Source organism: Providencia sp. 6390 (genome assembly GCF_058148425.1).
The window spans coordinates 57,672-115,342 of the sequence record NZ_JBYVYL010000006.1 but is presented as its reverse complement, the minus strand read 5'-3'; the positions used below and the strand labels follow the sequence as shown (position 1 = coordinate 115,342).

Genomic DNA, 57,671 nt, shown 5'->3' with positions numbered 1-57,671 from the left:
TCATCACTCATGGGGCTAGGGAGTAGTTGCCTAGCTGAACCCCGAATTATTTAGAGTAGATAATTATTTGATAGTCAGAAAGGCTTTATTTATCTAGATATTTTAGCGATGCATAGCTAGTTATTAAAACATAAAAGTTATTCAGTAGGGTAGGCTAATTAGTGTAAATAAAAACGGCAGGGTTAGCCTGCCGTTAGAATTAATTTGGTTAGAAGTTATCTGACCAAAGCTATAACAGTATCGGTTGAAACTGTTGGATCAACTGACATCATTACGCTCAATGAGGTGATCGCAACGATAGAGAAGATAAACAGCTTACGAGCCCAAACACGGTCATCATTTTCGGTTTTAAACCCAGAAATTGCCATGCCAAGCCACCAAAGACTGACCGCAGCACCAACTACGAGGTATTTATAACCTGCGTATCCACTGATAGCTAACATCAGTGTGGCAACCATAAATGCCAATATGTATAAGAAGATGTGTGTCTTAGCGACAGAGATCCCCTTAATGACTGGCAAAACAGGAATGTTTGCTGCTTTATAGTCTTTAAAACGGAAAATCGCGATGGCATACGAATGCGGCATCTGCCACAAACTGAAGATTAACAACAGGATAAGTGCACCTGTATCAAACTCGTTTGTGACCGCGCAGTAACCGATAACCGGTGGCGCTGCGCCTGATAAACTGCCAATTAGCGTGCCATAGACTGACTTACGTTTCATATATAGGCTGTAAATACCTACATAAACGATGAAACCAATTACCGCAAGGAGCATTGCCAGAGCATTGGCTGCTACTAGAAGTAGCAGCATGCCAGTAATACCTAATGCCGCGGCGTAAATCAGGCTAATTTTCGGGTCAATCAGCCCTTTAACTAAAGGGCGATTCTTCGTTCTTTCCATGATACGGTCGATATCACGGTCGATATAGTTGTTAAAAACACAACCAGAAGCCACGACCAGTGATACACCCAGCAAAGTCGCAATAAACAGCGGGTAATCAATTGTGCCTTTTGAGGCCAGTAGAAAACCGCCGATCACAGAAATTAAATTTCCGAAAATAATTCCTGGCTTGGTCACTTGCAGGTATTGCTTAAACATATCGGCAACTCTTTAGTCGAGCATCATATTGATGTTCAGGTTGTACATAATCCACAGAGAGCCAACGACAACGATACCGATGATTAGCAAAGTGAACAGGAATGCTACCAGGTTCCAGCGCTCATCTGATGAAGTATTCATGTGCAGGAAGCATACCAAATGTACGAGGATCTGCACAACAGCCATACCAACAACTGTCCAAAGGATAGCTGCTTGTGAAGCTGTGCCTTCCATCACCATCCAGAAAGGGATCACTGTCAAGATAATCGACAGTATAAAACCAATCATGTATGTTTTTACGCTACCGTGGCTTGCTCCAGTGTGAGCATCTTTTGCATGACTCATTTAAATAGCCCCCAGAAGATAAACAACGGTAAATACACAGATCCAAACAACATCTAAGAAGTGCCAGAACAAGCTTAGGCAGCTTAGACGTGTTTTGTTCACGTCAGTCAGACCACGACGTGTTACTTGGATCATCATGATAACGATCCAAATCAGACCTGCCGTTACGTGCAAACCGTGTGTTGCAACTAAAGCAAAGAAACCAGACAAGAAACCGCTACGATCAGGGCCAAAACCTTCAGCAATCAGCTCGTGGAACTCATAGACTTCCATAGTAACGAAGCCAAGACCACATAAGAAGGTTGCGAACAGCCATAAATTGACGCCAGCAATTTTCCCTTTATACATCGCGATCATTGCGAAGCCATAGGTGATACTACTGACCAATAGCAGGAAGGTTTCACCTAAAACGAACTTCAGACTGAAGATATCTTTACCTTCAGGACCGCCAGCAGTTCCGTCAGCCAATACAACATAGGTTGCAAATAAACAGGCAAACAGGATCAAGTCACTCATAATGTAGAGCCAGAAACCAAATACTTTAGTTCCGCCTGCATCATGGTGCCCATGCTCTGCATGGGCTGAATTTTGATGAGTCATTGTATTAGTTGACATCGTTCACACCTGCCTTACGTAGGTCTTCAAAGTGCTTATTCTCAATTTCCTCGATTTCAGCAACAGGTACGTAGTAATCAACATCTTCGTCGAAGCTTTTTGCAATCCAAGTAACAATCATGCCACCGAAACCAACGATTGCTAGCCACCAGATGTGCCAGATCATCGCGAAACCTAAAATCAAGCTGAATGCCGCGATAATCACGCCTGCGCCTGTATTTTTTGGCATATGAATTTCTTCATATGAAGTCGGTTTCTTATGAGCAGTTCCTTTTTCTTTCATATCCCACCACGCATCGCGAGTTTGAATGTTTGGCTCAATCGCGAAGTTATAGAATGGTGGTGGAGAAGAAGTTGCCCACTCCAGTGTACGTCCACCCCATGGGTCACCGGTTAAATCGCGGTTTTCATGGCGGTCACGGATACTGACAATGATTTGGATAACTTGACATGCAATACCGATAGCGATCAATGCAGCACCACAAGCAGCAGCAACTAACATTGTATGGTATGTAGGGTCAATGTTTTGGCTTAAACGACGAGTCATACCCATGAAGCCAAGAATGTACAACGGCATAAATGCTAAGAAGAAACCGGTGATCCAGAACCAGAAGGCACGAACACCCCATTTCTCATTCAGTGTAAAGCCGTATGCTTTCGGGAACCAGTAAGTCATACCTGCAAAACAACCGAATACAACACCACCAATGATAACGTTATGGAAGTGAGCAATCAGGAATAGACTGTTATGCAGAACGAAGTTTGCGCCTGGAACCGCTAGCAGAACACCTGTCATACCACCCACAGAGAAGGTGATGATGAAGCCGATAGTCCACAGCATTGGTGATTTAAATTCGATACGACCTTGGTACATGGTGAATAGCCAGTTGAAGATCTTAACCCCTGTAGGGATTGCGATGATCATCGTAGCGATACCAAAGAAGGCGTTGACATTCGCCCCTGAACCCATCGTAAAGAAGTGGTGCAACCAAACGATAAAGGACATTACGGTAATAACGATAGTTGCCCACACTAAAGATGTGTAACCAAACAGACGTTTTTTGGAGAAGGTCGCTGCAATTTCTGAGAACACACCGAAGACTGGTAGAACAAGGATATACACCTCTGGATGGCCCCAGGCCCAAATCAGGTTGATGTACATCATCATGTTGCCGCCCATATCGTTAGTGAAGAAATGGGTGCCCAGATAACGGTCAAGAGTCAGAAGGGTGATAGTCACAGTTAAGATAGGGAACGCTGCAACAATCAGTACGTTAGTACACAGTGCTGCCCAGCTGAATACTGGCATTTTCATCATCGACATACCCGGTGCACGCATACGGATAATCGTCGCAATAAAGTTAACACCAGTTAATAGAGTACCAATACCGGATATCTGGAGACTCCATATCCAATAATCCACCCCGACCCCGGGGTTGTACTCCAAGCCAGATAATGGCGGATAAGCTAACCAACCTGTTTGAGCGAATTCACCCACCCCTAAAGAGATGTTGATTAGGACAACACCCACGACAAAGAACCAGAAGCTCAATGAGTTAAGGAATGGGAAAGCAACGTCGCGAGCACCAATTTGCAGAGGAACAACTAAGTTCATCAGACCAACAACGAATGGAGTTGCCATGAAGAAAATCATGATAACGCCGTGCGCGGTAAAGATTTGGTCATAGTGGTGAGGGTTTAAGAACCCTTCTTGGCCAGCTGAAGCAAGTACTTGCTGACCACGCATCATGATGGCATCCGCAAAACCACGGAATAACATGACCATTGCTACGATGATGTACATGACACCAATTTTTTTATGGTCAACAGAGGTTAACCATTCTTTCCACAACCACTTCCATTTACCAAAATACGTAATCGCACCAACCAGCGCTAAACCGCCAAGAACGATAGCAATCAGTGTGATAACGATAATAGGTTCATGGAGCGGAATTGCGTCTAGTGTTAATTTTCCGAACATGCCCTTATTCCTCAACGCCAGTATGAGCAGAATGGCCCATATTCATAGTGTGACCTGTATGTTCATCTTTCGACTCAACAGGAGCGTGACCTTTATGGTGCTCATGGCCAAACTTGAGAACGATGTCGTCATACAGGTTTGGTTTCACGCTAGAGAAGTAGGTAACAGGAACGTTTGTGCTAGGCTTCGCGACTTCGTCGAAAGCTTGCATGGTATCCATTGTTTTAGGTGAAGTTTTCACCTTTTGTACCCACTCATCAAAACCTTGACGATCAGCAGTAGCAATCGCATTAAACTTCATATCAGAGAAGCCGTGACCACTATAGCTTGCAGAGAAGCCTTTATAGGTACCCGGTTCATTAGCGATTAAGTGAAGCTTAGTTTGCATACCTGCCATTGCGTAGATTTGGCCACCTAAAGATGGAATGAAAAACGAGTTCATCACCGAATCAGACGTAATTTTGAAGTTAACTGGAACACCAGTAGGGAATGCGATTTCGTTAACTGTTGCGATACCTTGCTCTGGATAGATGAATATCCATTTCCAGTCAGCTGAAATAACTTCAATGGTGACAGGTTCCTGATCACTGACTAATGGCTTATAAGGATCAAGCTCATGAGTCGTTTTCCAAGTGATAGCACCCAGAATAATGATAATGATGATAGGAACAGTCCAGCAGACTAACTCAATTTTATTCGAGTGAGCCCAGTTAGGACGGTAGGTTGCTGCTTTATTGGATTCACGATATTTTCTAGCAAAGATAATTGCCATGAAAATTACCGGGATCACAACAACGAGCATTAAGCCGATTGCAATAAGAATCAGCTCTTTTTGTTTAACGCCGACGGCGCCTTTAGGATCCATCAGCACCATATCGCAGCCACCTAGTAGTAAGGCAGCAGCAACCAGTGAGATTGCCCCAATGCTTTTTTTGTAGTTCATAAGTCTCATCCACGACCCCAAATGACAAAGATTCTAATTGTCGTTTCATCAGTGGGGGCATTCTACGGTAAGGTTATGTGAGTGTAAACAATTGTAAGGTAAAGAAACCGGATTGTTAGCTCTTTATGTTAATATGATCACATGTGAAGAACTTATGATGAAAAAGTTAAACTCTACTTGGTTTATAGGTGTTTTTTGCTAAAACAGGAAGGATTTTAAAGTATCTTTGTCATTTATCAAGGAAAAATATATACAAAAGTGAGTTAAAAACGAAGAAACTGATATAAATGTTAAATAAAATGGTAGGTAAAAATACGATTTTTTATAACGATAAGGCAGTTTGCACTACCTTATCGGCTGAATAACTAAGAAAAATTGTTATTTCATTGAAAATAAAAGAGTGTTTTTAGATTTTATTACAATAAAACATATCGTCCTAGAACGTATACTTTAATGTATAAATGATTGCATCTTGATAAAAATCATCACCTAATTTATTGTCTGCATAACGATATTGGACACCTGCTGCTAAATTTGGTGTTGCGTTCCACCAAAATGCCAGTGCACCGTTCACGCCATCACGTCCACCGTTCCCGTAACGTTTATGGCGTGCAAATTCCATTTCATGCCAGTTGGTGATCATGAAGTTTTCTTCGAACATTTTGAAGCCGTAACCCGCTACCCAACCTACAACATAACCATTATTACCTGAGTAATAAGTTTGATCGACATAGTGCATCGCGACGAAAGGCTTAAACCACAGATCGCCAAATGAGGTGTTATAGCCTAAACCATATAGAGTGTTGACTTCATGGAAGTTACCGCCGTATTTCGCGCCCGGCATTGACCATGTACCATACACGTGGCCATAGACGTTAAAGCCACTATCACCTAAATAGAATCGTCCCGTTGTTTTGATGGTATAGCGTTGGTTACGACCTGGTTCAGTACGACGTTTATGGAATGGGTTTTCCACATCAAAAAAGCCGTATAGCTCACCCCAATTAAAGTTAGCTCCGCCTTCTAATTCCACATAAGCAAAGTCTTTTTTACGTGTGGTGTTTTCTGATTTAGTTTCGGTGCGGTGAGACCAGTCTAGATAGTTGACATTGATATCCGCGAAACCATTCTGATAGCCTAAAAAGTCGTCGGCATTAGCAGTTCCAGCTAAAGACGCGATTGCCGCGACGCAGAGAAGTTGTTTTTTCATGATATATTATTTTCGTTTGAGTATTAACGATATTTATTGTTGTTCAGCCGAGAGGCTGACTAGCCCTTAACGTGTGAGATATTAGACTTTTCATTTGCAATAAAAAATTATATTTCACGAAATGAGTGATGCTCATCACGTTATGTCGATGGGGATATCAATATTTGCTAGTCAGATCTAATTTAAAGGGTCAATAAAAACCCGAAATGAATTGATTTCATTTCGGGATAATTATATTGGTTAATATTTTATTTCTTAACTATTCTGCGGACTGCAAAGAAATCTAGGCAACCACCAATGATTAAACTGAGGGCACCAATGCATGCACCTGTATTAAAAATCAGATTTTTATATTCAGGTAATGCAAGCCAAAGCGATAATTGATTGGTAAATAAGTAAATTTTAACTGTGGCGAATGAGGTGATTAATAGCGCTAATAGCCAGATTGCTAGTACGCCAACCGCGGTAAGAAGGATATAAACGGCAACTTTATAGGCTTGCGGGTAAAGTTCTCTGCGTTGGAATAATCCTGTGGTTTGTGTATAGGCTAGAGAGGTTTTACAGGCAAGCAACAATAGAATACTTGGTACCGCAACAACAATAGAAATAAGGTAGAAGGTTGGCCAACCGTAAGAAAGAACAACGATACTGGCAACAGGGCCTATATACACTCGAGCGATAGCCGAAAGTGCAGATAGTAAGGCAAACTGTGTTGCTGATAACGACTTATTGCAGAGAGTCATTAATAATGCAACAAACGCCGCAGTTCCCATCCCTGAAAAAATATTTTCGATAACAATGATTGAGCCCATACTAATAATATTGGGTGGTGTCACGGCAAGGAACCAATAACCGATATTTGAGCCTCCTTGCAAAATGCCAAACACGAGTAATGCATTAAATAGACTCATATTCTTCATAAGATAGCCGCCAAACAGTGCACCTATAATGGTGGCAGCCATGCCGACAGTTTTATTGACTGCCGCAACTTCACTCAAGGTAAAACCGAGACCACTCAGTAAGAAGTTAGTACTGAGTGCCATAACAAATGCATCTCCCATCTTATAGAATACTAATAATAAGAGGACTAACCATGCATTATTACGGCTAAAAAATTCAGCAAGAGGTTTATAAATTGCATCTTTTAGCGAAGCTGGAGGTGTACCACTATCTTCTGGTTCTTTAGCAAGCAAGGTTGCGAAAACACCAATGAGCATAAGCCCTGCCATGACCATATAGAGTTGTTGCCATGTCAAAAACTTATCTGCCATCCACAGAGCTAGCCCACCGGAGACCAACATACTGATGCGATAACCCATGACAGAGACTGCTGCACCAAATCCACGCTCTTCTGCACTCAATAAATCTGTTTTGTAGGCATCAAAAACAATGTCTTGTGAGGCAGAACAAAAAGCGACCATCACAGCGAGAGCGGCTAGCCACCATAGATGATCGGTTGGGCTCATGAAACCCATTGCCGCGATACTAATCATCAGTAGGATCTGAGTGGTCAATAGCCATCCTCTACGGCGCCCAAGAAAAGAGGGGGTGTACCTATCCATCATTGGCGACCAAAGGAATTTTAATACATAGGCTTGGCCAACAAGGGAAAAGAAACCAATCGTTTTAATATCAACATTTTCAACAGTTAACCAAGCCTGTAGCGTGCCTGCTGTCAAGGCGAGGGGAAGGCCAGAAACAAAACCTAATAGGATTAAAATGACTGAGTTAGGCAGTTTTGGTAGTAACGAGCGGGACATAATCTTCCTAATATGTATTTGGTAATTAAAATACTCATTGTTTTGTAAACGTAGCGCTTCCGTGTTGCTTTTACTTATACAGAGAGATGATGAGAGCCTATCGACAGTAAGCTCTCATTATAACGTGAAATTAGCGCGCGTTTTGGCGAATAAACTGAGTGAGTTCTTGGTCATTAGCCATATCAGCGATTAAATCAGTTAAGGCTAGGTTAATCGCTTTTTCGATTTTTTCATTACTTGCACCAAGCAATTCTTGGTTGTTGTAATTGCGCGTAAAGGTACGTGACTTGGTTGAGCCATTCGGTGCGGTCGCCGTTACAGTCGCACTTGAATTAACCGTAATATTATGGCGTAGGCTACCCTCAGAGACTTGAGCATTTAATTGGTTCAATTGGACAACTAAGTTCACGTTCGCAGGAGATGACACCATAAAACCACGCGCTGCCATCTGTTTTTCAACCGCTTCTTGCATTAAATAGCGCGGGTCACGAGAAGGTGATAGCACCACTAAGCTGCCATTACGGTTGATTTCTGCCAGTGATTTTGATGCTCGACTATCGACACTACTGACGCTAATCGCGGTTGCATTAAGCGTAGGGTTACGAGCCGGTAAAGTAATTTTAGGCTCAAGCGATAAGGTATTGTTGCTTGTTGCACAACCGGCTAGAAGAAATAGTGCAACAAGAGGAAAACACAGTTTTCTTAACATAATTTTTTCCAGTTCATCTTTCTTAATTGAGTGTGTTCCGCTATGGTGCAGCACTCATCCGTTGAGTTAAGGTATATACTCGTCATATTTCAAATTGCAGCGCTTTTCGTTAAGGTAATAAGTGACTAGGTTACGCTCACCGAGTGACATAGTTTATCTATGCTCCCGCCTATCTTCACTTGTCGCCTACCTGCAACTCGAATTATTTAGAGGATAGGTTGCCATTTGACGCTTCTTTTGAATTGAATAATTAGACAACAATTTCCAAAAAAATTCGTCAAAGCAGGTATTAATAATATCATTGTGAATGATTCTCCACTATCAGCACAAAAAAAGATAATGAAAAACGATAATTTAGGGGCAATTAAGGAGTCATTTTATGGAACAGAACATGCAATCTCATATTCAGCAAAAGTTACAAGCTACTTTTGCTCCTGTTCATCTGGAGGTGATTAACGAAAGCTATCAGCACAACGTTCCAGTAGGCTCAGAAAGTCATTTCAAGGTCGTGTTAGTGAGTGAACTGTTTGAAAATAAACGCATGGTCGGTCGTCATCGTGAAATTTATGCTATTTTAGCGGATGAATTAGCGGGAAGTATTCATGCATTGGCTCTTCATACATATACTCCAGCTGAGTGGGAGGCATTAGCGGATACTGCATTAAATTCTCCTGCTTGCCGTGGCGGCGGTAAAACAAACGGATGATTGACTATTAGGGGTTATTGCTGTCATTGTGATGGGATGATCCATTTCGTTTTATGATGTCGACGTCAATATCGATGGTGGTTTTTTCTTCAATTTGCTTGAAGAATGTTTATTTTAGTCAGAAAAGTCACAAATAAAGAGGAATAATCGCTTCTTTTATCAGCTTTTCTCGACTCAGAGCATCTGCATCGGTATAATGTTGCGTCTAATTTTCAGTAAGGTTTCGGGACGCTTCTGATATCAGGGATGACCGTTGTGAAAACAACGCCCCGGTTCTGGAAGGGAGAAGGTCATTATGATTTAATGGCATAACTCTGGAGTAGACCGATCACTAAGATTTTTTTTGAGGTAAGAAGATGCAAGTTTCTGTTGAAACGACTCAAGGCCTTGGGCGTCGTGTAACAATCACCGTTCCTGCTGCCGATATTGAAAAAGCAGTAAACAGCGAGCTGGTCAGCGTCGCGAAGAAAGTACGTGTTGATGGTTTCCGTAAAGGGAAAGTACCAATGAACATCGTTAAGCAGCGTTACGGCGCGTCTGTTATGCAAGACGTTCTGGGCGATGTGATGCAGCGTAACTTCATTAACGCTATTGTTGAACAAAAAATCAACCCAGCGGGTGCACCAAGCTACAAGCCTGAAATGCTTGAAGATGGTAAAGATTTTGTTTACTCAGTTGAATTCGAAGTTTACCCAGAAATCGCACTGAAAGGTCTGGAAACTATCGAAGTAGAAAAACCAGTTGTTGCTGTTAAAGATGAAGATCTGGAAAACATGCTGGAAACTCTGCGTAAGCAACAAGCTCAGTGGAAAGAAGTTGCTGAAGCTGCAACTGCTGACTCACGTATCACTATCAACTTCACAGGCTCTATCGATGGTGAAGAGTTTGAAGGTGGTAAAGCAGAAGATTTCGCACTGGTTATGGGCGAAGGCCGCATGATCCCTGGCTTTGAAGATGGCATCGTTGGCCACAAAGCAGGCGAAGAGTTTGATATCGAAGTTAACTTCCCAGAAGATTACCACGCTGAGAACCTGAAAGGTAAAGCAGCGAAATTTGCTATCGTTCTGAAGAAAGTTGAACAGCGTGAACTGCCAGAATTCACTGAAGAGTTCATCAAGCGTTTCGGTATTGCTGATGGCACTTTAGAAGGTCTGCGTGCAGAAGTCCGTAAAAATATGGAGCGTGAGCTGAAAAATGCGGTTCGTAACCGTGTTAAAGCACAAGTTCTGGATGGTCTGGTTAACGCAAACGAAATCGACGTTCCAGCGGCTGTGGTTGATGGCGAAATCGACGTTCTGCGTCGTCAAGCGGCTCAACGTTTCGGTGGCAACGAACAACAAGCGATGGAACTGCCTCGTGAATTGTTCGAAGAACAAGCTAAACGTCGTGTTGTTATCGGCCTGCTGTTAGGTGAAGTGATCAGCTCTAACGAACTGAAAGCTGACGAAGATCGCGTTAAAACTCTGATCGAAGAAATGGCATCAGCGTACGAAGATCCAGCAGAAGTTATCGAATACTACAGCAAAAACAATGAGCTGATGAACAGTGTTCGTAACTTAGCGCTCGAAGAACAAGCTGTTGAGAAAGTTTTAGAAGCGGCTAAAGTGACTGAAAAAGAAACTAACTTCACTGAACTGATGAATCAAGTTCAAGCTGGCTAATTTCGTTTTTTAAGTTATGCAAATAATAAACCCGTGGTGCTGTGTTGCATTGCGGGTTTTTTGTCAATTTGACTAAAATAGTCTTGAAAATAATATTTACGCCCTAATTTTATAAAAGGCAGTACAGTATATTTTAGTCATATTGGCTGAATAAGGGCGGGTTAGCGTAAGCAACAAATCCGTGAATCCTTACAGACTTGTGTTAAACTATTTTAAAGTGCGTCTTATTTTCTACGACATAATCACTCTAAAAGAGTGCGCATTTTTTCGAAGGCTTTTTAGACAACTCAAAGTTGTAGAAGTCGTGAGATAATTGTGATTTATGCAAGATAAAGATAATTTTTAAAGACAAACTGTTTGTTTGCTGCCACAAGATAAGCAAACAGTGATTTTAGGCGCAAGCACCAGAAAGTTTTTAACAGGAGATTTCGATGTCACATTTTGGCGGTCAGGAAAACCTAGCATCCCAAATGGCACTTGTGCCAATGGTCATTGAGCAGACCTCTCGGGGTGAACGTTCATACGATATATATTCACGTCTGTTAAAAGAACGTATTATCTTCCTGACAGGTCAGGTGGAAGATCATATGGCGAACCTAATCGTCGCACAGATGCTATTTCTGGAAGCAGAAAACCCAGAAAAAGATATCCAACTTTACATCAACTCCCCTGGCGGTGTGATCACCGCTGGTATGTCAATTTATGACACGATGCAGTTCATTAAACCTGATGTCAGTACGATTTGTATGGGGCAAGCTTGCTCTATGGGGGCTTTTTTGCTGACAGCAGGTACAAAAGGTAAACGTTTCTGTCTACCAAACTCGCGCGTGATGATCCACCAACCTTTAGGGGGTTATCAGGGCCAAGCGACAGACATTGAGATCCACGCTCAGGAAATTCTGAAAGTGAAATCTCGCATGAATGAATTGATGGCATTGCATACTGGCAAATCAATTGAAGAGATTAGCCGTGATACAGAGCGTGATCGTTTCTTATCTGCAAATGAAGCCAAAGAATATGGGTTGGTTGATCAGATTTACACCAGCCGTTAATTAGTTAGGGTATTTCCTTAATATTGAAGAAATTTATTGTCCTGTTTTAGGTTACCACAGAGTGTTTAAACAGGGCGATTTAACGATAAGTGAGGTCAACTGATGACAGAAAAGCGCAAAGAGGGGTCAGGTAAACTGTTGTACTGCTCTTTCTGCGGAAAAAGTCAGCACGAAGTCCGCAAGCTGATTGCAGGTCCGTCAGTCTATATCTGTGATGAATGTGTCGATTTATGCCTCGACATTATTCGTGAAGAGATCAAGGAACTTGCTCCTCATCGTGAACGCAGTGCGCTGCCGACACCGCATGAGATCCGAGAGCACCTTGATGATTATGTCATAGGTCAAGAACAAGCGAAAAAGGTTCTAGCTGTTGCAGTGTATAACCATTACAAACGTCTACGTAATGGCGACACCACCAGTGAAGGTGTAGAACTGGGTAAAAGTAATATTTTGCTGATTGGTCCAACCGGTAGCGGTAAAACTCTGCTTGCTGAAACGCTGGCACGTTATTTGGATGTACCATTCACCATGGCTGATGCTACAACATTGACCGAAGCCGGTTATGTAGGTGAAGATGTTGAAAACATCATCCAAAAATTACTACAAAAATGTGATTACGATGTAGAGAAAGCCCAACGTGGTATTGTTTATATCGATGAAATTGACAAGATCTCTCGTAAATCAGATAACCCATCGATCACCCGTGATGTATCAGGTGAAGGTGTGCAACAAGCGTTGTTAAAACTGATTGAAGGAACCGTTGCGGCAGTTCCACCACAAGGTGGCCGTAAGCATCCACAACAAGAGTTTTTGCAAGTTGATACGTCCAAGATCTTATTTATCTGTGGTGGTGCTTTTGCCGGTCTAGATAAAGTGATTGGTCAGCGTTTAAATACACGTTCAGGTATTGGTTTTGCTGCGGAAGTGAAAGGCGAATCCGAAAAAATTACCGAAGGTGCACTATTAGCGCAGGCCGAGCCAGAAGATTTGATCAAGTTTGGTTTGATCCCTGAGTTTATTGGTCGTTTGCCTGTTGTGGCAACGCTGACAGAACTCAGCGAAGAAGCGTTGATCCAGATCTTACAAGAGCCGAAAAACGCATTAACTAAGCAGTATCAAGCGCTATTTAACCTTGAAGGGACAGAGTTAGAGTTCCGTGAAGAAGCGTTAAAAGCAATTGCTAAAAAAGCAATGGCACGTAAAACGGGAGCTCGTGGTTTACGTTCTATTGTAGAAGCTGCGTTGTTAAATACAATGTATGACCTGCCTTCTATGGAAAATGTAGAAAAAGTGGTGGTTGATGAAAACGTTATTAACGAACAATCTGAACCATTACTGATCTACAGCAAGCCTGATGCTCAAGCCTCTGGTGATAATTAACACCTAAGATTTAGCAGTAACAATTTATGAATGAAATGAGGGGGATCCCTCATTTCATTTTTTATCTTCAACGACCCATTGAATGCTAAAATCTTATCCCCATATAGTTTATATTCTGAGTGTGGTTCCTTTGCTTCTAAAATAAACATTTTTTGAGCAATTGTTGGAAACCCTTAAACTAGCGCAAGCTAAACGAAGAGAGAGCTTTATGAATCCTGAGCGTTCCGAACGCATTGAAATACCAGTATTGCCTCTGCGTGATGTAGTGGTGTACCCACATATGGTGATCCCACTGTTTGTTGGACGTGAAAAATCCATTCACAGTCTGGAAGCAGCGATGGATCATGACAAGCAAGTAATGTTAGTAGCTCAAAAAGAAGCTTCAACCGACGAGCCAGGGGTCAATGACCTATTTTCAGTTGGTACTGTTGCTTCAGTTATCCAAATGCTGAAGCTGCCTGATGGCACAGTCAAAGTCTTGGTTGAAGGTCTAAGAAGAGCACACATTAGTAGCTTGACCGATAATGGCGAATATTTCATCGCACAAGCTGAATACTTGAAATCAGAATCTGAGAAAAGCACCTCAGAAGTTAAAAACTTTTATAATGAAGCCGCTGCACCTGCTGCAGATCTTCTTGATGAAAAAGAACAAGAAGTTCTTTATCGCACGATTGTTGGTCAGTTTGAAAGTTACATTAAACTCAATAAAAAAATTCCACCTGAAGTACTGACATCGTTGCACTCAATTGAACAAGATCAGCTTGATAAGCTTGCTGATACGATTGCCTCTCATATGCCATTGAAGTTGGCTGATAAACAGCGTGTGCTGGAGATGGCAAATGTGGCAGAACGTGTTGAGTTTCTGATGGCAATGATGGAATCAGAAACCGAATTGCTGCAAGTCGAAAAGCGTATCCGCAACCGTGTTAAAAAGCAGATGGAAAAAAGCCAACGCGAATACTATTTGAATGAGCAAATGAAAGCGATTCAAAAAGAGCTTGGCGAAATGGATGATGCTCCTGACGAATATGAAGCGCTAAAACGCAAAATCGAAGAAGCAAAAATGCCAAAAGAGGCACATGAAAAAGCTGAAGCTGAATTGCAGAAGCTGAAAATGATGTCTCCAATGTCCGCTGAAGCCACCGTGGTACGCAGTTATATCGACTGGATGGTTCAGGTGCCATGGCATGCACGCAGTAAAGTGAAAAAAGACCTCGTGAAGGCGCAAGAGGTTCTTGATACTGACCACTATGGCTTAGAGCGTGTAAAAGAGCGTATTTTAGAGTATCTGGCAGTACAGAGCCGTGTTAGTAAGATCAAAGGCCCAATCCTGTGCTTGGTAGGGCCTCCGGGGGTTGGTAAAACGTCACTCGGTCAATCTATTGCTAAGGCTACTGGTCGCCAGTATACCCGTATGGCATTAGGTGGTGTGCGTGATGAAGCGGAAATTCGTGGGCATCGTCGTACCTATATTGGCTCTATGCCGGGCAAACTAATCCAGAAAATGGCAAAAGTAGGGGTGAAAAACCCACTATTCTTGTTGGATGAGATCGACAAAATGTCATCAGATATGCGTGGTGATCCAGCTTCAGCGCTGTTAGAGGTACTGGATCCTGAGCAGAACGTTGCATTCAACGACCATTATTTGGAAGTTGATTACGATCTTTCTGATGTGATGTTTGTTGCAACCTCAAACTCAATGAACATACCGGCTCCGTTACTTGACCGTATGGAAGTGATCCGCCTGTCAGGTTATACGGAAGATGAAAAACTGAATATTGCCAAACAACATTTGTTATCGAAGCAAATTCAGCGCAATGCCTTGAAAAAAGGTGAATTAACCATTGATGACAGTGCGTTAATTAGTATTATCCGTTACTACACCCGTGAAGCTGGTGTTCGTGGTCTTGAGCGTGAAATTTCGAAACTGTGTCGTAAAGCTGTTAAATCTTTATTGATGGATAAAAAGCTTAAACACATCGAAATTAATGCAGATAACCTGAAAGATTTCTTAGGGGTTCGTCGATTCGATTACGGTCATGCAGATACTGAAAACCGTGTAGGTCAAGTAACTGGCTTGGCATGGACAGAGGTAGGTGGCGACCTATTAACTATCGAAACGGCTTGTGTACCGGGTAAAGGGAAGCTGACTTATACGGGTTCTCTTGGTGAAGTGATGCAGGAATCGATTCAAACTGCATTAACGGTAGTACGTGCTCGCGCAGAAAAACTGGGTATTAACAGTGATTTCTATGAAAAACGTGATATCCACGTGCATGTACCTGAAGGTGCAACACCAAAAGATGGCCCAAGTGCCGGTATTGCGATGTCAACAGCGCTGGTTTCTTGTTTAACGGGTAACCCAGTTAAAGCAGACGTAGCAATGACAGGTGAAATTACCTTAAGAGGGTTAGTTTTACCAATTGGTGGTTTGAAAGAAAAATTACTGGCTGCACATCGCGGTGGTATTAAAACAGTGCTAATTCCATTTGAGAACAAGCGTGATTTGGAAGAAATTCCAGAAAATGTGATTGCTGATTTGGAAATTCACCCAGTGAAAACCATTGAAGAAGTCCTCTCTTTGGCATTAGTTAACCCTCCATTTGGTGTGGAAGTCGTAAAAAATAAGTCGAAAAGAGTGAGCTGAATCAAGAAGTTTACATAAAAGTGAGGCTGATGATCTATTTAGGGGTTGTCAGCCTTTTTTTTCGTCGCTAATTTAACGATGATTCTGATAATTATTTGGATGTTATCTGTTCTCTTGCCATTGGCATTAAGGATTGATATAACGGCTGCATCATTAATTAGCTTAATAGCCTAATTAAGATCATAGTCAAAACTAATATGGGGATGATAAGAGTGAATAAGTCTCAACTGATTGATCAAATCGCTTCTGAAGCGAATATTTCTAAAGCTGCTGCTGGCCGTGTTGTTGATGCATTCGTTGCATCTGTAACTGGTTCACTGAGCAAGGGTGATGATGTTGCTTTAGTTGGTTTTGGTACATTCACAGTTCGTGAACGTGCTGCTCGCACAGGACGTAACCCACAAACAGGTAAAGAAATCAAAATCGCTGCGGCGAAAGTACCTGCTTTCCGTCCAGGCAAAGGTTTAAAAGACGCAGTTAATAGTTAATTCAGTTTTATTTTGAGTTTGTTTTATTTTTTCTAAAACTCACACTGACTGAATATTATTAATCAGCTAATATAGAGGGCGCATCATGGAAATGATGCGCTTTTTTTTCAATCTGAGTTAAGATTAGCGTATTATTAGGAAATGAATTCAACCAAGCGGAGTTAAGCCTTTTTATGATGGACAATCTACGCACGAAAGCGAACAGTCCTTTTATCAAAGTGCTACTGGCTATTATTATTCTGTCATTCGTGCTGACAGGGGTTGCCGGTTACATGATTGGCGGTTCAAGCAATGATGCTGCCGAAGTAAATGGACAGTCAATTAGCAGGGAGCAATTACAACAGGCTTTCTCGCAAGAGCGCCAGTCTTTACAAGAGAGTTTGGGAGACAGGTTCTCTGAAATTGCAGGTAATGAAGAAGCCATGAGAGCCTTGCGTGGCCAAGCACTTGCTAACTTAATTAATAGTGAGCTGATTAATCAGTATGCTCAAGAATTAAACCTGTCTGCGAGTGATGCGCAGATAGAGAAAGCGATTTTCGCGATGCCAATTTTCCAAACTAATGGCCAATTTGACAGCGAAAAATATCGCCTGATATTAAAACAATACAATGTCAATGCAGACAACTTTGCAGCGCAAGTGCGTAATGACTTAGTACGTGCACAATTAGCCAAAGCTTTCACTGGTAGTGATTTTGCACTTCCTTCAGAAGTTAAAGCTTATGCAGAGCTATTTTTACAAGAGCGTGAGATCCGTACGGCAACACTATCATTAGCCGATGCTCAAGCGAAACAGTCTGTAACGGCAGATGAAATTAAAGCTTATTATGATGCAAACCATAACAGCTTTATTTCACCTGAAAAAGTGAAAGTCAGCTACGTTGAGATCGACGCAACAACATTGCCAGAACAAACTGTTTCTGATGCTGAGCTGAAAACGTATTATGAGCAAAACCTGAAAAATTATACTCAGGCAGCGCAAAAACATTACAGCATGATCCAAGTGGCTTCTGAAAAAGAAGCGAATGCAATTGCCGATGAGCTAAAAGCAGGTGCGAACTTCGAAACACTTGCGGCTGAAAAATCGACTGATAAGTTCAGCGCCGGTAATAAAGGTGTTATTGGTTGGATGGAAGAAGCTTCTACTCCAGCTGAAATTGCTAATGCGAAACTCACTGAGAAAGGGCAAATTTCAGCGCCAGTTAAAACAGGAGAAAGTTTTGTTATTTTCCGTTTGGATGATATCAAACCTGAAAGTATCAAATCATTTGATTCAGTGAAAGATGCGCTAAAAACAACATTAAGCCAAGAGAAGAATGTTAAGCAGTTCTATGATTTGCAACAAAAAGTCAGTGAGGCTGCAACGAATGACAATGAATCTTTAGCCTCTGTTGAAGAAGTTTCAGGCTTAAAAGTGATGACAACAGACTGGTTTGACAAAAACAATCCACCAGAGACGTTGAAATTCCCTAAAGTGGTCAATGAGATTTTCAGTGAGCGTTTAGTTGATAAAAATGGTTCTACAGGCATCAACTCTGACGTAATTAACGTTGAAGGTGACCGTGCATTTGTGGTTCGTGTTACAGAATATAAGCCAGAGCAAATCGAGTCGTTAGAAACCGTTAAACCTGAAATTGAAGCACTAGTTAAACGCCAAAAAGCGGATGCGATGTTAAAAGTTGAAGGTGATAAATTGCTTGCGGCACTGAAAGAAGGCAAAGGTGAATCTGCATTAAGCTCAGCCAATGTGACGTTTACTGCTCCTGAAACAGTTTCTCGTGTTATGCCTCAAACATCTATCACGAGTGCAGCTATGGCAATGGCAAAACCAGTAGATGGTAAAGCAACCTATGCAACAGCACGTGACGCACAAGATAACTTAGTTGTTATTCAACTTGATAAAGTAACTGCTGGCAAAGCGTCTGATGAAGAGCTTGCTCAGTTGACTAGAGAGTATCAAGGTATGATGGCAGCTTCAGTTAACGAAGCATTGATGATGAACCTGCGTAATAATGCAAAAATTGAAGAGTTGAACGTCGAATAAGTTGGGAAGCTCCTCGCAATTCTATTGCAATTAATCATTTTTTGAAGGCCACCTTTGGGTGGCCTTTCTTATTTCTATTATGACTAAAAAGCTTTTCTGTTATTTTCTTGGCATTGTGTTATCTCACTTTAAACAGGAGAAACTCCATGACATGGATGAAATTCACAAAGCAACTTTTAGGTAGTGTCGTCATTATCTCTTCAATACTGATGTGTCAGCAGCAAGCGATAGCTAAAAAAGTTGAACCTGAAAAGCCATCGTTAACTGTGGCTGGTCAAGCGTCTCAGCAGGCTGCATCCACAACCAGTTCTAGTCGTACTCATCAAGTTAATATCAATCAAGCAAGTGCAGAGGAATTAGCAAAAAACCTTAGTGGGATTGGAATACAAAAAGCAAAGGCGATAGTGGAATATAGGGATAAATATGGGGTGTTTAATTCATTAGAAAACATTTTAGAGGTGAAAGGAATAGGCCCTTCATTCCTAGAAAAAAATAGGAGTAAGCTAACACTTTAATTTACTCAGTACCCATTCATTCTGTATGGGTACTAATTTTAAATTGAAATTATTATCATTGCTGATGATAACGGCGATCGAAATCACATAAACTAAATGATTTCTGCACGCACCCTGATTTTTTGTTATCTTTTTGTAAAAACATGGCAACTGGTCGGAGTAGTTATGGCAACAAAAATAAAAGTGTGTGGTTATCACATCGATGTATTCCAGCATGTTAACAATGCTCGTTACCTTGAATTCTATGAAATGGATCGATGGGCCGGCATGGGTAAGCAAGGTTTTCTTGAGTGGGCAACTCAAAAGCAGTTAGCAATGGTCGTTGTGAACATCAATATAAACTATTTTATAGGAGCAGTGCTCAATGATGAACTGACGGTGCTATCTCGAATTGATAAGATAGGCGCTAAGAGCGCGTTGTGTTATCAGCAAATCATACGTGAAAAAAATGGTAAAAGAGAGCTGGTCTCCGATGCGGTACTGACGTTTGTGATTGTTGATTTAGCTGCTAATAAATCAGTTCCACTTAATGGTGAAGTTCTCGAGATGCTTAATAAGTTATCACTGAGTGATAAACGGGATTTTATAGCTATCTGATCGACATCGGAAAGTGTAAGGCACACTTTCCGTGTACATAAATTCAAAGTTTAAGGGAGGTCGGCTTTGTCTTTTAAGGATGCTAAAACGGTATCTTTATGGCACAAATAATAATTTAAGCCTTTGCTTCTAAGGTGGCAAGCAGCACATTCACCACATCCATCACCTTGTATTCCGTTATAACAAGTTAATGTCTGGGTTCTAATGGTATCTAAGTGGCCATAGTAGTCCGCTAGAGCCCAGGTTTGTGCTTTATCGAGCCACATAAGTGGGGTTTCAAAACGAATATCTTTTGCTAGCCCTAGGCTGACGGCATGGTTAAGGGCTTTGACAAATTCATCTCTGCAATCAGGGTAGCCTGAGAAGTCAGTTTCACATACCCCAGTGATCACGGCTTCAGCTTGCACTTGGTATGCATAAATAGCGGCTAAGGTTAAAAATAGGATATTTCTGCCAGGAACAAAGGTGCTAGGGAGCCCGCTAGCTTCGCTTTCATTATAGTCAGGAACTGGGATGTTATCTCGAGTCAAGCTGCTAACCGCAAGCTCATTGAGTAGAGTGACATCGAGTGTTTTGTGCGCGGTAGCGCCAAGAGCATGGCTGAGTTTTTGTGCAACTTCAATTTCAAAACGGTGGCGTTGCCCATAATCGAAAGTGACGCAATGGACTTCATCATAAGTTGTTAGTGCTTGAATAAGGCACGTTGTCGAATCTTGTCCACCACTGAAGACAACTACCGCACGTTTCATAATACTCTTCCTATTTGATAAAAAATAAATATTTATACTCTAAATAATTCAAGGTGCGGCTAGGTGACAGGTGAGTTAGTCGCTAGGAGCATACAAAAGTATGTGGCTAGTGCGAGTGAGCGTAGCCACTTATAGCATAATGAAAAACGCTATCACTTGAAGTATAACGAGTATAGTTTGTTAGTAGGGCATGTTAGCGGTGCTTGGCTAACATGCACAGGTTTAATTTAATCTTTTAGTGTTAATTGATGAATTATTTATATTGTTACCCATCTATTTAGATAAAATTATTCTATGATATAGCGTAGTTAGTGGCATTTTATAACAAGAAGAGAACGCCCATGTTAGACAAGATAGATAAAAAGTTACTTCGTTTGCTGCAAAATGATAGCAGCCTATCTTTAAACACGCTTGCAGAAGAAGTTAATCTGACTTCGACACCTTGTTGGAAACGATTAAAACGTCTAGAAGATGACGGTTATATTCGTAGCCGAGTGACTTTACTTGATGGTGAGAAGCTAGGTTTAGGATTGACGGTGATCGTGATGATTAAAACCCAACATCATAACAGTGATTGGTATGAGCAATTTGTGTCATTCGTCAGTCAGCTTCCAGAAGTACTGATATTCTATCGAATGGCAGGAGAGTATGATTACCTCATGCAGGTTGAAGTCAAAGATATGAAATCTTACGATCTATTCTACAAAAAGCTGGTTAATGGTGTTCACGGTCTGATTGATGTTACCTCCAGTTTTGCGATGGAAAAAATTAAATATACAACCGTGTTACCCATCCCTGATTAGCGATGTTAACGCTGTTTTACTTCTATCGTCGGTTATTATTAGGGCGGTAGATCACTACATTTTATTCAAGGCTGTGACTAAGTGCGATTATTTTCACAACTACGCTGGTATTTTTTTAGTGAATGGCGACGCTACTGTGGCGCTGTTTGCTTTTTAATTATTATTGCGATTTTACAACTTGTTCCACCTCGCTTAGTTGGGGTGGTGGTAGATGGTATTAGTAATGAAACCATGGCAACAAGCCAATTAGTTTCTTATGTTGTATTGATGCTATTTATTGCTGTTGTTGTCTATGGGCTCCGCTATGTGTGGCGGTTGTGGTTATTTGGTGCTTCTTATAAGTTAGCTGTACAGCTACGGCAAAAATTTTATCGTCAGCTCAGTTTGCAGAATCAATCCTTCTATTTACGTTATCGCACAGGCGATTTAATCGCTCGTACTACTAATGATGTTGATCGTGTTGTATTTGCGGCAGGAGAAGGGGTTCTTACATTTGTTGATTCCCTCGTTATGGGCTGCGCAGTGTTACTGATGATGAGTGTTAATATCAGTTGGCAACTAACGTTATTGGCACTGATCCCGATGCCTATTATGGCTCTCGTGATCAAACGCTATGGCGACCAATTACATCACCGCTTTAAACATGCTCAAGGGGCGTTTTCTTCCTTAAATAACCATGCACAGGAAAGTCTGACAAGCATTAGGATGATCAAAGCATTTGGGCTTGAAGATCACCAGTCGAATCAGTTTGAACAAGTGGCAACAGAAGCAGGGCGCCGCAATATGCATGTGGCTCGAGTTGATGCACGCTTTGACCCAACAATTTTTATCGCTATCGGTATGGCAAATCTTCTGGCAATCGCTGGAGGAAGTTGGATGGTGTTACAAGACTCATTAACTCTTGGTGAATTAACTAGCTTTGTCATGTACTTAGGGCTAATGATTTGGCCGATGTTAGCTCTAGCTTGGATGTTTAATATTGTTGAGCGTGGTAGCGCGGCTTATAGTCGTATTAGAGATTTACTTGATGAACCTTTAGATATTGAAGATGGTCAGCAATCTCTTCAGGCACAGCGAGGCGAGCTAAGCGCAAATATTAAGTTATTTAGCTATCCTGAAACTGAGCGAGTGGCATTACATGATATTCATTTTGATCTGCAACCGGGGCACTTTCTAGGGTTATGTGGCCCAACCGGCTCAGGTAAATCAACACTAATTACCTTACTTCAGCGACAATTTGATGTTACTGAAGGGGAAATTCGTTATCAAGGCTATCCGTTATCAAGTGTTCTCTTAGATGAGTGGCGTAGCCGATTGGCTATTGTTAATCAATCTCCATTTTTATTTTCTGATACTGTTGCAGGTAATATTGCTTTAGGTCATCCACAGGCAACGATTGAACAAATAGAAGAAGCTGCACGAATTGCTTGTGTGCATGATGATATTTTAAGGCTGCCAGAAGGCTATCAAACACAGGTGGGTGAGCGAGGTGTTATGCTGTCTGGAGGGCAAAAGCAGCGTATTTCTATTGCTCGTGCTATCTTACAAAATGCAGAGATTTTAGTTTTAGACGACGCATTATCTGCCGTTGATGGGCAAACCGAATTTACGATTTTACAAAATTTGAGTCGTTGGCGTGAAGGTAGAACATTGATCATCAGTGCGCATCGTTTATCGGCACTTGTAGAAGCGGATAATATTCTCGTTTTGTCTCAAGGGAGCGTTGTCGCAGAAGGTATTCATGCAACGTTATCGGTTCAATCAGGTTGGTATAAAGATATGTATCATTATCAGCAAATTGAAGCGGCTTTGGATGGTGATTTATGAGTCAAAAGAAGCCTCTTTGGCCTGCGTTAAAGCGCTTGCTGAGTTATGGGAAAGTGCATCGTGGAACCATGTCGATTGCGATAGTGATGTTATGGGTCGCAGCGGCGGCGGAAGTGAGTGGGCCTTTACTTATTAGTTATTTTATCGACAGCATGGTTGCTAAAAAGCAAATAATTATGCCATTAGCATTGTACATGGCGATTGGCTTTGTGCTGTTACAGGTTTTAGCGGCGTTACTTCATTATTATCAAACAATACTTTTTAATAAAGCCGCAGTTGGCGTAGTACAAACGTTACGTACTGACGTGATGAACTCTGCATTAAGGCAACCTTTAAGTGCTTTTGATAAACAGCCAGTAGGACAAATTATTTCTCGGGTTACCAATGACACTGAAGTGATTAAAGATTTATTTGTGATGGTCGTCCCAACGGTATTTCGTAGCTTAGCGCTGATCTGTGCCATGTTGGTTGCTATGTTTACCCTTGAGTGGCGAATGGCCTTAGTCGCGATTATGATTTTCCCTGCCGTTTTGGTTGTGATGTTTGCTTATCAACGTTTAAGTACGCCAATTGTGAGGCGAGTGCGTTCTTATCTGGCTGATATTAATAACGGTTTCAATGAAGTGATTAATGGTATGACGGTAATCCAACAATTTCGCCAGCAAGCTAGGTTTGGTGAAAAAATGTTGCAAGCGAGCGAAAATCATTATTATGAACGTATGAAAGCATTGAAGCTCGATGGCTTACTGTTGCGCCCTCTTTTGAGCTTGCTCTCAGCCTCTGTTCTTTGTGGTTTGTTATTTTTGTTTGGTGTTGATGGTGCTACAACGATTGGTGTCGGGGTTTTATATGCCTTTATTAATTACCTTGGGCGTTTAAATGAACCCTTAATTGAGCTCACATCTCAACAGTCTATGCTACAACAAGCTGTAGTATCGGGTGAGCGAGTATTCGAATTAATGGATAGCCCAAAACAAGGTTATGGCCTACACACATTACCGCTAGAAAGCGGCACTATTGATATCCAGCATGTATCATTTGCCTATCGTGAAGACAAAAAGGTGCTAAATGATATTAACCTTCATGTTCCAGAAAATAGCTTTGTTGCACTAGTGGGACACACTGGAAGTGGTAAAAGTACTATTGCTAACTTGATCATGGGTTATTATCCATGGCAGCAGGGTGAAATCTTGCTTGATGGGCGTCCTTTGCATTCGTTATCACACCAAGTTTTACGTAATGGTATCGCTATGGTTCAGCAAGATCCTGTGGTGCTGGCGGCCTCTTTCTTTGATAATGTTGCTTTGGGGCGTGATGTCTCGCAAGAAAAGGTTTGGCAGGTGCTCGAAATGGTGCAACTTGCTGAGCACATACGTTTATTACCAGATGGTTTAGATTCAATGCTTGGTGAGCAAGGTAATACCTTGTCAGTTGGTCAACGGCAGCTACTGGCGATGGCTCGTGTATTAGTTGTCACACCAAAAATCCTTATTCTTGATGAGGCTACAGCTAATATTGACTCAGGCACTGAGCAGTCTATTCAAAAAGCACTACGTATCATTCGTCAAACAACTACACTTGTGGTGATTGCACACCGGTTATCAACGATAGTCGATGCGGATCAGGTGGTTGTGCTCCATCGTGGTGCAATTGTTGAGAAAGGAAATCATACGCAATTACTGCAACAAAAAGGGCGATACTACCAAATGTATCAATTACAGCAAGTTGGTGAATCGTTAACTCAGCATGATGATGTAGAGCCTGAAACGGTATTAATTTAGCTTTTTTGCACATTAATAATGCATTTTGCAAGGCCACTCAATTGAGTGGCCTTTTCTTTTGCTATGACTCTTTGAATTATAAGTGTAATTAATTTTGGCACACTATTTGCTGAAGACTATTTACTCTAAGTATTTTTGTGGTTTGTCATGTTGTTATGACAAATATTTAGTATGGGGTGACAGGGACCTAAATTAATCGGGGGCAAAATGAAATACATCATCGCAATCATTAAACCTTTTAAGCTAGACGAAGTAAGAGAAGCACTTTCAGATATTGGAATTCAAGGCCTAACAATTACTGAGGTTCGTGGGTTTGGACGTCAAAAAGGGCACTCTGAATTATATCGTGGTGCTGAGTATACCGTTGATTTCTTGCCTAAAGTTCGTATGGAAATTGCTGTATCAGATGAATTCGCCGAGCAGGTTATTGAATCAATCGAAAAAGCGGCGAAGACAGGGCAAGTTGGCGATGGAAAAATATTTGTATTTGAACTAGAGCAGGCTATACGGATCCGCACTGGTGAAAAACATGATGAGGCACTTTAGGAGAATGGCGATGAGTAAACTATTTCAATGCTTTTATTGGCTATTAATAGCAAGTTTTCCTACAGGGGCGCTCGCATCTGAAGTGGGTGTAGATAAAGCTGATAATGCTTTTATGATGATTTGCACTGCACTGGTTCTATTTATGATCGTTCCTGGGATTGCATTATTTTATGGCGGGCTATTACGGAGCAAAAACGTTTTGTCGTTGATGGCGCAGACTATGGTGATTTTAGCTTTAGTTTCTGTTATTTGGGTTGTTTATGGTTATAGCCTTTCATTTAGTGAGGGGAATGATTTTTTTGGTGGTTTTAGTCAATTGATGTTGAAGGGAATAAATATTGAAAGTCTCTCAGCGACTATTCCACAATTTGTGCATGTGGCATTCCAAGGGGCATTTGCTTGCTTAACCGTTGCATTGGTTGTGGGAGCTTTAGGTGAAAGGATCAAGTTTTCTGCTGTCTTGATATTTGCCTTGATTTGGACAACTTTTGCTTATTTACCCATGGCACATATGGTTTGGGGAGGCGGTTTATTGGCACAGGATGGTGCTCTGGACTTTGCTGGCGGAACTGTTGTACATATTAACGCAGCAGTGGCTGGGCTTGTTGGTGCTTACTTACTTGGTAAGCGAATTGGTTTCGGGAAAGAAGCAATAAAACCCCATAACTTACCAATGGTCTTTATGGGAACTGCGATTTTATTTATTGGTTGGTTCGGTTTTAACGCAGGTTCAGCAGGAAGTGCAAATTCAATCGCAGCGCTAGCGTTCATTAATACCGTTGTCGCAACATCTGGCGCGATATTGTCATGGGTGCTTGCAGAATGGATTTTTAGGAATAAACCTTCGCTACTCGGCGCTTGTTCAGGTTGCTTAGCTGGACTGGTTGGCGTGACACCTGCTGCAGGAACTGTCGGTGTGGCTGGCGCATTAATGATAGGTCTGATTTCTGGTGTTGCAGGGTTATGGGGCGTGGTTATCTTAAAACGTTGGTTAAAAGTTGATGATGTGTGCGATGTTTTTGGGGTACATGGCGTTTGCGGCATTGTTGGCTGTTTACTGACAGGGGTATTCACTTCCGCAGCATTGGGGGGAATGGGGTATGCAGAAGGAGTCACAATGCTGAAACAAGTTGGTATTCAAGCATTTAGCATTGTGGTTTGTGTGATATGGACAGCTGTGATTGCTTATCTCGCATTCTTGATTGCTGATAAAACAACAGGCTTGCGTGCTGATACGGAGCAAGAAAGAGAAGGGCTTGATATTACTTATCACGGTGAAAGTGCATATAATTAATTATGATGTTAGTTAGTACTAACATTCATGTTATTGCTTCAATAACGTAAAAGTCGCTGATAGCGGTGAATAAAAACGTCAATTAAAATGAAGCAAGGCAGGAAGGGGATATTCCTGCCTTGTCAGAGCCTGTTTATCTTTGAAGGTGAATTTTTATTCGAATTAAAGACATTTTTGGCAAGCCAAGAGACTCTGAAGGTAGCATCAAATGAGTGAAACGTTCTTTAATTGAACCCGTAGGGCAACACTCAAACATCATCTTTAGCTCAAGCCATAAAGAGTTAGCCTATTAAAATGATAGAACAATGAATTAGGCTATTTTTTTAATCTTTTATCGTTGTAAAAATCATCAGCAAAGATAAACAGGCTCTAATATTAACAGACTGCTATCGAGGTTTTCTCTTGCGAATAACACCCTCTTGAACCGCCGTTGCGACCAGCTCTCCTTGCTGATTATAAATTTGTCCTTTAACAAAGCCTCTACCACCTGATGCTGATGGGCTTTCTATCGCATACAGTAACCATTCATCAATTTTGAACGGTCTGTGATACCACATGGAATGGTCGATAGTTGCGACTTGTAAATCCCTTTCCATAAAGCCACGGCCATGTGGCTGTAGTGTGGCGGGGAGGAAATTATAGTCGGATGCATATCCTAATAAATAATGATGAAGCGATGGGATATCAGGCAACTGCCCTTTTGCTTTGAACCAAATATAACGGAATGGCTCTTGGGGAGGTGCATCAAATGGGCTATAAAATTGCACCGGGCGAAATTCAAATGGGTTTGGGCGTAAAGCGTATTTCTTCACAGATTCAGGCAAGTTAGTTGCTAAACGTTGAATTATTTCATCTTGAGATATCAATGTTTCTGGTGATGGCACTTCAGGCATTAAATTTTGATGATCAAAGCCACCTTCCTGCGCTTGGAAAGACGCTGTCATAAAAAATATTGGTTTTCCATGTTGTATTGCACTAATACGACGGGTACTAAAGCTGCCGCCATCTCTAAGTATCTCGACGTCATACACGATAGGATGTTGGCTATCGCCGGGACGTAAAAAATAACTGTGAAATGAATTTATGACACGATCTTCAGGGATAGTTTGCTCTGCGGCATACATTGCTTGACCAACAACTTGTCCACCAAACACTTGGGGAAGACCAAGATCTTCGCTTTGGCCGCGAAAAATTCCTTCTTCGATTTTTTCTAATTCCAATAAGCTAATTAAGTTTTGTAATTCAGGGCTCATAACAACCTTGCCATAGGGTAAAAAATATTAGATAGCTGTATTTTCCCATTAATACACAAAAATAGGTAGATAGTTTTTGAGGGGAACTTTCCTGTGCAGAAAATCAGTGTCAAATTGCTATCGGTGCTTTTTTATGTGGCATAGCACAGAAATTTTTACGGATGCACTTTGTTACATTTGGAAATAATATTTTATTGATGGGCTTTTTTCGTTATAATTGCAGTATCTTCAGTAAAAAATTGCATCTTAAAATAAATAACATAAAAATATTTTGTCAACGTTCTGTTTTTTAGGCATTTATCATGAAATTATACCAAGTCATCATGGGGTTCATCCTTATGACCTTATTAATGGGTTGTGAGGGGAATAATAATAAAACGCAAGAGACCAAATTCGGAACACCTCAAAATACAACAAAAAAGAGTATTGAGTCGAGTGTCATTAATGGACAAGTGGTTATCCAACAACGTGTCATATTGCCTGAAAATGCAGTGGTGACAGTCACTCTTGCTGATACTTCAATTGCAGAGCTACCTGCTCTTATTTTATCGCAGAAATATTATGATACTCACGGAAAGCAATCGCCATTTCCGTTTGAACTAAGTTACCAAAAGGATGAAATTCGTCCTAACGCACATCTGGCAGTAAGAGCGACAGTTTCTGTTGACGGTGATCTTTGGTTTATTTCCAATGTGGAAAGTGTTGTGATTAATAATGGGGTAACTCACGATATCGAATTGCTACTTGTGCCAGTACAGTGAAATTAAAGATTCTATTTTGTGCAATAAAACAGCATTCAGCGGCGTGTTCCTTGCTATTTCAATCTTCATCAAGCATAATGCCACCTGCTTTTTAGGAAGCAATCTATGGGGGCTCTGTTGGTTCTCCCGCAACGCTAACTTGTTAACTTGGTCAGGTCCGGAAGGAAGCAGCCATAGCAGGGGATGTGTGTGCCGGGATGTCGCTGGCAGGGCTCCCACCCAATTTCAGTCTTCTCTCTTATCTATCTGCAATTATTCTCTATTTTAGTTTCATACTATTTCTCATGACTACTTTATTACACGAAAAATGAGTTTTACTCGTTATCAGATTGATAATAGTATTATATATATCCGTTTGGGTACTTTTAAAAGTGACTTCCGCTTACAGTTTAGTTCTAACTCATATTATTTAAAAAATAGAATAGTTGTTATTAATTTTAATATAAACATTTATAAGATTGAACGACCTTTCTTTATAGCATTCTATTTATAGACGTTAACGAATAAGCATTGCGCCCAAGTTTAGGCATCAGTGCTAATGTTATCTTATTACCTATCGATAATATCTGGGTGTGTAAATTACAAGCGGGATGGTTGCATTAGTTTGTAATGCAATAGTAGGAAAGATAAAAAATATATTGAGCCGATAAAATGAACTATCGGCTATAGCCAGTCATTATCTGTGCATATTAATAAGTAGTTACCTAACAAATTTCCAAACCGATGCTGGGATCTTGTCATAAAGCTTATTCATAGTGAGTTCTGCAAGGCGGTGGTCGGCAGCCGAGTAAAATAGTTCTAACTCGTCTTCAGACAGTTCGTATTTATTTTTTTCGATAACGCGTTCAAGCGTGTCGATGGTTGTGCATTTTCTTAAACGCATCAGATAATCAGTTTTGGTCATAATACCCTTTCTTTTATTGATAATTAAAAAGCTTTATAACATGCTATGTTATAGTTTATTTGATGGTAAATGGTATCTTAAGTCTTACTCGTCGGGCACTTTAAATCATCATCAAGTACAGCTACAAGATTTTGATTCATACTCTGCCAATCAATAATTTCACTTAGAGTTATTACAGGGCTACCGAACAAATCGTAAGTTTCATCAAGATACTCTTCAACTAATGATATAACGAGATTCTCTTTAGGATATTTTATCTTATATTGCCATACAAAAGCGGCAATATGTTCAATAAGCTCATTAAGGCTAGCACTTTGTGGTGAGCTTAAATCATTTACCCAATGTGTATTTGTTTTCAGTAAACTAGAAATTGCTTCTCGATTCAGACTGTTACACAAATATTTTAACTCAGATATATCATAATTTTTGGGTGAATATTCATCCATAATCACCTCCGCAGGCGAGACTAACCTTTGCTATGTGTATTTCTATATCAAAATAATCTAGTGCAAGCTAAATAAAACACCTTGAATTAGTAACATAAGCAGTTATTAATCAATATCTTAGACTATATAGATTCTGTGTTGAACAGGTGCAATTTTTAGAATTATCAATAATTATATCAGTAATATTCAAATACGGGCTAGCAGCGCTAACTGTTTTCGCTGTGCTAATAATATAGCACTTTTATTACATAAGTCACCACCTGACCAGCAAATTTTTTCAAAAGTAAGAGGTGATAAAGGACTTATAGTGCTATTTATATCGATTAAACACAATTTTGAGGACGTTTTATATCGAATCAGAGATACTTTGCGTTTTTTTACAAAAAATAACGATGGTTTTAACTTAAAAAACGTGTGTTAAATAATTTGAATGCGTTTTTTAACATAATAGAGGAGGTATTAACGACAATTGAATATGATTTCAATATTGATAAGCATAATTAATTTTTGGTACTCAATATGTAATACCTACCGATTAATCGGTAGGTATACGAGAATGTTATTATAAGTAAAGATTCAATGTCACCCCAGGTTTTAGATCTGCCATTTTGACACCTGAATTCCAACTCATTAAATCATTGAGCTTGATACCATGTCTTTTAGCAATACTATAATAAGAGTCGCCTTTCTTGACTTGGTAAGTTTTAGATTTCCGACTATTAGTTGTTGGCGCTACACCTTTAATTTTTAGCATTTGGCCTGGACGGATATTAGCCGTTTTCATACCATTGAGTTGCTTTATACTTTGGCTAGTCGTATTGAACTTTTTAGCAATACTAGTTACTGATTCACCTTTAGCGACTTTATAATTAAAGTGATTAAGTTGCTGTTGTTGCACCGGTCTTCTTTTTTGATTCTCAGCGACAGCAGTACGAATACGTTCCAAAACCGATTGGTCTGAAAGCGATAACTTAAGTTGTTCTGCCTTAGTGCTTGGCAACATAATATAATGAGGGCCATTTGGTGAAGTGACACCACGTTTATAGCCTGAATTATAGGTTTTGAGTGACTCTTCTGAAACCCCTGTTAATTCAGCAGCCTGCGTTAATGTAATTTGTTGTCCAACATCGACTTGAGTTAATGCTCTATTACGGTTGCTATGAGGTAGTTTAACTTGATACTTTTCTGGAGATCTTAATATTTGGCTTAATGCTAATATTTTAGGAACATATTGTTTGGTTTCTTTTGGTAAAGGTAATGACCAAAAATCAGTAGGTAGCCCCGCAGCCTCATTCTTCTTGATAGCATTTAACACGCAGCCTTCGCCACAATTGTAGGCCGCAAGCGTTAGTTCCCAATCATGACCAAACATAATGTTTAAATTTTCGAGCAAATCAAAAGCAGCCTTAGTTGATGTGACAAGATCACGTCGCTCGTCTACCCATTGATCTTGTTTTAAACCATAAGATCGTGCGGTAATTGGAACAATTTGCCAAAGACCAGCGGCTTGGGCAGGGGAAGTTGCTTTTGGATTGAATGAACTTTCAATGATTGGAATTAAGGCTAATTCCATGGGTAAATTACGATTATCGATCTCATCCACGATCCAATACATATAAGGCTCAGCCCTTAATGTAACATCGTAGAGAAAACTTTGTTTTGTGTAGTAATTATTGGTTTGTTCCCTGATGATAGCATTATCAGGTATATCCATCTTCAGCTCATCACTGATATAACCCCAAAGGTCATTATCTACCTTTGCAATTTGTCTACTTGCTGCCTGATTATGTGGAGCAATGGTTTCTATAGTGTGGTTTGCTGAAGACCTGTTCTGCTTGGTTTTTTGTGGCGAAGCTTGGCATCCGGCCAGCAGAACAATGGCGATAATGGTCGCTATTGTCTTCATTGTGTCATTATTCTTCGTTGTTGTACGTGTAAAAGTCGAACAATAATACTTAGCAGACACAAAGAAGACAATAATTAAACGCTAATAATGATCTTTTAATTGACGTAAAACAGTAAAAATAGCTCTAAGTGGAGGATTAACTTGGTTAATATTCATCTTTTTTTGTAGTTCTACGTTATCGCATTGTAAAAAAACATTTATTTTTCGCTCAGTTTCAAGCGTTGTCGGTACAGTCGCTTGATTTTTGCTTCGTTTGAGGTCAACTTCTTGTTGGTATTTGCTAATTTGTTGGTTATCTGGCCAAATATGATGTGCAAATTTAAGATTAGATTGTGTGTACTCATGAGCACAGCAGATGATTGTATCATCAGGTAGAGCCGCTATTTTTTGAATTGATTGAAACATTTGCTCAGGCGTTCCTTCAAAAATACGACCACAGCCAGCTGAAAATAATGTATCGCCACAAAATAGATAAGGTGGTTGATAGAAGCCAATGTGACCAAGTGTATGCCCCGGTAATCCAATGATATGAAAGCTGAATTCACCAATTTTTATTTGATCTCCGTGGTTAACTAATTCAGTTGCACCTTTGGTTAGGGTTTCTTCAGGTCCAAAAACAGGTAATTGGCTAAAGGACTGGAGAATACCTTTTACACCGCCAGTATGATCATGATGATGATGGGTGAGTAAGATAGCGATTGGCGTGAGCTTATTTTGCGCCAATATTTCGAGGACAGGCTCTGACTCTGCTGGGTCAACAATGATACACTGTTGATGATTATCGGATAGGATCCAGATGTAGTTATCATTTAAAGCAGGAACTCGTATTAACTCCATAATGACCTCTAGGGTTTGATTAAGGGGAATTTGATGAAACCAGCACGTATTGAAAAAAAATTCCAGATGCCAGTGTGTTGGTCTGATATCCCTTTTGGGCAACAGTATCGCCAGGCGCTACAATACCAGCTTCGTCCTTGGTGGCCTAAAATGTTTGGTTTTCATTTGCTTAAATTAGGGCATCTGAGCACCGAGATTGACACTGAAGAATGTATGATAGCTCATCAATTTAGCGCGGGGAATGATGATCCGCGATTTCATGTCTTAGCTGAGCCTTTAGCACTACCCTTTACTGATAAATCTATCGATGCCTGTTTGATCTCACATATGTTGGCATATAGCCATGACCCACACTGGGTACTGCGTGAGGTTGACAGAGTATTGGTTGATGATGGTTGGTTAATTATTTCAGGTTTTAACCCCTTTAGCCTGCTTGGTTTAGGGAAGATGGTACCTTTTCTGCGTAAGCAACAACCTTACTGTAGCCGTTTCTTTCCTACATTAAGGGTCTTTGATTGGCTGAGTGTCCTAAACTACGAAGTGCTTTATCATCGTAACTGCCAAATTTTTCCTTGGCATGGCCCTGAAAATTGGTTAAATAAGCATATTGGTGGGATTGGTGCGTTAAATGTTATCGTTGCAAGAAAACGAGTTTATCCATTAACACCAACCTCACTTAAATTTAAGCAACCAAAAGTTAAGATTGGAACGGCGATTGGAGCCGCAAAGCGGATGTCTAATCGTTCAAAGAATTCATAAGCGCTATTGGTTAATCTTGAGCTGGTTGGTAACCAGTATCTTCTTGGGTTGGTGATTCGGCAGCTTGCCTTGCAAGCTCATCACATTTTTCATTTTCAGGGTGCCCTGCGTGGCCTTTAACCCATCGCCAATCAATGGTATGGCGGGTAATTGCCTCATCAAGGCGTTTCCAAAGATCGACGTTAACCACAGGCGATTTATCCGCTTTACGCCATTGGCGTCGCTTCCAGTTATGGATCCACTGGGTGATCCCTTGGCGAACGTATTGGCTATCCGTAGTTAAAATAATATCGCATGGACGTTTTAGAGATTCGAGCGCAATGATGGCTGCGAGCAACTCCATTCGGTTATTAGTTGTCATAAAAAAACCTTCACTGAGTGTTTTTTCATGCTGTTGGTAACGAAGAAGTGCGCCGTAACCACCTGGGCCAGGGTTGCCCAAACAAGAACCATCAGTGAAAATTTCTACCTGCTTTGTCATTTCTGTTACACTCTAGCTTATTCATTAATCCTTAGTTTGACACAAAAATTCATGATGAGCACGGCGATAACCAGACAAATTGTCCTTGATACTGAAACGACAGGTATGAACAAGCTAGGCGTTCATTACGAAGGCCATTGCATTATTGAAATTGGTGCTGTTGAGGTGATTAATCGTAGATTAACAGGGCGCAATTTCCATGTTTATATTAAACCTGACCGTTTAGTCGATCCTGAAGCCTTTGAAGTTCATGGTATTAGCGATGAATTTTTGCAGGATAAACCTGTATTTGCTGATATTGCTGATGAATTTCTCGAATTTATTCGTGGTGCGGAGCTGATTATTCATAATGCGCCGTTTGATATCGGTTTTATGGATTACGAGTTTCGTAAATTAAACAAAGGAATACCGCCAACAGCTGATTTCTGTCAAATCACAGATAGCTTGGTGATGGCGCGTCAGTTATTTCCTGGAAAACGGAATAATTTGGATGCTTTATGTGACCGTTACTTGATTGATAACACTAAGCGAACTCTTCACGGCGCGTTATTGGATGCTGAGATACTCTCTGATGTCTACCTAGCGATGACGGGTGGACAAACATCGCTTGCCTTCTCAATGGATGCAGATGCTTCTACAGAAAATTACGTAGAAGAAGTGCAACGTATTGAGCGTCCAACGACGGGGCTCAAAGTGCTTTATGCGTCAGATGAAGAGCTTATCGATCATGAAAAAAGGTTAGATATTGTTGATAAAAAAGGTGGAAAGCCTTGTCTTTGGCGGCAAACACCTGATGAAGAAGAGACTATTCATTAATACGGTTGTGTTTTTTGAGACTAAAAACTGTTCAACTGCACGATTTTTCAAGAAAAAGTATTGACTGTCCTTGGAAGTGTTCGTAATATGCTTCCCGTTCCTTAGAGGAACATACGGAGCGGTAGTTCAGTTGGTTAGAATACCTGCCTGTCACGCAGGGGGTCGCGGGTTCGAGTCCCGTCCGTTCCGCCACATTATGACGCCATGCTATTAATTAGCATGGCGTTTTTGTTTTGGGGTTTTATTGGTATACATATCTATTATACTATTTTAGTGCATAAATTTTTGATTAGTCATTTACCATAAAGTCTCTGTCTAGCCTTAATGCTATTGTATTGGCACTCTTAACCTTCCCGGGCTCTTGTAATGAGTCTGTTTTTCTTGATATATAATAGTAAAGTACTGTAATTGTTGCATCGTTGATGCTCTTTTATTTAAGTGGTTTTTTCTGTATGTTATGTATCAAAGATACCATCCAAATATTTTTCAGCTTAGTGCAAATTTATTACGTCAACCTTCTTGTTTATCAAGATCAATAAATCAATGTGACAGAAATGATGAACGATACGCCATCCTTCCAAGATATTATTTATCACCTAATAGGTAGCATTCCTAAAGGTCGTGTAGTCACTTATGGAACACTGGCTAGAATGGCGGGCTATTCCACTTATGTACGCCAAGTTTGCCAAGTGATTAGAACAATCCCAGCTGATAGCTTGTTACCATGCCATCGTATTATTAATGGACAAGGAAAATTGTCTGTTAAGGGTGAGAGCTATACTCGACATAAAAAAGCACTCATTAGTGAAGGCGTTGTTTTTGATTCAAACGATAAAATACAGCTCAAGCAGTATCTGTGGAATGGATTTGATTAATTGGTTCAATAATTACCGTCAATGTCTTATCTTAGACTGAAAAATATCATATACTTTATCTAAATAAGTTTATTATTTATCTAATTGATAAAATTGATTTCTACCAAACCTAGGTATAAGAAGGAGCTTGATTGATTCTAAACCCGAATCTTTGGTTTGGATTTTTTGCACTTCACTGGCTAATAATCATTGTCTTGATTGAAACGTTCTCATCGATGTTAATCTATTGATTTAATACTTCCTGCATATTATTCCTCTTTATGCTTTGTAAGAGCTATTTCTTCTTTTATTGATCAACCTGATCTTCAGTTTTTTATTTGCAAGCTAATTATTGACTATATTATTGAATGTATGATTAATGTTATCAATGTGAGTGCGATGTGTTAAGTATCGTGAATTTAATGTTAAGTGTTGAATAAGGCCTTTAAATTTTAGTTATTATAGACTGATATCTTTATTTATCGCTAAGCTAGCCTGTTTACTAAGTATTAAAAAAGTACTTTCAATTTAAGCATACATATACTAAGGGAATGAGTTTGGTATTTTATGATTAAATAATAAATGTATAATAGGTATTAATACGGATAATCCGATGGTGATACTCTTAATACACTCATCATTAATCAGAGATAATGTAAGAATGTTATGTTGATTGGACGATTAATCCATAGATATAGTGTGCATTTAAAATTTAGGTTAAATACAGCACTGATTTATAGTATTGGTTTTTATTTTGCGAAAATAATAGCGAGTTTTCGTTTTAATTTACCTTGAATACGAAATTAATGTTGATATTAGGACCGTATTTCACCTGTTTTGTATATTGTTTTTTCTGTTGTCAGTTGTTTTTATTGAGTTATCTGTATGAATAATAAGGTTTTATTTTTATTTCTGGTTAACGTAAGAAATATTGAATATATTAATTTATTTATTTGTTTATGAATTAATATGATTTTTAACTAAATCTGGTTATTTTGTCTTTATTTTTTTCTTTATATGAGTGTTTGTGGTTGAAAAAGCTATTTTATATAGATGCTCTTAAATGGAGTTATGTCGTATGTAGCAAGATAGCTAGTTTTAAAGATATTTGATTTACTCGTTATCGGTGTAATCACTTAGCCGAGTTACCACCAAATGGGGAGTTGAAAGTTTGATTTTGTGCCCCTGCTCAAGTAAATTAATATGCATCAGCCGAGTGGAAAAATACAAAAACATTCATACCTACATACCTAAAAGTTACAAAAATATTTTTGGCATAGAGTTTACATTCGAAATTCTGAATGGGATGGCATTCTATTTTTTATTAGTTTTTATTTTATAAATCTCTATTCAATATATTAATGTGACTAAGTAAATACTATTAATTTAATGTATGGAGAAAAATAGTGAGAGTAAATGCAGTGCAGATATCGGAAAACAAATTTAACAATTCAAGGACTGTTTTTACCGAAGCTATCGGAAAGGAAATACATAAACTACGCAAAGAGCGTTCAATGACAGGAAAAGAACTTGCTCATTTAGTGAATGTTTCACAGCAACAAATATCTCGTTATGAATGTGGTGTTTGTAACCTAACTATAGATACTTTAATTATCATTTTAAATGCACTTAATGTTCCATTAACTGAGTTTTTCAATCAAGTATTTATGCGAGTGTTCGAGACTGAGAAAAAAGTTTGCGTACAGTACCATAATGTTTTTTCCTCAATAGATCAGTCAGAGGAGTTGAAAAAACAACTGGAAACATTTGGTCGATATAACAAAAGTAATCTCTGGGGATAATGATTATTTAATAATTATTCGCTAACACAGCTTTTTTTATTAGTAATTAAATTTATATCTAAATTATTTATATCTAAATAATTAGGCATTAGCACGTCTGAATGTTTTTAAACGCATTCTTTTTAACTTTAAACAATATTATTTCTATTGCAGAGGCAAATATGAAAAAGATTATTTTAGCAACCCTGATTTCTGGCGTAATGAGCGCTTCAGCATTCGCTGTTGAGTCTAATCAAGGCCACGGTAAAGTGACGTTCAAAGGTGAAATCATTGATGCACCTTGCTCAATCAGCTCTGATTCGATTGATCAAACTGTTTACTTAGGTCAAATCGCTAACTCCGTATTAGCGGGAGGCGGTGCGTCTTCACCACAACAATTCACTATTGAATTAGAAGACTGCGTATTCCCTGAAAAGGATCCTACCGACAAAGTCACTATCACCTTTAGCGGTGCAAGTGCAGGTTTTAACTCTAAGTTACTGGGTGTAACTGGCCTAAACCCAGATGAAGGTCTGGTCGGTAACGTTGGTATCCAAATTACCGACACTCAAGGTAAAGCAATTGATATGGGTATCTCTACTTCTCAACAACATCAGTTACAAGAAGGTAGTAACACACTGCAATATGCTGCGTATGTCCGTGGTGCCGGTGTGACTGTTGATAAGATCCCACTGGGTAAATTCGAAGGCGTGACTAATTTTACTTTAGCGTACCACTAATGTGGTGGTGAGGGATAGATAGACTATTCCTCACGCTTTTTTCTACCAATAGTCGAGGCGCTCTGTGAAAGGATGGCGAAAACATAATGCATTGCTGTGCGTGGCTTTCGGAATACTGGGTACGAACACATCTGCTTTTTCTGTTCCCTCTCACGGATGGGGAAAGGTCTCGATGTATGGGGAAATTGTTGACACCGCCTGTGCAATCGAAACTGAGTCCCGTGACCAGACGATTGACATGGGTATTATTCCACTGAGTGTGTTGAGGCAATTTGGCAAGGCTCCACCAAAACCGTTCAACATTCAATTAGTGGATTGTCGTTGGGAGCGCTATCCCAGCAAAAAAGGCGAATGGCAAACCTTTGAAGTGACTTTTGATGGCCCTGCGAACGGTGATTTTTTTACGGTAACCGGAGAGGCCAAAGGGGTGCAACTGGCGATGCGTGATGAGCAAGGCACACCTGTAATTGCGGGGAAACCATTACCCAAACGAGACATTGTTCCCGGTGAAATGACTTTGAATTATGAGTTGCAACTGGTGGCAGACAATCAGCGTTTACAGGCTGGTTCTTATCAAACGTTGTTGCATTTCAAAATTGATTATTACTGATTATTTTGCGGTTTGGCGCTTATTTGCCTAGGGATATTTTTTATGTCGCGTACTTATCACCAACCTTGTGCAGTATACCTTGCAGTGATAGCTGCACTTATGCCTTATTCATCATCATTGAAAGCGGCAGACGTAGTGCAATTCAACACTCAACTGTTGGATTTAAGCGACAAAAAAAATATCGATTTAGGTCAGTTTTCACGCGCTGGCTACATTATGCCCGGCAACTACCCGCTGAAAATTCAGCTCAATAAGGAAACATTACCTGAGCAAAGAATTACCTTTTACCCGTCAGTCACCGACGCTAATGAAAGCCAAGCTTGCTTAACCAGCGATATTGTTAGTCAATTGGGATTAAAAGATGAGGTGATCAAAGATCTGACATGGTGGCATGACGGTAGTTGTGTCGACTTGGTTAGTATCCCGGGGGCTGAAACTCGTGGCGACTTGTCTACGTCGACATTGTATATCAGTGTGCCGCAAGCCTATCTTGAATATCGTACTGCCACATGGGATCCCCCATCATTATGGAGCGAAGGACTTTCTGGTGTTTTGTTGGATTATAACATCACGGCGCGTACCAACCGTCCGCATAAAAAAGCCCACAATACTTATAGTTTGAATGGTAATGGGGTTGTTGGCGTAAATTTAGGCGTATGGCGTATACGTGGTGACTGGCAGAGTCGTTTAAACCATGCTACCGGTTCGGGCGACTCACTGAACACGGATTTTCAATGGAGCCGATTCTATGCCTATCGTGCGTTATCGTACCTTCGTGCCAAGTTGACGTTGGGGGAGGATTATCTCAATTCTGACCTGTTTGATAGCTTCCGCTTTACTGGAGCTAGCTTACGATCTGACTTGAATATGCTGCCGCCAAACTTACGTGGCTACGCACCAGAGATTTCAGGTGTCGCGACCACCAACGCCACCGTGATTGTTAGCCAGCAAGGTCGTGTTTTATACCAAACTCAAGTGGCAGCAGGGCCGTTCCGTATTCAAGATTTAAGTGATGCGACTAGCGGAAAATTGGATGTACGCGTGGAAGAACAAGATGGCACAGTGCAAGAGTTCCAAGTGGATACCGCGACCATTCCATATCTGACCCGTCCGGGGGCAGTACGTTACAAATTATCAGTGGGTAAACCGTCTACCATCGATCACCGTAGCAGTGGAGAGTTGTTTGCAACCGGTGAGTTTTCTTGGGGGATCTCCAACGGGTGGTCGTTGTTTGGCGGCAGCCTTAATAGTCAAGACTACAATGCATTTGCGGTCGGGGTCGGACGTGATTTGTTGGCCTTTGGGGCAATTTCATTTGATATCACTCATTCGATTGCACGTTTACCGGGGGAAGAGCGCTTGAATGGTGGCTCTTACCGAATCAACTATTCAAAACGTTTTGATGATTACGATAGCCAAATACAGTTTGCGGGCTATCGTTTCTCGGAGCGTGATTTTATGAGCATGTCAGATTACCTGAGTGCGAGAGAAAGCGGCGAGCGTCGTGGTGGCAGCAAAGAAATGTACACCATTTCGCTGAATAAAAACTTCCGCGACATTGGGTTATCAGCCTATCTGAATTATAGCCACCAAACCTACTGGGATCGTCCGGATAGTGATCGTTATAACTTGATGTTAACCAAAACCATGGACGTTGGCTCTGTGAAAAACGTCAACGTATCGTTGTCTGCGTATCGTAATGTGTATAACGATACTTATGACGATGGAGCCTATTTGTCGTTGTCTGTGCCATGGGGAGATGGGGCAAACATTGGTTACTCAATTGCAGCTAATAACAATGAAACGACTAACCGTGTGACCTATTACGACCGCATTGATAACCAAACATCGTATCAACTCAGTGCTGGGAGTGCGCGCCAAGGTGGTTCGGGTAGCGCCTATATTACTCATCAAGGTAGCAATGCACGTTTAACGGCTAATGCAAGTTATACCCACAACGGTTACACCGCATTTGGTCTAGGGGCGCAAGGGGGCTTTACCTTTACACCTAAAGGGGCTGATATGCATCGTGTCGTGACCATGGGGGGAACGCGTCTGTTGATTGATACCGACGGTATCAGTGATATCCCAGTGAAAGGGCGTGGTGCCGTCGTGAACTCGAATGCTTTTGGTAAAGCCGTGGTGCCTGATGTGGGCAGCTATTCCCGCAATAAAGTCAAGATTGATCTGAATAAATTGCCTGATAACGCTGAAGTCACCGATTCGGTGGTACAAGTAACCTTAACCGAAGGGGCGATTGGTTACCGAAAATTTGAGGTATTGTCAGGGCGCAAAATGATGGTATCGCTGCGTTTAGCCGATGGCTCTTTTCCGCCGTTTGGTGCTCAAATCCGTAATGTCCGCGGACAAGATACCGGTATCGTTAGTGATAATGGTCAAGCGTACATCAGTGGGATCAACCCGAATGAAATCATGACGGTACAGTGGGCAGGAGAGGAGCAGTGTCAGTTACAGTTCCCTGCACAATTCGATGCCCTCAGTGCCAACTTATTACTGCAATGCGAGCCGATAGCTTCGCGCCCGTAATTGATTGACAGAGTAAGAGAACAATTAAGTGAGACAGCAAATGAAAATCAAGAGTTCAAAACGTTTATTGACGGTAGCGGCGTTATTATCAATTTTTTGTGCGAGCCAAGCGTGGTCAGCGGTGGCGCTTGACCGAACTCGCGTGATTTTTAATGGTGAGCAAAAATCAGTTTCACTCACCTTAACGAATAAAAACAAGCAACTACCTTATTTAGCCCAAGGGTGGATTGAAGACGATAAAAATCAAAAAGTGGCGTCTCCATTTGTGGTATTGCCGCCAGTACAGCGCCTAGAGCCGAGTAAAAGCAGCCAAATTCGTATTGAAGCACTCCCTGAGGTTGCACAATTGCCACAAGACAGAGAGAGCTTGTTCTATTTTAACTTGCGTGAAATTCCGCCGAAAAGTGACAAACCGAATGTATTGCAGTTGGCGTTACAAAGCAAAATCAAGTTGTTCTACCGCCCATCAGCTATTGCGCTGAGTGACACGGAAAAAATGAACCAGCCGTGGCAAGAGAAGCTGACGTTGACCAAACAAGGTGACCAATATATTGCCAAAAATCCGACGCCATTTTACGTCACTATTATTGGTGCAGCTGCCTCTACAAGCGCGCCAGCCTCGAAAGAGTTTAATGCAGTGATGGTGGCACCATTTGGGGAGCATGCCTTGGGTATGTCCAGTACACAACTTGGTAATGCGCCGGTGTTGACTTATATCAATGACTACGGCGGGCGTTTGAAACTGCATTTTAAATGCCAGAACAACCAGTGTTCGGTTGTGCCTGAGAAGAAATCATAAGGAGCCGTGTGATGGCGATATCTGCAAACTGTCATCAATATTACCGTCTGGGTTGGGCAAGTAGTTTACTGTGCCTCAGTCTATGGAGTGGCGTGGGTCACGCTGCGGATCGTAATGCGACTCTTTACCGTCCGGATGGTAATTGGAATGTAGAGGGGGCAAGTGGCCAACTGTATGTATTTGGTTCATTAACAGAAAGCCCATGCCGAATCGCCATGGAATCGGTATATCAATCGGTAGATATGGGGAATATTGAAACGGCAGACTTGAAGAAAGTGGGGCAAACAGGGAAACCGGTACCGTTCAATATTGAATTGTTGGATTGCATTGAGACTCCGACGGCACTGCGTGATATCAAAACAGGCAGTGTGGCGTGGAGCAGTGAGCAACCGGGGGTCAAAATGCGCTTTTTAGCACCGTCGGTGCCGTTTTACCCTCAGTTAGCTGAAGTGGAGGGCGCACAAGGGTTCGGTTTGCAACTGAGTGACGAAGCAGGACGAGTGATCTCACTGGGAGAAAGTAGTGTTCCACGTTTGTTATCACCGGGACAAGACAGCTTAAGCTTTTTTATCACACCTGTTAGGGTCGCTAGTGATATGCAAGCAGGGGCTTACCGTGCATTGATTTCTTTTGAGTTATTATACGATTAAGGGATCTCTAAATATGAATGTAAAAATTGGATGCTTATTTTTGCTTTTAAACGTCAGTCATTTACCTTTGGCAACAGCTTATGAAACTGCATTACTTCAGCGGCCAATCAAAGTAAAAGTTGAAGTTTTAGATGAGCCTTGCGATATCGCTCCAGGGGATGAGTTAATTAGCATTGATTATGGCACTATTGTAGATAAGTATTTATATATTAACACCAGAACGATAGGTGAAAAGTTTCAAATTAAACTAATTGATTGTGATATTTCAATTTCAGATCGTGTAGCAATATCTTTTTCGGGCCTAGAAAATAATAAATTACCTGGAATGTTATCCGTTATTCCTAAAAGTGGCCAAGGTGATGTCGGGATAGGTATAGGGTTTGAAACTGAATCCGGCGAGTTTATTCCTCTGAGTGATGAAAAACAGTATAAATTAAATGAAGGTGATAACTCTTTTACTTTTAATACCTTTGTTCAAGCCGAAATAGATAGATTGGTTGCTCGTTCTATTCGATTAGGTGAATTTGAGTCCTCGGCAATATTTCATTTAAATTATGATTAATATGATGGTGATTTATGTTTAAGAGCATATTAGCTATTTTGCTTTTTTTGCTACTAGGGTGTTTCCAACAGACTGCATTGGCTGGGGCTCATGTTGTTCCTATTAAAGTTGTTGATGGAGCAGAGCCAATTGTGACGCAAGAAATCATTAGCTGGACAGAGGATGAATATGCCCTTAATCCATGTTTTGGCGCAGAGTATTGCTGGATAGGGCCTGATGTACAGTATGCAACGCACCCTCCTGGATTATGGGGGTCTTGCTTAGAACATGGTAATTGCGTTCAAATAGAAGATTATGAATATGCTTGGGAAGTTATGGAGGCGTTTGAGCGAGAGCTGGGAGTTCCTTTTCAAGCAGATTTTGGTATTCGTCGGGAAGATGCCACTTGTGTTGGTTTATTCTATGCCCCTGTAGACATGGTGAGTGGTGGTGGTGATCATGGCATTTTATGGCCAAATTCAACATGCGGTAGAATTCCACCCGCAGATCAGTTTTGTGATTTATGGATACCTGATGAAATAGACCATGGAAAGCTAAAAAATAGAGAGCTTGATGGTGATGAAATGGAAACGAGTGGGACATTATCCTGTTTAAAAGAAGGGTCAATGAAGCTATATGTCACATCAAGTGAGGGAATTAGAGATATTGATTTATCGCCTGATGGCTCGCTCTACTCTATTATCTCTTTAGATTCTGGGCAGGGTTATAAGGATGGGTGGAAAGGCGTAAGAATTTCCACATACGGTGATGATATTCCAACTGATTTTGATATTAAATCGACCTTAAAGGCTATTGGCGATATTGCCCCTGGTTTATATGAGGGAACGGCGTTAATAACGGCCGTTTACGACTAAATATTCTCTAAACTCACCTTCCTTTTAATTAAGTTTGCGGCATCTTCTTTATCCTTTAGGGTAGTGACGATGCCAAATACTTACCGTGATCGTATATTTATACTCATCATACTTCAAGTTGCAGCGGTGTTGCCTACGCGACGCTCACCAAGTCTCATAGTTTATCTATGCTCCCCGCCTATCTTCGCTTGTCGCCTACCTACATCTCGAATTATTTAGAGTATAGTCTTTTTATATCATTTTAATGAAACTAATATCATAGATAGCCAGTTGTAATGGCTATATTATTAATACTTTTTTAGCACCAATGGTGCTTTCAGGTATAGCATGATACCTTTCCATTAATACGCTGTTGGCGGTGTTTTCTTTCAAACTCCCCATATAACAATCCAATGAATCGGTAAAAAGATGGAACAGGCAGCCCACCGCAATTGCCTTTAACTTCCATGATGGCAGCAAAAATATCACCACATAGGCAATAGCCGCCCAACCGGTATGTAACGGATGGAAACCAATACCGCAGCGATTGGGATCAAAAATCGGATCTGCCAGTAAATGATCTAAATCGATCACCATGGTTGAGATCATCAACAGTGCTGCTAGTTTCCAATTTTTTCGCCAAAACAGATAGCCAAATAAAATGGGCATGCCAAAATGGAAGCCGTAATGAACGATGTTCCTAAAAATCTCAAACAGCACAATAAAACCTCGAATCGGTGATTATTTAATTTAAAAGTAATGACCAGAGCCTAGTCAACGGCATGATAATGAAACCAATTTAACAACATCGCATTTTTTGTGCCATAAAAGTCCTTGGTTTTGATGATTAGCTAGCAATTTTCATAGAAAAACTTGTCAATAATCACTATTGTTGCCTCTTAATGTATTAGATGTATAAATCACCTTGATCCCTGATGGTAAACTCAGGTTTAATAAGGGCAATGACTTGCGCAAAAAAATTATCTTTAAGTGATATTTTGCGCAATGGAATGGATTCAGCTTTACGGTAGCTTAATTTATTGACAATTCGCGGTTATGAATGTCACGAATAATTGCTGTATGGAGCAAATTGCGTTAGTTTCATAGTTTGCCTATGAAAAATTGCAATAATTCCATATTGCGTTGTGAAAATTGGTTTAAGTACGTTTTTATCCGACCTGGAGTATACTAATGACGACTCGTAAAACCCTTGCTAATGCTATCCGCTTTCTAAGTATGGATGCGGTTCAAAAAGCAAAATCAGGGCACCCTGGCGCGCCTATGGGCATGGCTGATATTGCTGAAGTTCTGTGGCGTGACTATATGAATCATAACCCAGCCGATCCACACTGGGCTAACCGCGACCGCTTCGTGTTATCGAACGGCCATGGCTCAATGCTGATCTATAGCTTGCTGCATCTGACGGGTTATGACTTATCTATCGATGAGTTAAAAAACTTCCGCCAACTTCATTCTAAAACACCGGGCCACCCTGAATATGGTTATACTCCAGGTGTTGAAACCACTACAGGTCCATTAGGGCAAGGTATTGCAAACGCAGTCGGTTTTGCTATCGCAGAGCGCACATTAGCTGCTCAATTTAACCGTCCTGGTCATGACATTGTCGATCACCATACTTATGTGTTTATGGGCGATGGTTGTATGATGGAAGGTATCTCTCACGAAGTCTGTTCATTAGCGGGTACGCTAAAACTTAACAAACTGGTTGCGTTTTATGATGACAACGGTATTTCTATCGATGGTCATGTACAAGGCTGGTTTACAGACGATACCGCAGCACGTTTTGAAGCTTATGGCTGGCATGTTATTCGTGATATCGATGGTCACAACGCAGATCAAATTCATGCAGCAGTGACTGAAGCACACCGTGAAACAGATAAGCCAACCTTGATCATGTGCAAAACCATTATCGGTTTTGGTTCCCCACACAAAGCAGGCACAGAAGCGGTTCACGGTGCACCATTAGGTGATGCAGAAATCGCCGCAACACGTGAAGCGCTGGGCTGGACTTATGCACCATTTGAAATTCCACAAGATATCTACCAAGCGTGGGATGCGCGTAGTGCAGGTAAAGAAAAACAAGCTGCTTGGAACGACAAGTTTGCAGCTTATGCAAAAGCATTCCCTGAATTAGCTGAAGAATTCGCACGCCGTATGGCGGGTGATCTGCCGGCCAACTTTGATGCAGAAGCGAAAAAATTCGTTGAGCATCTGCAAGCAAACCCAGCAAATATCGCTAGCCGTAAAGCATCACAAAATGCATTAGAAGCTTTTGGTAAAGTATTACCTGAGTTCCTTGGTGGTTCTGCTGACTTGGCACCAAGTAACTTGACTATGTGGTCAGGTTCTAAGCCATTGAATGAAGACATAGCGGGTAACTACATTCATTACGGCGTACGTGAATTTGGTATGTCAGCAATCATGAATGGTATTGCTCTGCATGGCGGTTTTATCCCTTACGGTGCAACCTTCCTGATGTTCGTTGAATATGCACGTAATGCGGTGCGTATGGCGGCACTGATGAAAATCCGCAGCATCTTTGTTTATACTCATGACTCTATCGGTCTGGGTGAAGATGGCCCAACTCACCAACCGGTTGAGCAGTTGGCAAGCCTGCGTGTTACACCTAACATGAACACATGGCGCCCTTGTGACCAAGTCGAATCTGCGGTGGCATGGAAATACGCTGTTGAGCGTAAAGATGGCCCGAGTGCACTGATCTTCTCCCGTCAAAATCTGGAGCAGCAACCACGCACAGCTAAACAATTAGCTGAAATCGAAAAGGGTGCTTATATCCTGAAAGATTGTGAAGGCCAACCTGAATTGATCTTTATTGCAACAGGTTCTGAGGTTGAGTTAGCGGTGAAAGCGGCTGATCAGCTGACTGGCGAAGGTCGTAAAATCCGCGTTGTGTCAATGCCTTCAACTGAAGTTTTTGATAAACAAGACGCGGCATATCGTGAAGCAGTTCTACCTTCAAACGTGACTAAACGTGTTGCAATTGAAGCAGGTATTGCCGATTACTGGTTTAAATATACTGGTTTGAATGGTGCAATTATTGGTATGCACTCATTTGGTGAGTCTGCACCAGCTGAAGAGTTGTTCAAAGAGTTTGGCATTACTGCTGAAAATGCAGTTCAAGCGGCTAAGTCTCTGCTTAAATAAGTATGTTAGTGGCTTGATCACAGGCTACTACAATTGCTAAAAATACGCCTCTGTATCAATTTTGGTGCAGGGGCGTTGTTTTTTTGTGCATATGACAGTGTTTTACTATTGCGTTCTCTGAATATATCCCTTAATCTAATTCTTAGTTAGCTGAACCGTTTCAGTTGCTGCGGTTAATCAGTTAAAAAATTTCAAAAATGTAGAGTGAAGCACACTTTTGATGTTTGACCGTTAAAATGAGAAGTAGAGTTTGTATGAGTCAGTTATCCTTATCAGCCGTGTGATTTTGTTGAAATTCAAGGTGTAGGATGCCAATAAAAGTAGCGATTAACGGCTTTGGCCGTATCGGGCGGAGTGTACTTAGGGCTTTATATGAGTCTGGGCGACGTGCAGAAATCGTCGTTGTCGCAATTAATGAGCTAGCAGCCCCTGAAGGGATTGCGCATTTGCTTAAGTATGACTCAAGTCACGGGCGTTTTGCTTGGGATGTCCGTTTGAATGGTTCGCTATTGCAGGTCGGTGATGACAATATTCGTTTGTTTCATCAACCTGACATAAGTGCACTGCCTTGGAAAGAGCTTGGTATTGATGTTGTGTTGGACTGTAGCGGAGCATATGGTTCCCGTGAAGACGGTTTAGCACACCTCGAAGCCGGCGCAAAAAAAGTTCTCTTCTCCCACCCTGGTACTGATGATCTTGATGCAACGGTTGTGTATGGCGTAAATCATGATAGCCTAACAATTGAAGATAAAATTGTTTCAAACGCTTCTTGCACCACAAACTGTATTATTCCAATTATAAAATTGCTGGACGATGCTTTTGGCATTGAGTCAGGTACGGTGACAACTATTCATGCATCCATGAATGATCAACCCGTTATCGATGCTTATCATCATGATTTGAGAAGAACACGAGCGGCGAGTCAATCCATTATCCCTGTTGATACTAAATTAGCAGCAGGTATTACACGGATTTTCCCTCAGTTCAAAGATCACTTTGAGGCGATATCGGTACGCGTACCAACAACCAATGTGACAGCAATTGATTTGAGTGTTACCGTGCACAGTGAAGTCTGTGTTACCAAGGTTAACCAACTACTGCAAAGCGCTGCTCACGGGCAATTTCATGGTATAGTAGACTATACTGAATTACCGTTAGTTTCGATGGATTTCAATCATGACCCACACAGTGCGATTGTTGATGGAACCCAAACGCGTGTTAGCGGTAAGCATTTAATTAAAACCCTCGTTTGGTGTGATAACGAATGGGGCTTCGCTAACCGGATGCTAGATACAACACTGGCGATGGCAGCAACAGGTTTTAACTAATTAACGGTTGTTGAGTTGTAAGGTAAACTTACTTATTCAACTGTTGATGAAAATTTTATAGAGAATCAACAAGAGGATTCACCATGTCTGTAATTAAGATGACCGATTTGGACCTAGCGGGTAAACGCGTTTTCATCCGTTCTGACCTAAACGTTCCTGTAAAAGATGGCAAAGTTACTTCTGACGCACGTATCCGTGCTTCATTACCAACAATTGAAGCTGCTCTCAAGCAAGGTGCTAAAGTCATGGTCACATCTCACCTCGGTCGTCCGACTGAAGGCGAGTACAACGAAGAATTTTCACTGCAACCTGTTGTTGACTATCTGGCAGAAAAAATCGATTACCCAGTGCGTTTAGTTAAAGACTACTTAGGTGGTGTTGAGCTAGCTGAAGGCGAATTAGTTGTTCTGGAAAACGTTCGCTTCAACAAAGGCGAGAAAAAAGACGACGAAACCCTGTCAAAACAATATGCTGCATTGTGTGATGTCTATGTGATGGATGCATTTGGTACCGCTCACCGTGCGCAAGCATCAACTCACGGTGTAGCAAAATTCTCTCCAATTGCTTGTGCTGGCCCGCTATTGAGTGCTGAGCTAGAAGCATTAGGTAAAGCGTTAGGTAACCCTGCTCGTCCAATGGTGGCGATTGTGGGTGGTTCAAAAGTATCAACGAAACTGACCGTTTTAGATTCACTGTCTAAAATCGCTGACCAATTGATCGTAGGCGGTGGTATTGCAAACACCTTTATTGCAGCAGAAGGCAACAATGTTGGTCGTTCTCTGTATGAAGCGGATTTGATCCCAGAAGCGAAAAAACTGTTGGCAAACTGCCATATTCCAGTTCCTACTGATGTGCGTGTTGCGACTGAATTCTCTGAAACGGCTGAAGCAACGCTAAAATCAAGCACAGAAATTAAAGATGACGAGCAAATTCTAGACTTAGGCGATGAGTCTGCTGAGCGTTTGGCTGAGATCTTGAAAAATGCCAAAACCATTCTGTGGAACGGCCCAGTCGGTGTATTCGAATTCCCTAACTTCCGTAAAGGAACTGAGATTGTTGCTCGTGCTATCGCTGATAGCGATGCCTTCTCTATTGCTGGTGGTGGTGACACCCTAGCGGCTATCGACCTATTCGGTATTGCTGATAAAATTTCATACATTTCAACTGGCGGCGGTGCTTTCCTTGAATTTGTTGAAGGTAAGAAGCTCCCTGCAGTTGTGATGCTGGAAGAACGTGCTAAAGCGTAATTAATTTGTCATGAACAACAGGCTGCACAAAGCAGTCTGTTTAACACAGGACCTTTTCAAATGTCTAAAATTTTTGATTTTGTAAAACCGGGTGTTCTCACAGGTGATGATGTACAGAAAGTTTTCGCAGTTGCTAAAGAAAATAACTTTGCATTACCTGCTGTAAACTGTGTCGGTACAGACTCAATTAATGCCGTACTTGAAGCGGCAGCGAAAGTACGTGCTCCAGTGATTGTTCAGTTTTCTAACGGCGGTGCTGCATTTATCGCGGGTAAAGGCTTGAAAGCCGAAGGCCAACAAGCTGCAATCTTAGGTGCAATCTCAGGTGCGTATCATGTGCACCAAATGGCTGAACACTATGGCGTGCCAGTTATTCTGCATACTGACCACTGTGCACGTAAATTACTGCCATGGATTGATGGTCTGTTAGACGCTGGTGAAAAACATTATGCGAAAACCGGTAAACCGCTATTTTCTTCACACATGATTGACCTGTCTGAAGAAACATTAGAAGAAAACATTGAAATCTGTGCAAAATACTTAGCTCGCATGGCGAAAATCGACATGACGCTGGAAATCGAGCTGGGTTGTACAGGTGGTGAAGAAGATGGTGTTGATAACACTGGTATGGACAGCTCTGAGCTGTACACTCAACCAGAAGACGTTGCATACGCTTATGAGAAACTGAGCGCTGTTAGCCCACGTTTCACTATCGCAGCTTCTTTTGGTAACGTTCACGGTGTTTATAAGCCAGGTAACGTACAATTAACACCAAAAATTCTACGTAATTCACAGGACTATGTTTCTGAGAAATTCAACCTGCCACACAATAGCTTGGACTTCGTATTCCACGGCGGTTCAGGTTCAAGTGCTGCTGAAATCAAAGAAGCGGTTAGCTACGGTGTTATCAAAATGAACATCGATACCGATACTCAGTGGGCAACTTGGGAAGGTATCCTGAATTACTACAAAAAGAACGAAGGCTATCTGCAAGGTCAGTTGGGTAACCCAGAAGGTGCGGACAAACCTAACAAAAAATACTATGACCCACGCGTATGGCTGCGTAAAGCACAAGACTCAATGGTTGTTCGTTTAGAGCAAGCGTTCAAAGAACTGAACTGTGTTGACGTCCTGTAATTGTGCTTATACTCTAAATAATTCGAGGTGCAGTTAGGCGACAAGTGAATGAGTCGCTAGGAGCCTACATAAGTAGGTGACTAGCGCGAGTGAGCGTAGTCAACAACACTGCAACTTGAAGTATGACGAGTATAGGCTTGTAAACCAAGCCTATCGCTAAATCAATCCCCCAGTAGGGTTACCTTGCTGGGGGATTTTTGTATCTTTGCTCACTGAACTAACATTAATGTCAGTTCATAATAAAAGGTTGTACTTGGTGAACATAATGGTTCTATTTTGTTTTACTTATGTGCGATCACACCAGATCGGCAAAACTCTAAGAATTCTTGATGTAGTATATTTTCAAGAAACTCTGAATTATTTCTATTTGAATAATGATGCAGTTTTTTTCTAGTTTGATTAACTGATCAAATAGCGATTGCATATTATTTCCTCATCTCAAAGTTGTTCAAATTGCTGTGCTAGGCGTTCTGCTAGCGTTAAAACTATTTCTGAATTGTCATGGACATGCATGGCAATCTCCATTTCTTCGGCATCGGGGAAGCCTTCTTGTGCAGTCAGTATCCGATGCTGTGGTAGTTTTGCTCGCAGTGGTAATAAGCTGATACCTAGTCCATCGGTTATGGCACTTTGAATGCCAACAAGGCTTGAGCAGGTATAGGTAATGTGCCAAGGGCGCTGTTCAATATCTAGCAAGCGGAACATATCGTTACGATACAAACCATTTTCAGGAAAAACAATTAAGGGCAAAGAGCTGGTATTGAGATGAGGGTTATTGGCGCTCGTTAGCCAACACAATGGTTCAGGCCAGCAATAATGGCTATTAAATTCACCTTTGCGCTGCTTAACGATGATCAAATCAAGTTCGCTATTTTGATAACGTTGATGTAATTGGCGGCTTAACCCGCTGGTCACTTCTAAACGAATATTAGAGTGCTCGTGCATAAAAGCAGCCAGTGTCGGAGTAACTTGTCCCGAAGCAAAATCTTCAGGAAAACCAAGGCGCAGAGTTTGGATCACGGCATTACCAGTGGCTTTCATGAAAAACATATCATTGAGCGCGATGATTTTTTTCGCATAACTGAGTAATATTTCGCCTGTTTCTGTCAGGGTTAATAGCCGATGTCCGCGAATAAATAAAGGCTGACCAACTAGCGCTTCAAGACGCTGGATTTGCTGGCTTAAAGTAGACTGAGTTGAATTCAGGTGTTGAGAGGCAATGGTGAAATTCCCCGTTTCTGCAACAGTAATAAAAGTTTTGAGTAAAACAAAATTCAATAAAGTATTCATTTTATAAATACCAGTCATTTAAATATTTAATTTTTAAATATCATATATTTTCAGTAAATTAAACAGTTTACTGAGGAGGCAGCGATGAAAATACAGTTATTCGTTACCAATTGGCGAGTGTACCTACTAAGTGTAATAGGGATTTTTCTGCTACTTATGACTAAATCATTTGCACAATCAAACTCATCATTAGTTGCATTAGCCGAGCAAGGCAATCTTCAGGCGGTAATCCAACAGGTAAAGCAGGGGGCCGATCTTGAACAACGTGACCTGCGCTTACGTACACCGCTGATGGCCGCAACTCATGAAAATCAAATCGAGGTAGCTCGCTTTTTGATTGAGCAAGGAGCAAATGTTAATGCACGTGATGCGATACAAGATACTCCCTATTTATATGCAGGCGCACGTGGATTGCAAGAAATCCTTGAAATGACTTTAACGCATGGGGCGGACTTGAAAAGTACTAATCGTTATGGTGGAACTGCGCTGATCCCCGCTTCTGAACGTGGACATGTAAAAACAGTACAAACTCTGATTGATGCAGGCGTCGATATCAATCATGTTAATCGCTTAGGTTGGACTGCGTTAATTGAGGCTATCATACTCGGTGACGGTAGTGAGCAATATGCCACGATTGTAACGCAGCTAGTTAAAGGCGGAGCTGATGTTAATTTAGCAGATGCGGCTGGAAAATCGCCTCTGACGTTGGCTAAACAGAAAGGATATCGCAATCTGATTGAAATCCTAGAAAGTTCAGGAGCGAAGTAATGTTAAATAAACAATTTTTGCAGCAAGCTATTTCGTTGGCTAAAGAAAATGTTAAAGCAGGTGGTCGCCCGTTTGGTGCGGTTATTGTATGCGATGGTAAAGTAGTCGCAACAGGGGTAAACCAAATGCTTGAGCTGAGTGATCCAACTGCACATGCAGAGCTTATGGCGTTACGTCAAGCTGGGGAAGCGTTAGGAAGGATCAGGTTAGAAGACTGTGTGGTATATGCTAGCGGGCAGCCATGTCCAATGTGTTTAGCCGCGATGCGCATGACAGGTATTTCACGTATTTTTTATGCCTATTCAAATCAAGATGCAGAGCCTTTTGGTTTGTCGACGGAAGCTATCGCAGCTTCGTTAAGAATCGAACCACATCAACAAGTTGGGTTATCGTTCACTCAATTAAAACCTGAAAATGAGACTCAGCCACTATTGTATTCTTTTTGGCGGGAACAACAGCACTGATGGGAGAACGTAAAACAGCATCCTTTGGCTTAGTATTGACGATCATATTAGTGGGGATCAATTTACGGCCTTTTATGACAGGGCCGGGTCCCCTGATCGCAGGGATCATCCAAACCACAGGTATGAATTACCAAGAAATATCACTGTTAACATTATTACCAATGTTGCTAATGGGGGCTGGTGCTTTAATTGTACCTGCATTAAATCAGCGTTTAGGGGAGCGGGTTGGGATCAGTAGTGCTGTATTGCTGCTATTAATCGGCTCTCTATCTCGCTTATTTGTCTCTGATAGTGGGCAATTATTAGCAACAGCATTTATGTGTGGAGTCGGTGCTGCTTATATTCAAGCTGTCTTCCCAGGGCTAATAAAATTACATTTTCCTCATAAAATGGCAGTGATGACGGGTCTATACTCTTCCATGCTCATGGCTGGTGGAGCAATCGGGGCACAATTGACACCGTTAATTGCAGGTTCATCAGGCCATTGGCAAGCGGCATTAGCATGGATGGCATTACCTGCTTTATTTGCACTCATTGCCGTTATCGCGAATATTCGGGCATCTAGCTTACCAAATTTAGTTGGAAATAGTTCAGTTTGGACATTTCTCACTAAACCAAGAGCGTGGTTGCTAATGATTGGCTTTGGTTTTGTTAATGCAGGATATGGTACTGTGGTGACTTGGCTGGCACCATTTTTTATTGAACAAGGTATGAGTAGTGCATTAAGTGGTTCATTAGTGGCTTTATTGAGTGTGTTTCAGGCGCTATCGGCACTCTTGATCCCTGTTCTCGCTTTCCACAATATCGACCGACGCTTTTGGCTTGTCGTCACCTTGTGTAGCCAAATGGTGGGTTTTGCTGGGTTAGTAATTTTTCCTCAATCATTACCTTATTTATGGGTATGTTTAATTGGAGCTGGACTAGGTGGTTGTTTTGCATTAAGTATCATTACTGCTTTAGATCATCTTCCACATCCCGTGAGTGCAGGTGCATTAACGTCATTGATGCAGGCTGGTGGGTTTATCATTGCTGCTTTTGGCCCCCTGTTTGCGGCATGGCTACATGGGATCAGCCAAAGTTTTACTTGGGTATGGGGAGCGCATGTTTTAATGGTATTGATGACATTACTCCTATTTTTACGTTTAAATCCAAAGCATTACTCAAGGTTATTTAATTTGAAATAGCCTAGTATCGCGCAAATACTTCCTACCCATTTAGGGTAGGAAGTATTGTGTTAAAATCGATAGGTGAAATCAACCGTGACTGTTCTGCCTGGGGCTGGCATCAAGCTCAATGCCATCGGGTCGACATAGTATTCATTAGTTAAATTGGTTACCGTTAAATTGATATCTGTATTTGGATTGAATTGATAGTTCGCATAGGCATCATAAGTGACTGTCGAAAGATAAATAAGCTGGGTTCCTGTCATACCAACGGTATTCCACGATTTATTTAACTTATGTGTTGGGCCACTGTTATAGATCCGACGAACTCCAATATCTAAGTTACGATCTTCTAATAATCTAACACCTAGTGTTGTGTTAATAGAGTACTTAGGTGGGTTAGTCAGGTTGACTAAAGATGTACCAAAACCACCATTAACACAGTTTGGTGTATTTGGATCACCATAGGCGTAATTACGGATGCGGCTCGCTGTTTTAGAGTCACAAGTGGTAGCTTCAAGGTAGTAGTTACCTGATACGTCTGCATAAAATCGACCTTGATCGTAAGCAAGGCTATATTCGATCCCCGAAGTTTTGTACAGATCAACGTTTTCAATTATCCATGATGAATTATTAGGGTGGTAGCCGCGAGTGATCATGTTGTGCAGATCGCTTTTAAACCATGCAACCTTTGCCGACATTTTGTCATCGTCCATTAACAGTGATTTTTGTACGGTTGATGCACCGATCTCTAATACCTTATTTTTCTCGGGTTTTAAATCCGCCGCAGGGACGGAAGTCCAGTTACCAAGTGTTGATTCGAAAATGCTTGGGTTTTTAACTGCTTCACTGTATTTGACATAGATTTGGCTGGTATCATCCAAATGGAAGGCGATACCTACTTGTGGACTAAAATCACGGCCATGACGCTCAATAGGTTTTGAATAGGCATACTCGGTAGTGACTTCTTTTTTTAAAATCGCCTGATCATCAGGGCGAGGGTCACGTTCAAAACCATTAAAATCGTATTTTTCACCAAGCGTGGTATTAGCGTACGGGGTATTTTTTAATGAATCTAAGGTGTAATTACCTTGTTCATCAGGCCACCATTCCATATACCAACTTTCTGGCCATTTTTTGAAGAATTCGCCATCTTTTTTTAAGCGAGCAAAGGTGTATTCTTGAGTCCGTGATTTTGCTGCATAAGCGGTGCTGTTCTTGTCTCGAACATTATATTCAGTATAACGGCCCCCCACTTGCAGAGTTAGCCAATTAACAGGTTTATATTCAAGTGAACTTGAAAGGCTATACTCTTTTCTAACACCACTACGTAAAAAGCGGTTCTTTTGGAGGTTTTCTTTTAATACAGGGGAATTAGGTCCTGTATCTTCATATTGGAAAGCACCGCCAATGGTTAGGTTAAATTCTCCGAAGCGGTTTTCGAAACTAGAACGGTTAGTTAAATTGACGCCATAACGATCTGCCTTAATATCAGATAGTAACCCTTGTTTGTACTGTTCATTTTGCGGATCGGGTAATTGTTCTGTACCAAGATCAAAGACAGGCACATTACCAATATTGGCGTTATACATGCGGCTTACTGAACGGGTATACCATAATTCAGAAGTGAGATTGAGCCAGTCATTGTCTGGGTTAAAATTATGTTTGGCAGATAAAGAATCAATAGTAATTTTACTTGGGATAAATTGGGTCGATTCACCTTTACTGTTTGGTCCTGAAATCATCGATGGCATGATCTCGCCCCAGCTCGCATCATAACGGCGGTAGATCAACTCAAGTTTTTGTTCGTCTGTTAAATCGGCAGCGCCTTTTAATAACCAAGATTCACTACGGCTATGGGTATCGAGAACTTCTTTACCTGCTGGATAGGCTTCGATAACCGCAGCGGTCGTCATACCAGTACCACCCGTTGTAGAGTAGTGTGCATTTTCATAGCGGTTAGCACCATTCTTACCCGCAAAATAGTTTCCTTGATTACGGTAAGCATAGGCCACAAGCAGTTGATAACGATCTTTATCAGTGGCGATAGCAATACTACCAAATCGGCTATTCATATTGGGCCATGAATTAGCATCGTCGCGATCTTTGGTCTTAGTGTAAAACCCTGAACGCTCTGAAATGGTATTGTTTGACATTCCTCCTCGCAAACGTACGCCAAAAGTCTCGCCTTTTGGGATCACATCCGCTGGCTGTAATGTGGTCACACGTACAGCGCCACCAATGGCGCCTGCAGCGTCGGTTTCTAGACTAGGGCCTTTATCAATAGTCACTTGACTAATTAAATCAGGATCAAGGTAGCTACGTTGTTGCACCCCTGCGTAACCACGATAGACATCAATAGATTGTTGTGTTCCATCAACAATAACAGGAACGCGACTTTGTCCTTGCAAACCTCTGATATTGACATCTAATGCACCACCATTACGGATATCACCAATATGTACGCCACTGATACCACGTAAAAAGTCAGCAGCTGAATTTCCACGATATCTTTCAACCGTTTTACTATCAATATTGACGGATGAGCCGAGCTGCAAGTAAGGGTACTCTGCGTCGAGTTCTTTTTGCGATTTAGCGGATATTTTGAGCGGTGATAATGCTACGCTATTGTCAGATGGAGGTTGAGTGGCGCTGTGTGCCGTGATGAATCCGCTTGCCATAAACGGGCTAACACCAATAAAAAGTTTAAGAAGCTGAGAGATAGGCTTCATTGAATTATTTTGCATGATAATTATTATTTGAAATTAACTGGTAATGAGATTGTAAATAATAAT

The 57,671-nt window shown here is 41.1% G+C and carries 51 protein-coding genes, 1 tRNA gene and 1 other RNA gene; 35 read left to right on the top strand and 18 right to left on the bottom strand.

Annotation, left to right across the window (positions count from 1 at the left end; translation table 11 throughout):
* Positions 1–215 precede the first annotated feature (215 nt).
* The 8 genes from cyoE to AC3Z9T_RS13910 all read right to left on the bottom strand — a co-directional run bounded on the left by cyoE (position 216) and on the right by AC3Z9T_RS13910 (position 8,666).
* On the bottom strand, positions 216–1,103 hold the full coding sequence (gene cyoE, locus AC3Z9T_RS13945; protein WP_490126717.1) for a heme o synthase: 888 nt from the start codon (positions 1,101–1,103) through the stop codon (positions 216–218).
* A 12-nt stretch (positions 1,104–1,115) separates the two neighbouring features.
* The gene (locus AC3Z9T_RS13940; RefSeq protein WP_490126716.1) at positions 1,116–1,448 is read right to left on the bottom strand and encodes a cytochrome o ubiquinol oxidase subunit IV; all 333 of its coding nucleotides are present in this window, start codon (positions 1,446–1,448) and stop codon (positions 1,116–1,118) included.
* Positions 1,449–2,063: a cytochrome o ubiquinol oxidase subunit III gene (locus tag AC3Z9T_RS13935; protein ID WP_490126715.1), complete on the bottom strand. Its 615-nt coding sequence runs from the start codon at positions 2,061–2,063 to the stop codon at positions 1,449–1,451.
* Complete coding sequence (gene cyoB, locus AC3Z9T_RS13930) at positions 2,053–4,044, bottom strand: cytochrome o ubiquinol oxidase subunit I (RefSeq protein WP_490126714.1); 1,992 nt, start codon at positions 4,042–4,044, stop codon at positions 2,053–2,055. Before cyoB ends, AC3Z9T_RS13935 begins: the two co-directional genes overlap by 11 nt.
* A gap of 4 nt (positions 4,045–4,048) precedes the next feature.
* Complete coding sequence (cyoA, locus tag AC3Z9T_RS13925) at positions 4,049–4,996, bottom strand: cytochrome o ubiquinol oxidase subunit II (protein WP_490126713.1); 948 nt, start codon at positions 4,994–4,996, stop codon at positions 4,049–4,051.
* Between the two features lie 427 nt (positions 4,997–5,423).
* Positions 5,424–6,197 carry a nucleoside-specific channel-forming Tsx family protein gene (locus AC3Z9T_RS13920; protein WP_490126712.1) on the bottom strand — a complete coding sequence of 258 codons (774 nt, stop codon included), beginning with the start codon at positions 6,195–6,197 and terminating at the stop codon, positions 5,424–5,426.
* Positions 6,198–6,445: 248 nt separating this feature from the next.
* Positions 6,446–7,957 (bottom strand): AmpG family muropeptide MFS transporter, encoded by a 1,512-nt coding sequence (locus AC3Z9T_RS13915; RefSeq protein WP_490126711.1) that lies wholly within the window; start codon positions 7,955–7,957, stop codon positions 6,446–6,448.
* Between the two features lie 130 nt (positions 7,958–8,087).
* A complete protein-coding gene (locus AC3Z9T_RS13910; protein ID WP_490126710.1) occupies positions 8,088–8,666 on the bottom strand; it encodes a YajG family lipoprotein in 579 nt (192 codons plus the stop codon).
* A 379-nt stretch (positions 8,667–9,045) separates the two neighbouring features.
* Between AC3Z9T_RS13910 and bolA the strand changes: the two genes are divergently transcribed.
* From bolA to AC3Z9T_RS13865, 9 genes are all read left to right on the top strand, one after another.
* Positions 9,046–9,372: a transcriptional regulator BolA gene (gene bolA, locus AC3Z9T_RS13905; protein WP_490126709.1), complete on the top strand. Its 327-nt coding sequence runs from the start codon at positions 9,046–9,048 to the stop codon at positions 9,370–9,372.
* 356 nt (positions 9,373–9,728) lie between these two features.
* A complete protein-coding gene (gene tig, locus AC3Z9T_RS13900; RefSeq protein ID WP_490126708.1) occupies positions 9,729–11,033 on the top strand; it encodes a trigger factor in 1,305 nt (434 codons plus the stop codon).
* Between the two features lie 431 nt (positions 11,034–11,464).
* On the top strand, positions 11,465–12,085 hold the full coding sequence (gene clpP, locus AC3Z9T_RS13895) for an ATP-dependent Clp endopeptidase proteolytic subunit ClpP (protein ID WP_490126707.1): 621 nt from the start codon (positions 11,465–11,467) through the stop codon (positions 12,083–12,085).
* A gap of 102 nt (positions 12,086–12,187) precedes the next feature.
* Positions 12,188–13,465 carry an ATP-dependent protease ATP-binding subunit ClpX gene (gene clpX / locus AC3Z9T_RS13890; RefSeq protein WP_490126706.1) on the top strand — a complete coding sequence of 426 codons (1,278 nt, stop codon included), beginning with the start codon at positions 12,188–12,190 and terminating at the stop codon, positions 13,463–13,465.
* Between the two features lie 208 nt (positions 13,466–13,673).
* The gene (lon, locus tag AC3Z9T_RS13885) at positions 13,674–16,112 is read left to right on the top strand and encodes an endopeptidase La (RefSeq protein WP_490126705.1); all 2,439 of its coding nucleotides are present in this window, start codon (positions 13,674–13,676) and stop codon (positions 16,110–16,112) included.
* A 212-nt stretch (positions 16,113–16,324) separates the two neighbouring features.
* Complete coding sequence (gene hupB / locus AC3Z9T_RS13880) at positions 16,325–16,600, top strand: nucleoid-associated protein HU-beta (RefSeq protein ID WP_490126704.1); 276 nt, start codon at positions 16,325–16,327, stop codon at positions 16,598–16,600.
* Positions 16,601–16,773: 173 nt separating this feature from the next.
* Positions 16,774–18,642 carry a peptidylprolyl isomerase gene (gene ppiD, locus AC3Z9T_RS13875; RefSeq protein ID WP_490126703.1) on the top strand — a complete coding sequence of 623 codons (1,869 nt, stop codon included), beginning with the start codon at positions 16,774–16,776 and terminating at the stop codon, positions 18,640–18,642.
* Between the two features lie 146 nt (positions 18,643–18,788).
* A complete protein-coding gene (locus AC3Z9T_RS13870) occupies positions 18,789–19,157 on the top strand; it encodes a ComEA family DNA-binding protein (RefSeq protein ID WP_490126702.1) in 369 nt (122 codons plus the stop codon).
* A 165-nt stretch (positions 19,158–19,322) separates the two neighbouring features.
* Positions 19,323–19,754, top strand: coding sequence for an acyl-CoA thioesterase (locus AC3Z9T_RS13865; RefSeq protein WP_490126701.1), 432 nt, complete (start codon positions 19,323–19,325; stop codon positions 19,752–19,754).
* Positions 19,755–19,804: 50 nt separating this feature from the next.
* Here AC3Z9T_RS13865 and queC read toward each other — a convergent pair whose 3' ends face one another.
* Positions 19,805–20,503, bottom strand: a complete 699-nt coding sequence (queC, locus tag AC3Z9T_RS13860) for a 7-cyano-7-deazaguanine synthase QueC (RefSeq protein ID WP_490126700.1) — start codon at positions 20,501–20,503, stop codon at positions 19,805–19,807.
* 341 nt (positions 20,504–20,844) lie between these two features.
* On the opposite strand from queC, the gene AC3Z9T_RS13855 reads away from it, so the two are divergent.
* From AC3Z9T_RS13855 to amtB, 5 genes are all read left to right on the top strand, one after another.
* Positions 20,845–21,306, top strand: a complete 462-nt coding sequence (locus AC3Z9T_RS13855; protein WP_490126699.1) for an Lrp/AsnC family transcriptional regulator — start codon at positions 20,845–20,847, stop codon at positions 21,304–21,306.
* 81 nt (positions 21,307–21,387) lie between these two features.
* Positions 21,388–23,133, top strand: a complete 1,746-nt coding sequence (locus tag AC3Z9T_RS13850) for a SmdA family multidrug ABC transporter permease/ATP-binding protein (protein WP_490126698.1) — start codon at positions 21,388–21,390, stop codon at positions 23,131–23,133.
* Positions 23,130–24,914 (top strand): SmdB family multidrug efflux ABC transporter permease/ATP-binding protein, encoded by a 1,785-nt coding sequence (locus tag AC3Z9T_RS13845; RefSeq protein ID WP_490126697.1) that lies wholly within the window; start codon positions 23,130–23,132, stop codon positions 24,912–24,914. The genes AC3Z9T_RS13850 and AC3Z9T_RS13845 overlap by 4 nt, the downstream gene beginning before the upstream one ends.
* A 207-nt stretch (positions 24,915–25,121) precedes the next feature.
* The gene (locus tag AC3Z9T_RS13840; protein ID WP_490126696.1) at positions 25,122–25,460 is read left to right on the top strand and encodes a P-II family nitrogen regulator; all 339 of its coding nucleotides are present in this window, start codon (positions 25,122–25,124) and stop codon (positions 25,458–25,460) included.
* Between the two features lie 10 nt (positions 25,461–25,470).
* Positions 25,471–26,754, top strand: a complete 1,284-nt coding sequence (gene amtB / locus AC3Z9T_RS13835) for an ammonium transporter AmtB (RefSeq protein ID WP_490126695.1) — start codon at positions 25,471–25,473, stop codon at positions 26,752–26,754.
* Positions 26,755–27,140: 386 nt separating this feature from the next.
* Here amtB and tesB read toward each other — a convergent pair whose 3' ends face one another.
* The gene (gene tesB, locus AC3Z9T_RS13830) at positions 27,141–28,007 is read right to left on the bottom strand and encodes an acyl-CoA thioesterase II (RefSeq protein WP_490126694.1); all 867 of its coding nucleotides are present in this window, start codon (positions 28,005–28,007) and stop codon (positions 27,141–27,143) included.
* Between the two features lie 302 nt (positions 28,008–28,309).
* Here tesB and AC3Z9T_RS13825 point away from each other — a divergent pair, with 302 nt between their 5' ends.
* A complete protein-coding gene (locus tag AC3Z9T_RS13825; protein WP_490126693.1) occupies positions 28,310–28,768 on the top strand; it encodes a YbaY family lipoprotein in 459 nt (152 codons plus the stop codon).
* A 115-nt stretch (positions 28,769–28,883) separates the two neighbouring features.
* Positions 28,884–28,980: signal recognition particle sRNA small type (gene ffs / locus AC3Z9T_RS13820), an RNA gene on the top strand.
* A gap of 488 nt (positions 28,981–29,468) precedes the next feature.
* Here ffs and hha read toward each other — a convergent pair.
* The 4 genes from hha to gloB all read right to left on the bottom strand — a co-directional run bounded on the left by hha (position 29,469) and on the right by gloB (position 32,861).
* The gene (gene hha, locus AC3Z9T_RS13815) at positions 29,469–29,672 is read right to left on the bottom strand and encodes a hemolysin expression-modulating protein Hha (RefSeq protein ID WP_004927064.1); all 204 of its coding nucleotides are present in this window, start codon (positions 29,670–29,672) and stop codon (positions 29,469–29,471) included.
* A 77-nt stretch (positions 29,673–29,749) separates the two neighbouring features.
* Positions 29,750–30,118: an Hha toxicity modulator TomB gene (tomB, locus tag AC3Z9T_RS13810; RefSeq protein ID WP_490126692.1), complete on the bottom strand. Its 369-nt coding sequence runs from the start codon at positions 30,116–30,118 to the stop codon at positions 29,750–29,752.
* 562 nt (positions 30,119–30,680) lie between these two features.
* Complete coding sequence (gene mltD, locus AC3Z9T_RS13805) at positions 30,681–32,024, bottom strand: murein transglycosylase D (protein ID WP_490126691.1); 1,344 nt, start codon at positions 32,022–32,024, stop codon at positions 30,681–30,683.
* 81 nt (positions 32,025–32,105) lie between these two features.
* Positions 32,106–32,861 carry a hydroxyacylglutathione hydrolase gene (gene gloB, locus AC3Z9T_RS13800; protein WP_490126690.1) on the bottom strand — a complete coding sequence of 252 codons (756 nt, stop codon included), beginning with the start codon at positions 32,859–32,861 and terminating at the stop codon, positions 32,106–32,108.
* A 33-nt stretch (positions 32,862–32,894) separates the two neighbouring features.
* Here gloB and AC3Z9T_RS13795 point away from each other — a divergent pair, with 33 nt between their 5' ends.
* Entirely contained in the window at positions 32,895–33,620 is a 726-nt protein-coding gene (locus AC3Z9T_RS13795; RefSeq protein WP_490126689.1) for a class I SAM-dependent methyltransferase, read from the top strand.
* A gap of 10 nt (positions 33,621–33,630) precedes the next feature.
* Here the strand turns inward: AC3Z9T_RS13795 and rnhA are convergent, their stop codons facing one another.
* Positions 33,631–34,101 carry a ribonuclease HI gene (rnhA, locus tag AC3Z9T_RS13790; RefSeq protein ID WP_490126688.1) on the bottom strand — a complete coding sequence of 157 codons (471 nt, stop codon included), beginning with the start codon at positions 34,099–34,101 and terminating at the stop codon, positions 33,631–33,633.
* 54 nt (positions 34,102–34,155) lie between these two features.
* Between rnhA and dnaQ the strand changes: the two genes are divergently transcribed.
* The 11 genes from dnaQ (at position 34,156) to AC3Z9T_RS13735 (ending at position 44,314) form a co-directional block, all read left to right on the top strand.
* Complete coding sequence (gene dnaQ, locus AC3Z9T_RS13785; RefSeq protein ID WP_490126848.1) at positions 34,156–34,917, top strand: DNA polymerase III subunit epsilon; 762 nt, start codon at positions 34,156–34,158, stop codon at positions 34,915–34,917.
* Between the two features lie 115 nt (positions 34,918–35,032).
* Positions 35,033–35,109: transfer RNA gene (locus AC3Z9T_RS13780), tRNA-Asp, on the top strand.
* 362 nt (positions 35,110–35,471) lie between these two features.
* Positions 35,472–35,792, top strand: coding sequence for an MGMT family protein (locus AC3Z9T_RS13775; protein ID WP_490126687.1), 321 nt, complete (start codon positions 35,472–35,474; stop codon positions 35,790–35,792).
* Between the two features lie 1,385 nt (positions 35,793–37,177).
* Entirely contained in the window at positions 37,178–37,573 is a 396-nt protein-coding gene (locus AC3Z9T_RS13770; RefSeq protein WP_490126686.1) for a helix-turn-helix domain-containing protein, read from the top strand.
* Positions 37,574–37,734: 161 nt separating this feature from the next.
* Positions 37,735–38,292, top strand: coding sequence for a fimbrial protein (locus tag AC3Z9T_RS13765; protein WP_490126685.1), 558 nt, complete (start codon positions 37,735–37,737; stop codon positions 38,290–38,292).
* A gap of 64 nt (positions 38,293–38,356) precedes the next feature.
* Entirely contained in the window at positions 38,357–38,902 is a 546-nt protein-coding gene (locus tag AC3Z9T_RS13760; protein WP_490126684.1) for a fimbrial protein, read from the top strand.
* Positions 38,903–38,944: 42 nt separating this feature from the next.
* Positions 38,945–41,449, top strand: coding sequence for an outer membrane usher protein (locus tag AC3Z9T_RS13755; protein WP_490126683.1), 2,505 nt, complete (start codon positions 38,945–38,947; stop codon positions 41,447–41,449).
* Between the two features lie 40 nt (positions 41,450–41,489).
* On the top strand, positions 41,490–42,248 hold the full coding sequence (locus AC3Z9T_RS13750; protein ID WP_490126682.1) for a fimbria/pilus periplasmic chaperone: 759 nt from the start codon (positions 41,490–41,492) through the stop codon (positions 42,246–42,248).
* 11 nt (positions 42,249–42,259) lie between these two features.
* A complete protein-coding gene (locus AC3Z9T_RS13745; RefSeq protein WP_490126681.1) occupies positions 42,260–42,898 on the top strand; it encodes a fimbrial protein in 639 nt (212 codons plus the stop codon).
* Positions 42,899–42,911: 13 nt separating this feature from the next.
* The gene (locus tag AC3Z9T_RS13740) at positions 42,912–43,460 is read left to right on the top strand and encodes a fimbrial protein (RefSeq protein WP_490126680.1); all 549 of its coding nucleotides are present in this window, start codon (positions 42,912–42,914) and stop codon (positions 43,458–43,460) included.
* 14 nt (positions 43,461–43,474) lie between these two features.
* Positions 43,475–44,314 carry an MrpH family fimbial adhesin gene (locus AC3Z9T_RS13735; RefSeq protein WP_490126679.1) on the top strand — a complete coding sequence of 280 codons (840 nt, stop codon included), beginning with the start codon at positions 43,475–43,477 and terminating at the stop codon, positions 44,312–44,314.
* 279 nt (positions 44,315–44,593) lie between these two features.
* On the opposite strand, the gene AC3Z9T_RS13730 is transcribed toward AC3Z9T_RS13735, so the two are convergent.
* Positions 44,594–45,013: a DUF6122 family protein gene (locus AC3Z9T_RS13730; protein WP_490126678.1), complete on the bottom strand. Its 420-nt coding sequence runs from the start codon at positions 45,011–45,013 to the stop codon at positions 44,594–44,596.
* A 471-nt stretch (positions 45,014–45,484) separates the two neighbouring features.
* Here AC3Z9T_RS13730 and tkt point away from each other — a divergent pair, with 471 nt between their 5' ends.
* The 4 genes from tkt to fbaA all read left to right on the top strand — a co-directional run bounded on the left by tkt (position 45,485) and on the right by fbaA (position 51,191).
* Positions 45,485–47,479, top strand: coding sequence for a transketolase (tkt, locus tag AC3Z9T_RS13725; protein WP_490126677.1), 1,995 nt, complete (start codon positions 45,485–45,487; stop codon positions 47,477–47,479).
* 308 nt (positions 47,480–47,787) lie between these two features.
* Positions 47,788–48,807 carry an erythrose-4-phosphate dehydrogenase gene (gene epd, locus AC3Z9T_RS13720; RefSeq protein WP_490126676.1) on the top strand — a complete coding sequence of 340 codons (1,020 nt, stop codon included), beginning with the start codon at positions 47,788–47,790 and terminating at the stop codon, positions 48,805–48,807.
* 83 nt (positions 48,808–48,890) lie between these two features.
* Positions 48,891–50,054 (top strand): phosphoglycerate kinase, encoded by a 1,164-nt coding sequence (gene pgk / locus AC3Z9T_RS13715; protein WP_490126675.1) that lies wholly within the window; start codon positions 48,891–48,893, stop codon positions 50,052–50,054.
* Positions 50,055–50,114: 60 nt separating this feature from the next.
* Complete coding sequence (gene fbaA / locus AC3Z9T_RS13710) at positions 50,115–51,191, top strand: class II fructose-bisphosphate aldolase (protein WP_490126674.1); 1,077 nt, start codon at positions 50,115–50,117, stop codon at positions 51,189–51,191.
* Positions 51,192–51,629: 438 nt separating this feature from the next.
* Here the strand turns inward: fbaA and AC3Z9T_RS13705 are convergent, their stop codons facing one another.
* Positions 51,630–52,481 (bottom strand): LysR family transcriptional regulator, encoded by an 852-nt coding sequence (locus AC3Z9T_RS13705; protein WP_490126673.1) that lies wholly within the window; start codon positions 52,479–52,481, stop codon positions 51,630–51,632.
* Positions 52,482–52,565: 84 nt separating this feature from the next.
* On the opposite strand from AC3Z9T_RS13705, the gene AC3Z9T_RS13700 reads away from it, so the two are divergent.
* From AC3Z9T_RS13700 to AC3Z9T_RS13690, 3 genes are read left to right on the top strand one after another with little or no spacing between them, the layout of a single operon-like run.
* Positions 52,566–53,249 (top strand): ankyrin repeat domain-containing protein, encoded by a 684-nt coding sequence (locus AC3Z9T_RS13700; protein WP_490126672.1) that lies wholly within the window; start codon positions 52,566–52,568, stop codon positions 53,247–53,249.
* The gene (locus AC3Z9T_RS13695; RefSeq protein WP_490126671.1) at positions 53,249–53,713 is read left to right on the top strand and encodes a nucleoside deaminase; all 465 of its coding nucleotides are present in this window, start codon (positions 53,249–53,251) and stop codon (positions 53,711–53,713) included. Before AC3Z9T_RS13700 ends, AC3Z9T_RS13695 begins: the two co-directional genes overlap by 1 nt.
* Positions 53,713–54,897, top strand: a complete 1,185-nt coding sequence (locus AC3Z9T_RS13690) for a cyanate transporter (protein ID WP_490126670.1) — start codon at positions 53,713–53,715, stop codon at positions 54,895–54,897. The genes AC3Z9T_RS13695 and AC3Z9T_RS13690 overlap by 1 nt, the downstream gene beginning before the upstream one ends.
* Positions 54,898–54,947: 50 nt before the next feature.
* Here the strand turns inward: AC3Z9T_RS13690 and AC3Z9T_RS13685 are convergent, their stop codons facing one another.
* A complete protein-coding gene (locus AC3Z9T_RS13685; RefSeq protein WP_490126669.1) occupies positions 54,948–57,557 on the bottom strand; it encodes a TonB-dependent receptor domain-containing protein in 2,610 nt (869 codons plus the stop codon).
* Positions 57,558–57,671: the final 114 nt, after the last annotated feature.

Bases quoted from the DNA above. Each gene is read 5' to 3' on its own strand.
- cyoE (WP_490126717.1), bottom strand. From the start codon at position 1,103: ATGTTTAAGCAATACCTGCAAGTGACCAAGCCAGGAATTATTTTCGGA.
- AC3Z9T_RS13940 (WP_490126716.1), bottom strand. From the start codon at position 1,448: ATGAGTCATGCAAAAGATGCTCACACTGGAGCAAGCCACGGTAGCGTA.
- AC3Z9T_RS13935 (WP_490126715.1), bottom strand. From the start codon at position 2,063: ATGTCAACTAATACAATGACTCATCAAAATTCAGCCCATGCAGAGCAT.
- cyoB (WP_490126714.1), bottom strand. From the start codon at position 4,044: ATGTTCGGAAAATTAACACTAGACGCAATTCCGCTCCATGAACCTATT.
- cyoA (WP_490126713.1), bottom strand. From the start codon at position 4,996: ATGAGACTTATGAACTACAAAAAAAGCATTGGGGCAATCTCACTGGTT.
- AC3Z9T_RS13920 (WP_490126712.1), bottom strand. From the start codon at position 6,197: ATGAAAAAACAACTTCTCTGCGTCGCGGCAATCGCGTCTTTAGCTGGA.
- AC3Z9T_RS13915 (WP_490126711.1), bottom strand. From the start codon at position 7,957: ATGTCCCGCTCGTTACTACCAAAACTGCCTAACTCAGTCATTTTAATC.
- AC3Z9T_RS13910 (WP_490126710.1), bottom strand. From the start codon at position 8,666: ATGTTAAGAAAACTGTGTTTTCCTCTTGTTGCACTATTTCTTCTAGCC.
- bolA (WP_490126709.1), top strand. From the start codon at position 9,046: ATGGAACAGAACATGCAATCTCATATTCAGCAAAAGTTACAAGCTACT.
- tig (WP_490126708.1), top strand. From the start codon at position 9,729: ATGCAAGTTTCTGTTGAAACGACTCAAGGCCTTGGGCGTCGTGTAACA.
- clpP (WP_490126707.1), top strand. From the start codon at position 11,465: ATGTCACATTTTGGCGGTCAGGAAAACCTAGCATCCCAAATGGCACTT.
- clpX (WP_490126706.1), top strand. From the start codon at position 12,188: ATGACAGAAAAGCGCAAAGAGGGGTCAGGTAAACTGTTGTACTGCTCT.
- lon (WP_490126705.1), top strand. From the start codon at position 13,674: ATGAATCCTGAGCGTTCCGAACGCATTGAAATACCAGTATTGCCTCTG.
- ppiD (WP_490126703.1), top strand. From the start codon at position 16,774: ATGATGGACAATCTACGCACGAAAGCGAACAGTCCTTTTATCAAAGTG.
- AC3Z9T_RS13870 (WP_490126702.1), top strand. From the start codon at position 18,789: ATGACATGGATGAAATTCACAAAGCAACTTTTAGGTAGTGTCGTCATT.
- AC3Z9T_RS13865 (WP_490126701.1), top strand. From the start codon at position 19,323: ATGGCAACAAAAATAAAAGTGTGTGGTTATCACATCGATGTATTCCAG.
- queC (WP_490126700.1), bottom strand. From the start codon at position 20,503: ATGAAACGTGCGGTAGTTGTCTTCAGTGGTGGACAAGATTCGACAACG.
- AC3Z9T_RS13855 (WP_490126699.1), top strand. From the start codon at position 20,845: ATGTTAGACAAGATAGATAAAAAGTTACTTCGTTTGCTGCAAAATGAT.
- AC3Z9T_RS13845 (WP_490126697.1), top strand. From the start codon at position 23,130: ATGAGTCAAAAGAAGCCTCTTTGGCCTGCGTTAAAGCGCTTGCTGAGT.
- AC3Z9T_RS13840 (WP_490126696.1), top strand. From the start codon at position 25,122: ATGAAATACATCATCGCAATCATTAAACCTTTTAAGCTAGACGAAGTA.
- amtB (WP_490126695.1), top strand. From the start codon at position 25,471: ATGAGTAAACTATTTCAATGCTTTTATTGGCTATTAATAGCAAGTTTT.
- tesB (WP_490126694.1), bottom strand. From the start codon at position 28,007: ATGAGCCCTGAATTACAAAACTTAATTAGCTTATTGGAATTAGAAAAA.
- AC3Z9T_RS13825 (WP_490126693.1), top strand. From the start codon at position 28,310: ATGAAATTATACCAAGTCATCATGGGGTTCATCCTTATGACCTTATTA.
- hha (WP_004927064.1), bottom strand. From the start codon at position 29,672: ATGACCAAAACTGATTATCTGATGCGTTTAAGAAAATGCACAACCATC.
- tomB (WP_490126692.1), bottom strand. From the start codon at position 30,118: ATGGATGAATATTCACCCAAAAATTATGATATATCTGAGTTAAAATAT.
- mltD (WP_490126691.1), bottom strand. From the start codon at position 32,024: ATGAAGACAATAGCGACCATTATCGCCATTGTTCTGCTGGCCGGATGC.
- gloB (WP_490126690.1), bottom strand. From the start codon at position 32,861: ATGGAGTTAATACGAGTTCCTGCTTTAAATGATAACTACATCTGGATC.
- AC3Z9T_RS13795 (WP_490126689.1), top strand. From the start codon at position 32,895: ATGAAACCAGCACGTATTGAAAAAAAATTCCAGATGCCAGTGTGTTGG.
- rnhA (WP_490126688.1), bottom strand. From the start codon at position 34,101: ATGACAAAGCAGGTAGAAATTTTCACTGATGGTTCTTGTTTGGGCAAC.
- dnaQ (WP_490126848.1), top strand. From the start codon at position 34,156: ATGAGCACGGCGATAACCAGACAAATTGTCCTTGATACTGAAACGACA.
- AC3Z9T_RS13775 (WP_490126687.1), top strand. From the start codon at position 35,472: ATGATGAACGATACGCCATCCTTCCAAGATATTATTTATCACCTAATA.
- AC3Z9T_RS13765 (WP_490126685.1), top strand. From the start codon at position 37,735: ATGAAAAAGATTATTTTAGCAACCCTGATTTCTGGCGTAATGAGCGCT.
- AC3Z9T_RS13755 (WP_490126683.1), top strand. From the start codon at position 38,945: ATGTCGCGTACTTATCACCAACCTTGTGCAGTATACCTTGCAGTGATA.
- AC3Z9T_RS13750 (WP_490126682.1), top strand. From the start codon at position 41,490: ATGAAAATCAAGAGTTCAAAACGTTTATTGACGGTAGCGGCGTTATTA.
- AC3Z9T_RS13745 (WP_490126681.1), top strand. From the start codon at position 42,260: ATGGCGATATCTGCAAACTGTCATCAATATTACCGTCTGGGTTGGGCA.
- AC3Z9T_RS13740 (WP_490126680.1), top strand. From the start codon at position 42,912: ATGAATGTAAAAATTGGATGCTTATTTTTGCTTTTAAACGTCAGTCAT.
- AC3Z9T_RS13735 (WP_490126679.1), top strand. From the start codon at position 43,475: ATGTTTAAGAGCATATTAGCTATTTTGCTTTTTTTGCTACTAGGGTGT.
- tkt (WP_490126677.1), top strand. From the start codon at position 45,485: ATGACGACTCGTAAAACCCTTGCTAATGCTATCCGCTTTCTAAGTATG.
- epd (WP_490126676.1), top strand. From the start codon at position 47,788: ATGCCAATAAAAGTAGCGATTAACGGCTTTGGCCGTATCGGGCGGAGT.
- pgk (WP_490126675.1), top strand. From the start codon at position 48,891: ATGTCTGTAATTAAGATGACCGATTTGGACCTAGCGGGTAAACGCGTT.
- fbaA (WP_490126674.1), top strand. From the start codon at position 50,115: ATGTCTAAAATTTTTGATTTTGTAAAACCGGGTGTTCTCACAGGTGAT.
- AC3Z9T_RS13705 (WP_490126673.1), bottom strand. From the start codon at position 52,481: ATGAATACTTTATTGAATTTTGTTTTACTCAAAACTTTTATTACTGTT.
- AC3Z9T_RS13700 (WP_490126672.1), top strand. From the start codon at position 52,566: ATGAAAATACAGTTATTCGTTACCAATTGGCGAGTGTACCTACTAAGT.
- AC3Z9T_RS13695 (WP_490126671.1), top strand. From the start codon at position 53,249: ATGTTAAATAAACAATTTTTGCAGCAAGCTATTTCGTTGGCTAAAGAA.
- AC3Z9T_RS13690 (WP_490126670.1), top strand. From the start codon at position 53,713: ATGGGAGAACGTAAAACAGCATCCTTTGGCTTAGTATTGACGATCATA.
- AC3Z9T_RS13685 (WP_490126669.1), bottom strand. From the start codon at position 57,557: ATGGCAAGCGGATTCATCACGGCACACAGCGCCACTCAACCTCCATCT.